General features: G+C 64.5%; 56 protein-coding genes and 1 pseudogene (2 of these 57 cut by a window edge). 26 read left to right on the forward strand and 31 right to left on the reverse strand.

The features are described 5' to 3' along the window. The 3 genes from ACFQX9_RS37310 to ACFQX9_RS37320 all read right to left on the reverse strand — a co-directional run. A protein-coding gene (locus ACFQX9_RS37310; protein ID WP_018453834.1) for a carbohydrate ABC transporter permease crosses the window boundary here: on the reverse strand, positions 1-123 show its 5' end (the start). Its footprint begins 750 nt before the window's first position; only the first 123 of its 873 coding nucleotides appear in the window; its start codon is at positions 121-123; its stop codon lies beyond the left edge, outside the window. A 76-nt stretch (positions 124-199) separates the two neighbouring features. Next, positions 200-1,585, reverse strand: coding sequence for an ABC transporter substrate-binding protein (locus ACFQX9_RS37315; RefSeq protein ID WP_018453835.1), 1,386 nt, complete (start codon positions 1,583-1,585; stop codon positions 200-202). Positions 1,586-1,793: 208 nt separating this feature from the next. Continuing rightward, on the reverse strand, positions 1,794-3,722 hold the full coding sequence (locus tag ACFQX9_RS37320; RefSeq protein ID WP_162496341.1) for an AsmA family protein: 1,929 nt from the start codon (positions 3,720-3,722) through the stop codon (positions 1,794-1,796). Positions 3,723-4,011: 289 nt separating this feature from the next. Between ACFQX9_RS37320 and ACFQX9_RS37325 the strand changes: the two genes are divergently transcribed. The 3 genes from ACFQX9_RS37325 to ACFQX9_RS37335 are packed head-to-tail and all read left to right on the forward strand — an operon-like array spanning position 4,012 to position 6,043. Further along, positions 4,012-4,719 carry a CoA transferase subunit A gene (locus ACFQX9_RS37325; RefSeq protein WP_085349162.1) on the forward strand — a complete coding sequence of 236 codons (708 nt, stop codon included), beginning with the start codon at positions 4,012-4,014 and terminating at the stop codon, positions 4,717-4,719. A 15-nt stretch (positions 4,720-4,734) separates the two neighbouring features. After that, entirely contained in the window at positions 4,735-5,385 is a 651-nt protein-coding gene (locus tag ACFQX9_RS37330; RefSeq protein ID WP_007596236.1) for a CoA transferase subunit B, read from the forward strand. 22 nt (positions 5,386-5,407) lie between these two features. Next, complete coding sequence (locus ACFQX9_RS37335; RefSeq protein WP_377791995.1) at positions 5,408-6,043, forward strand: GNAT family N-acetyltransferase; 636 nt, start codon at positions 5,408-5,410, stop codon at positions 6,041-6,043. Positions 6,044-6,056: 13 nt separating this feature from the next. Here ACFQX9_RS37335 and ACFQX9_RS37340 read toward each other — a convergent pair whose 3' ends face one another. Continuing rightward, entirely contained in the window at positions 6,057-7,073 is a 1,017-nt protein-coding gene (locus ACFQX9_RS37340; protein WP_377791996.1) for an AraC family transcriptional regulator, read from the reverse strand. 202 nt (positions 7,074-7,275) lie between these two features. Between ACFQX9_RS37340 and ACFQX9_RS37345 the strand changes: the two genes are divergently transcribed. Then, positions 7,276-7,896 (forward strand): response regulator transcription factor, encoded by a 621-nt coding sequence (locus tag ACFQX9_RS37345; RefSeq protein ID WP_377791997.1) that lies wholly within the window; start codon positions 7,276-7,278, stop codon positions 7,894-7,896. A gap of 150 nt (positions 7,897-8,046) precedes the next feature. Beyond that, positions 8,047-9,723, forward strand: coding sequence for a mucoidy inhibitor MuiA family protein (locus tag ACFQX9_RS37350; protein WP_377792041.1), 1,677 nt, complete (start codon positions 8,047-8,049; stop codon positions 9,721-9,723). A gap of 153 nt (positions 9,724-9,876) precedes the next feature. Here ACFQX9_RS37350 and ACFQX9_RS37355 read toward each other — a convergent pair whose 3' ends face one another. The 5 genes from ACFQX9_RS37355 to ACFQX9_RS37375 form a co-directional block, all read right to left on the reverse strand. Further along, the gene (locus tag ACFQX9_RS37355; RefSeq protein WP_204512201.1) at positions 9,877-11,232 is read right to left on the reverse strand and encodes an esterase-like activity of phytase family protein; all 1,356 of its coding nucleotides are present in this window, start codon (positions 11,230-11,232) and stop codon (positions 9,877-9,879) included. Between the two features lie 84 nt (positions 11,233-11,316). Further along, positions 11,317-12,213, reverse strand: a complete 897-nt coding sequence (locus ACFQX9_RS37360) for a carbohydrate ABC transporter permease (protein ID WP_377791998.1) — start codon at positions 12,211-12,213, stop codon at positions 11,317-11,319. Next, complete coding sequence (locus ACFQX9_RS37365; protein ID WP_018453845.1) at positions 12,206-13,162, reverse strand: carbohydrate ABC transporter permease; 957 nt, start codon at positions 13,160-13,162, stop codon at positions 12,206-12,208. The genes ACFQX9_RS37360 and ACFQX9_RS37365 overlap by 8 nt, the downstream gene beginning before the upstream one ends. A 166-nt stretch (positions 13,163-13,328) precedes the next feature. Beyond that, the gene (locus ACFQX9_RS37370; RefSeq protein WP_018453846.1) at positions 13,329-14,672 is read right to left on the reverse strand and encodes an ABC transporter substrate-binding protein; all 1,344 of its coding nucleotides are present in this window, start codon (positions 14,670-14,672) and stop codon (positions 13,329-13,331) included. Positions 14,673-14,760: 88 nt separating this feature from the next. After that, positions 14,761-15,804: a C-terminal binding protein gene (locus ACFQX9_RS37375; protein WP_085359428.1), complete on the reverse strand. Its 1,044-nt coding sequence runs from the start codon at positions 15,802-15,804 to the stop codon at positions 14,761-14,763. 252 nt (positions 15,805-16,056) lie between these two features. Between ACFQX9_RS37375 and ACFQX9_RS37380 the strand changes: the two genes are divergently transcribed. Further along, entirely contained in the window at positions 16,057-17,742 is a 1,686-nt protein-coding gene (locus ACFQX9_RS37380) for a methyl-accepting chemotaxis protein (protein ID WP_247455369.1), read from the forward strand. A gap of 156 nt (positions 17,743-17,898) precedes the next feature. Here ACFQX9_RS37380 and ACFQX9_RS37385 read toward each other — a convergent pair whose 3' ends face one another. Together ACFQX9_RS37385 and ACFQX9_RS37390 are read right to left on the reverse strand one after the other, a co-directional pair. Beyond that, on the reverse strand, positions 17,899-18,876 hold the full coding sequence (locus tag ACFQX9_RS37385) for a Bug family tripartite tricarboxylate transporter substrate binding protein (RefSeq protein ID WP_377792001.1): 978 nt from the start codon (positions 18,874-18,876) through the stop codon (positions 17,899-17,901). A gap of 97 nt (positions 18,877-18,973) precedes the next feature. Then, positions 18,974-19,909 carry a DMT family transporter gene (locus ACFQX9_RS37390; RefSeq protein WP_007614154.1) on the reverse strand — a complete coding sequence of 312 codons (936 nt, stop codon included), beginning with the start codon at positions 19,907-19,909 and terminating at the stop codon, positions 18,974-18,976. Positions 19,910-20,014: 105 nt separating this feature from the next. Between ACFQX9_RS37390 and ACFQX9_RS37395 the strand changes: the two genes are divergently transcribed. Next, entirely contained in the window at positions 20,015-20,404 is a 390-nt protein-coding gene (locus ACFQX9_RS37395) for a hypothetical protein (RefSeq protein WP_018453850.1), read from the forward strand. Positions 20,405-20,421: 17 nt separating this feature from the next. On the opposite strand, the gene ACFQX9_RS37400 is transcribed toward ACFQX9_RS37395, so the two are convergent. Further along, positions 20,422-21,027: a TetR/AcrR family transcriptional regulator gene (locus ACFQX9_RS37400; protein ID WP_377792003.1), complete on the reverse strand. Its 606-nt coding sequence runs from the start codon at positions 21,025-21,027 to the stop codon at positions 20,422-20,424. Positions 21,028-21,100: 73 nt separating this feature from the next. On the opposite strand from ACFQX9_RS37400, the gene ACFQX9_RS37405 reads away from it, so the two are divergent. Then, positions 21,101-21,505: a hypothetical protein gene (locus ACFQX9_RS37405; RefSeq protein WP_018453852.1), complete on the forward strand. Its 405-nt coding sequence runs from the start codon at positions 21,101-21,103 to the stop codon at positions 21,503-21,505. A gap of 86 nt (positions 21,506-21,591) precedes the next feature. Continuing rightward, positions 21,592-21,996, forward strand: coding sequence for a VOC family protein (locus ACFQX9_RS37410; RefSeq protein WP_018453853.1), 405 nt, complete (start codon positions 21,592-21,594; stop codon positions 21,994-21,996). A gap of 28 nt (positions 21,997-22,024) precedes the next feature. On the opposite strand, the gene ACFQX9_RS37415 is transcribed toward ACFQX9_RS37410, so the two are convergent. After that, entirely contained in the window at positions 22,025-22,957 is a 933-nt protein-coding gene (locus tag ACFQX9_RS37415) for a DMT family transporter (RefSeq protein WP_204513993.1), read from the reverse strand. Positions 22,958-23,323: 366 nt separating this feature from the next. Between ACFQX9_RS37415 and ACFQX9_RS37420 the strand changes: the two genes are divergently transcribed. Continuing rightward, positions 23,324-24,616 (forward strand): adenylosuccinate synthase, encoded by a 1,293-nt coding sequence (locus ACFQX9_RS37420; protein WP_018453855.1) that lies wholly within the window; start codon positions 23,324-23,326, stop codon positions 24,614-24,616. Positions 24,617-24,653: 37 nt separating this feature from the next. Then, positions 24,654-26,279: a hypothetical protein gene (locus ACFQX9_RS37425; protein WP_085349173.1), complete on the forward strand. Its 1,626-nt coding sequence runs from the start codon at positions 24,654-24,656 to the stop codon at positions 26,277-26,279. A 156-nt stretch (positions 26,280-26,435) separates the two neighbouring features. Here ACFQX9_RS37425 and ACFQX9_RS37430 read toward each other — a convergent pair whose 3' ends face one another. The 3 genes from ACFQX9_RS37430 to ACFQX9_RS37440 all read right to left on the reverse strand — a co-directional run bounded on the left by ACFQX9_RS37430 (position 26,436) and on the right by ACFQX9_RS37440 (position 27,482). After that, on the reverse strand, positions 26,436-26,711 hold the full coding sequence (locus ACFQX9_RS37430) for a hypothetical protein (protein WP_051112961.1): 276 nt from the start codon (positions 26,709-26,711) through the stop codon (positions 26,436-26,438). A gap of 260 nt (positions 26,712-26,971) precedes the next feature. Next, positions 26,972-27,199 carry a hypothetical protein gene (locus ACFQX9_RS37435; RefSeq protein ID WP_018453858.1) on the reverse strand — a complete coding sequence of 76 codons (228 nt, stop codon included), beginning with the start codon at positions 27,197-27,199 and terminating at the stop codon, positions 26,972-26,974. Positions 27,200-27,236: 37 nt separating this feature from the next. Next, the gene (locus tag ACFQX9_RS37440; RefSeq protein WP_085384905.1) at positions 27,237-27,482 is read right to left on the reverse strand and encodes a cysteine rich repeat-containing protein; all 246 of its coding nucleotides are present in this window, start codon (positions 27,480-27,482) and stop codon (positions 27,237-27,239) included. Positions 27,483-27,615: 133 nt separating this feature from the next. On the opposite strand from ACFQX9_RS37440, the gene ACFQX9_RS37445 reads away from it, so the two are divergent. Both ACFQX9_RS37445 and ACFQX9_RS37450 read left to right on the forward strand, forming a co-directional pair. Then, positions 27,616-28,041 (forward strand): DUF5413 family protein, encoded by a 426-nt coding sequence (locus tag ACFQX9_RS37445; RefSeq protein ID WP_085349175.1) that lies wholly within the window; start codon positions 27,616-27,618, stop codon positions 28,039-28,041. 61 nt (positions 28,042-28,102) lie between these two features. After that, entirely contained in the window at positions 28,103-28,660 is a 558-nt protein-coding gene (locus ACFQX9_RS37450) for a DUF4112 domain-containing protein (RefSeq protein ID WP_085349202.1), read from the forward strand. 79 nt (positions 28,661-28,739) lie between these two features. Here ACFQX9_RS37450 and ACFQX9_RS37455 read toward each other — a convergent pair whose 3' ends face one another. From ACFQX9_RS37455 to msrA, 4 genes are all read right to left on the reverse strand, one after another. Beyond that, positions 28,740-29,033 carry a hypothetical protein gene (locus ACFQX9_RS37455; RefSeq protein WP_007596188.1) on the reverse strand — a complete coding sequence of 98 codons (294 nt, stop codon included), beginning with the start codon at positions 29,031-29,033 and terminating at the stop codon, positions 28,740-28,742. Between the two features lie 211 nt (positions 29,034-29,244). Continuing rightward, positions 29,245-29,409 (reverse strand): DUF3309 family protein, encoded by a 165-nt coding sequence (locus tag ACFQX9_RS37460; protein WP_083926348.1) that lies wholly within the window; start codon positions 29,407-29,409, stop codon positions 29,245-29,247. A 108-nt stretch (positions 29,410-29,517) separates the two neighbouring features. Next, entirely contained in the window at positions 29,518-29,937 is a 420-nt protein-coding gene (gene msrB, locus ACFQX9_RS37465) for a peptide-methionine (R)-S-oxide reductase MsrB (RefSeq protein WP_018453863.1), read from the reverse strand. A 15-nt stretch (positions 29,938-29,952) separates the two neighbouring features. Continuing rightward, on the reverse strand, positions 29,953-30,657 hold the full coding sequence (gene msrA, locus ACFQX9_RS37470; protein ID WP_018453864.1) for a peptide-methionine (S)-S-oxide reductase MsrA: 705 nt from the start codon (positions 30,655-30,657) through the stop codon (positions 29,953-29,955). 245 nt (positions 30,658-30,902) lie between these two features. On the opposite strand from msrA, the gene ACFQX9_RS37475 reads away from it, so the two are divergent. Then, on the forward strand, positions 30,903-32,600 hold the full coding sequence (locus tag ACFQX9_RS37475; RefSeq protein ID WP_377792004.1) for a caspase family protein: 1,698 nt from the start codon (positions 30,903-30,905) through the stop codon (positions 32,598-32,600). 94 nt (positions 32,601-32,694) lie between these two features. Here the strand turns inward: ACFQX9_RS37475 and ACFQX9_RS37480 are convergent, their stop codons facing one another. The 3 genes and pseudogenes from ACFQX9_RS37480 to ACFQX9_RS37490 all read right to left on the reverse strand — a co-directional run. Continuing rightward, entirely contained in the window at positions 32,695-33,810 is a 1,116-nt protein-coding gene (locus ACFQX9_RS37480; RefSeq protein WP_007596183.1) for an ATP-dependent RecD-like DNA helicase, read from the reverse strand. An 89-nt stretch (positions 33,811-33,899) separates the two neighbouring features. Further along, positions 33,900-34,553, reverse strand: a complete 654-nt coding sequence (locus tag ACFQX9_RS37485; RefSeq protein WP_377792005.1) for a NapC/NirT family cytochrome c — start codon at positions 34,551-34,553, stop codon at positions 33,900-33,902. Next, positions 34,550-34,858 (reverse strand): annotated as a pseudogene (locus ACFQX9_RS37490) (nitrate reductase cytochrome c-type subunit); the annotation flags it as partial. The gene ACFQX9_RS37485 and the pseudogene ACFQX9_RS37490, both read right to left, overlap by 4 nt. Positions 34,859-34,880: 22 nt before the next feature. On the opposite strand from ACFQX9_RS37490, the gene ACFQX9_RS37495 reads away from it, so the two are divergent. Continuing rightward, positions 34,881-35,771, forward strand: coding sequence for an acyltransferase family protein (locus ACFQX9_RS37495; RefSeq protein ID WP_377792006.1), 891 nt, complete (start codon positions 34,881-34,883; stop codon positions 35,769-35,771). Positions 35,772-35,881: 110 nt separating this feature from the next. Beyond that, a complete protein-coding gene (locus ACFQX9_RS37500) occupies positions 35,882-37,087 on the forward strand; it encodes an LLM class flavin-dependent oxidoreductase (RefSeq protein ID WP_377792007.1) in 1,206 nt (401 codons plus the stop codon). A 28-nt stretch (positions 37,088-37,115) separates the two neighbouring features. Here the strand turns inward: ACFQX9_RS37500 and ACFQX9_RS37505 are convergent, their stop codons facing one another. Further along, positions 37,116-37,697, reverse strand: a complete 582-nt coding sequence (locus ACFQX9_RS37505) for a hypothetical protein (RefSeq protein WP_377792008.1) — start codon at positions 37,695-37,697, stop codon at positions 37,116-37,118. Positions 37,698-38,018: 321 nt separating this feature from the next. On the opposite strand from ACFQX9_RS37505, the gene ACFQX9_RS37510 reads away from it, so the two are divergent. From ACFQX9_RS37510 to ACFQX9_RS37555, 10 genes are all read left to right on the forward strand, one after another. Beyond that, positions 38,019-38,378, forward strand: a complete 360-nt coding sequence (locus ACFQX9_RS37510; protein WP_085395137.1) for a DUF2200 domain-containing protein — start codon at positions 38,019-38,021, stop codon at positions 38,376-38,378. Between the two features lie 97 nt (positions 38,379-38,475). Next, complete coding sequence (locus tag ACFQX9_RS37515; RefSeq protein ID WP_377792009.1) at positions 38,476-39,264, forward strand: helix-turn-helix transcriptional regulator; 789 nt, start codon at positions 38,476-38,478, stop codon at positions 39,262-39,264. Between the two features lie 77 nt (positions 39,265-39,341). Then, positions 39,342-40,508: a cytochrome P450 gene (locus tag ACFQX9_RS37520; RefSeq protein ID WP_247294072.1), complete on the forward strand. Its 1,167-nt coding sequence runs from the start codon at positions 39,342-39,344 to the stop codon at positions 40,506-40,508. A gap of 360 nt (positions 40,509-40,868) precedes the next feature. Further along, complete coding sequence (locus ACFQX9_RS37525) at positions 40,869-41,831, forward strand: sulfonate ABC transporter substrate-binding protein (protein ID WP_377792010.1); 963 nt, start codon at positions 40,869-40,871, stop codon at positions 41,829-41,831. Positions 41,832-41,869: 38 nt separating this feature from the next. Further along, a complete protein-coding gene (locus tag ACFQX9_RS37530; RefSeq protein ID WP_377792011.1) occupies positions 41,870-42,823 on the forward strand; it encodes a sulfonate ABC transporter substrate-binding protein in 954 nt (317 codons plus the stop codon). Next, a complete protein-coding gene (gene ssuD / locus ACFQX9_RS37535; RefSeq protein WP_377792012.1) occupies positions 42,820-43,998 on the forward strand; it encodes an FMNH2-dependent alkanesulfonate monooxygenase in 1,179 nt (392 codons plus the stop codon). The genes ACFQX9_RS37530 and ssuD overlap by 4 nt, the downstream gene beginning before the upstream one ends. Further along, positions 43,995-44,801 (forward strand): aliphatic sulfonate ABC transporter permease SsuC, encoded by an 807-nt coding sequence (gene ssuC / locus ACFQX9_RS37540; protein ID WP_377792013.1) that lies wholly within the window; start codon positions 43,995-43,997, stop codon positions 44,799-44,801. Before ssuD ends, ssuC begins: the two co-directional genes overlap by 4 nt. Positions 44,802-44,821: 20 nt before the next feature. Next, complete coding sequence (locus ACFQX9_RS37545) at positions 44,822-45,658, forward strand: ATP-binding cassette domain-containing protein (RefSeq protein WP_247454008.1); 837 nt, start codon at positions 44,822-44,824, stop codon at positions 45,656-45,658. Between the two features lie 32 nt (positions 45,659-45,690). After that, positions 45,691-46,272 carry a flavin reductase family protein gene (locus tag ACFQX9_RS37550; protein WP_085395132.1) on the forward strand — a complete coding sequence of 194 codons (582 nt, stop codon included), beginning with the start codon at positions 45,691-45,693 and terminating at the stop codon, positions 46,270-46,272. A gap of 95 nt (positions 46,273-46,367) precedes the next feature. Further along, complete coding sequence (locus ACFQX9_RS37555) at positions 46,368-46,526, forward strand: hypothetical protein (protein ID WP_018453881.1); 159 nt, start codon at positions 46,368-46,370, stop codon at positions 46,524-46,526. Positions 46,527-46,586: 60 nt separating this feature from the next. Here the strand turns inward: ACFQX9_RS37555 and ACFQX9_RS37560 are convergent, their stop codons facing one another. From ACFQX9_RS37560 to fliF, 7 genes are all read right to left on the reverse strand, one after another. Continuing rightward, positions 46,587-47,735, reverse strand: coding sequence for a M20 family metallopeptidase (locus tag ACFQX9_RS37560; protein WP_247454010.1), 1,149 nt, complete (start codon positions 47,733-47,735; stop codon positions 46,587-46,589). A gap of 165 nt (positions 47,736-47,900) precedes the next feature. After that, the gene (locus ACFQX9_RS37565) at positions 47,901-49,151 is read right to left on the reverse strand and encodes a vanadium-dependent haloperoxidase (protein WP_377792014.1); all 1,251 of its coding nucleotides are present in this window, start codon (positions 49,149-49,151) and stop codon (positions 47,901-47,903) included. Between the two features lie 289 nt (positions 49,152-49,440). Next, a complete protein-coding gene (locus tag ACFQX9_RS37570; RefSeq protein ID WP_026232617.1) occupies positions 49,441-50,826 on the reverse strand; it encodes a sigma-54-dependent Fis family transcriptional regulator in 1,386 nt (461 codons plus the stop codon). A 44-nt stretch (positions 50,827-50,870) separates the two neighbouring features. Further along, positions 50,871-51,221: a flagellar motor switch protein FliN gene (fliN, locus tag ACFQX9_RS37575; protein ID WP_007596160.1), complete on the reverse strand. Its 351-nt coding sequence runs from the start codon at positions 51,219-51,221 to the stop codon at positions 50,871-50,873. A 3-nt stretch (positions 51,222-51,224) separates the two neighbouring features. Next, the gene (locus ACFQX9_RS37580; RefSeq protein WP_018453885.1) at positions 51,225-51,845 is read right to left on the reverse strand and encodes a FliH/SctL family protein; all 621 of its coding nucleotides are present in this window, start codon (positions 51,843-51,845) and stop codon (positions 51,225-51,227) included. Continuing rightward, positions 51,845-52,936 (reverse strand): flagellar motor switch protein FliG, encoded by a 1,092-nt coding sequence (gene fliG, locus ACFQX9_RS37585; RefSeq protein WP_018453886.1) that lies wholly within the window; start codon positions 52,934-52,936, stop codon positions 51,845-51,847. Before fliG ends, ACFQX9_RS37580 begins: the two co-directional genes overlap by 1 nt. Positions 52,937-52,953: 17 nt before the next feature. Next, positions 52,954-54,415: the 3' portion of a flagellar basal-body MS-ring/collar protein FliF gene (gene fliF / locus ACFQX9_RS37590; protein WP_085349194.1), read on the reverse strand. It continues 146 nt past the right edge of the window; 1,462 of the gene's 1,608 nt are visible here — the last part of the coding sequence; its start codon lies off the right edge, out of view — the gene reads right to left on this strand; its stop codon occupies positions 52,954-52,956.

Below are 54,415 nucleotides of genomic sequence, written 5' to 3' on the forward strand. Positions count from 1 at the left end.
GAAGGCCAGGAAGACGAGTAGATAGGGCACAAGCAGCAAGATGCCCCAGACCTGCTGCGTGGTCAGGCGCGCCGACAGGGGAGGGGCCGGAATTGTGTCTGAGCCGGAAAGTGTGATCGCCATATCGCATACCCACCGAAAGCAACCGGTCGCGGAGAGCCGCGACCGGTATTAGCATATACCTTATTGCAGTCCGAGATCAGCCCGCGACCGCCTTGATGCGGGCGATCAGCTCGTCGACCGCCTTGTCCACCGGCACCTTCTCGCTGACCACGCGGTTCATCGCCTTGGCCCAGACGTTCTCGTTGTTCAGGATGGTGAACTTCCAGTTCTTGGTGAAGTCGAACGCGGCGGTGCCGCCCTTGAACTGCGAGTAGACCGCCTTGCGATGCCGGTCAGCCTGCCAGAACGGGCTCTCTTGGCTTTCCTTCGTCACCGGGAACCAGCGGCCGAGCGCACCCTCGATATAGGGCCGGACGTTCTCCTCCTGGAGCAGGAAGGCGATGAACTGCTTGGCCTCGGCCTTGTTCTTGGCCACGGAGAAGACCAGCCCGGTCTTGACGTCCGAGCGGTAGCGGATCGTCGAACCGTCCGGAGCCTTCGGGAAGGACGCGGTGATGATATCCTCGCCATAGGCCTTCTTGCCGGCTTCGCGCTGCTCGGGCGTGAGCGTCTGGTTCTGGGAGTCCTCGAACCATTTCGCCGCGATCGAGATCGTGAAGTTGTGGGTCATCACGATGGTCTTGTTGTGGAACGCGACGTTGTTGTCGGGATCCTTCCAGGTCGTCGAGGACGGCGGGGTGCAGCCCTTGATGTAGGTGTCGGTGTAGTCCTTCATCGCCTTGATCAGGTTCTCGCGGACCTTGGGATCGTCGACCGTGAGCTTGCCGTCGTCGTCGACCAGCTTGACGTGATAGGCATCCATGAAGGTGTAGAACGACTGGAAAGCGTCGGTGGATTCCACGCCCATCGGCTGGCCGACGCCGTAGACGCGCTGGCCGGTCGCCTTGCGGATCCCCGGTTGCACCTTGTCGCACCAGAATGTCCAGTAGCCTTCCCAGTCGGTCGGGATGTCGGCGAGCTTGAAGCCGGCCTTCTCAAGCATGTCGTTCCAGATCTCGACATGCATGCTCTGCTGCTTCAGCGGGAAGCCGTAATAGGCCTTCTTCTTGGTGACGTCGTTATAGAGGATCGACGCATCCAGCGTGTTCTGCACGAACCGATCCTTGATCGGCTCCATGATGTCTGAGAGGTCCTCGAGCCTGCCTTCGTAGGCCCACTTGCCCTGGACCTGCACGTCGTAGGTGTCGGAATAGGCAACATCGGGCACGGTGCCTGAATCGAGTGCGGCGACCGTCTTCGGAATCATGTCCTGGATCGCGTACTGCGACAATTCGACCTTGATGCCGGTCTTGGCTTCGAACTTCTTGATCGTCTCGAGCAGCGCGTCGTCTTCGGAGCGGTAGAAGCCCTTGCCCCACCAGACCGTAATCGTCTTCTGCTGCGCAAATGCGGGTGCAGCGGCTGCAAACAGCCCGGCCGCAGCGACCGCCAGTGATACTGCGCCAATAACCTTGGATTTCACGTTTTTCTCCCTCAAACGGCCGGTGTTTTTAACCGGTCGTATAAAACACTAGCGCATGGCCGCTATCCGATCTAGCGGCTTCTTGTCAGACATAGGTCGTGGGGTGTCGGGCGAGAGGAGATGCTTAATGTGCGCATCGATCCAATCGCCGCATCAATTCGCCCTGATCAATTCGCGCCGATCTGCTGGCGCCGCTTGATCGCCGTCCTTAATTGGACTTCGCGCCTTCCTTGGCGTTCTCCGCCGTCGGCGCTTCGGCCGGTGCGGGACGTTTTCCGGTGCCGGTGATGCGCTCGATCGCGGAGCGCACCGCGTCGCCCGGCTTGCGGTCTTTCAGCATGTCGAGCAGGGGCGCAGAGGCCGGCGAACGGCGGATCAGGCTTTCCGGATCGGGGAAGACGAGGGGGTCGTCCCAGGGGCCCTGCACCACGAAGGGCAATTCGAACCCCGACGCGCTGTTGAGGCTGGCCACGCCCTTCATGTCGTATTCGCGCGTCGGCACCGAGGCGGTACCGGTCATGGTGATCTTCGCCGCCGGTCCTTCGACGCGGATGTCCTCGGCGGTGGCGACGCCGTCGGAGAACTTCACCGCGATGGTGAGATTGTCGTAAGGGGTAGAGCCGTTGCGGAAATTGCCGCCGCCGGACAGCGGCCGCCGCTCGAGCCGCTTCAGGAGCTGCTCGGCATTGAAGCCCGCGATCGCGCCGTCATGCCCGGTCACTGTGGCGCTGCCGTCGAGCGACTGCACGAGGCCGAACGGGCTCGAGCCGGACGCGAGGAGCGAGACGTTGATGTTGCCGCGCCCGGACAGCTTGTTGATGCCAAACAGCTCGGAGGCGCAGGCCTGAAGGTCGACGTCGGTGAACTGGAATTGCGCCTTGATGTCGGCGACGGTGTCGGAGCGCGCGATGCCGAACGAGCCCTTGGCGATACCGCCATAGACCTGGGCCTCGCCGACCGAGAGCGCCAGCGTGCCGTTGCGGAGATTCGCGCCGATCGCGGTGCGGCCGAGTTTCGACGTCCCGACCGTCAGCTTGGCGGCCGACAGGCGCATGTCGAGGTCGGTGGTCGACAAGGCGTTGAGATCGAACAGCTGCCTGTTCCAGTCGCGCGCGCCGCTCGCGAGCAGGCGGAAAGTCGAGATATAGGGGGTGAAGTCGAGCGCGTCGGCTGCGAGCGTCGCCTGCAGCGTCTGCCGGCCGTTATTGGCGTAGGTCATCACGCCCTCGGCGGTGTTGCCGTCGAGCTCGACATTGACATTGGTGAGCGCGATGGACGCGCCGACGACATTGGCCCGCGCCTTCAGCGCGAAGCGGCCGAAGCCGCCGCTGGCGGGCTGCGGTTGGCCGGTCCAGCGTAGCGCGTTGCGCAGGGACGGGCTGTCGATGGTGAGCGTGCCCTCCATCATCGGGCTGGTGCGGTTGGCGACGCTGCCGTCGAAGGCGAGCTTGAGCGGCGCGCTCGCGATCCGCGCCTTCAACCCCGAGCGCTCGCCGGAGAGCGCGGCGACGAAATCGGAAAAGCTGATCGAGCCGTCGACCCGTTCGCCGCGCCAGTCGAACTGTCCGGTCGCGGCGAAGGAGCGCGAGATCGAGGGCCAGGCCAGCGACAGGTCGATGTCCTCGAGCTTCTCGGTGCCGTGCGTGGCAGCGTCCTCGTAATTGAGCACGCCGTCCTGGATCCGGATCTCAGAGAACGACACTTGATTCTCGGCGCCGGGCTTCATGGTGCGCGCGATGGTCTGGATGAACGGTGTCCAGTTGCTTTCACCGTCCGGCTTCAGGCTGACATGGATGCGCGGCCGCAGCAGCGTCAGGTCCGCGATCTCGAACCGTTGCAGCAGCAGCGGCAGCAGCCGCAGGTTCGCGGTGAGAACGTCGACATGGAGCGCGGGATCGCTGGTGCCGCCGCCCTTCAGCCCGACGTCATGGAAGGAGATGTAGCTTGCCGGCAGCACCGAAATGTCGATCGCGCCTGCGACGTTGACCTCGAGTCCGGTGACGTCGCGGATCTGCGTTTCCACGGCCTTGCGCAGTGCGTCGCGGTTGATGAGCCATGAGGTCGCGATCAGGGCGATCAGCGCCACGCCGAGCAGCGCCGCGATCGGCGTCCCGAGGCGCTTCATTCCTTGGGCCATGGTCAATGGCATGTCCTGATCGAGTTGGTCGCTGGAGCCAGAAGGCGGGCTGGGAAACCTGCGCGCCCCACGCCCAAGACCTATTGTGTTAAGTGCCGCAACTTGATGGGTTTTCTTGTCGCTTTCAAGGCCGCGGGAACGGTTGCGCCCACGGCTTGGGCAGCTTCTATCACCCAGGGGCGGAGCGGAGAACCCCGTATCATTGACGGCTTCGGACGATTTCGCCTAATAATCGCCGCCACTAAGGCGCGACGCCTGCAAGCCGAAGGTTCACTCGAAGGTAATTTGCATGAACAAGGTCTATCCCGACGCCAAGTCGGCTCTCGAGGGCGTTCTGAAAGACGGCATGATGATCATGTCGGGCGGCTTCGGCCTCTGCGGCATCGCCGAGACGCTGTCGGACGCGATCCGCGACTCCGGCGTCAAGGACCTGACGGTGGTCTCAAACAATGCCGGCGTCGACGGCATTGGCCTCAGCCGCCTGCTCGAAACCCGCCAGATCAAGAAGATGATCTCGTCCTATGTCGGGGAGAACAAGCTGTTCGCCCAGCAATTCCTCGCCGGCGAGCTGGAACTCGAATTCAATCCGCAGGGCACGCTGGCCGAGCGCATCCGCGCGGGCGGCGCCGGCATTCCGGCCTTCTACACCAAGACCGGCGTCGGCACGCTGATCGCCGAAGGCAAGGAAGTGAAAGAATTCGACGGACAGAAATACCTGATGGAGCGCGGCCTGTTCGCCGACCTCGCCATCGTCCACGCCTGGAAGGGCGACACCGCAGGTAACCTCATCTATCGCAAGACCGCGCGCAACTTTAACCCGATGATGGCGACCGCCGCCAAGGTCACGGTGGCCGAGGTCGAGCATCTGGTTCCGGCCGGCGAACTCAATCCCGACCACATCCACACGCCCGGTCTTTTCGTCAAGCGCATCGTCGAGGTCGGAACGGCCAAGAAGCGCATCGAATTCCGCAACACCCGCCCGCGCACGGCAGCTTGAGATCAGGAGACTAAGATGGCCTGGACCCGTGAACAGATGGCTGCGCGCGCCGCGAAGGAACTGCGTGACGGCTATTACGTCAATCTCGGCATCGGCATCCCGACGCTGGTCTCGAACTACATCCCGGACGGCATGGACGTCAGCCTTCAGAGCGAGAACGGCATGCTCGGCATGGGCCCGTTCCCGTATGAGGGCGAAGAGGACGCCGATCTCATCAACGCCGGCAAGCAGACCGTGAGCGAACTGCCGTCGACTTCGTATTTCTCGAGCGCGGATTCCTTCGGCATGATCCGTGGCGGCCACATGGATCTGTCGATCCTCGGCGCCATGCAGGTGGCCCAGAACGGCGATCTCGCCAACTGGATGATCCCCGGCAAGATGGTCAAGGGCATGGGCGGCGCGATGGATCTCGTCGCCGGCGTCAAGCGCGTGGTCGTGGTGATGGAGCATTCGGCCAAGGACGGTCCAAAGCTCCTGAAGCAGTGCAATTTGCCGCTGACCGGCGAGCGCGTGGTCGACATGGTCGTGACTGACCTGGCCGTCTTCACCATCGACAAGCACGGCAGCGGCGGCATGGCGCTGATCGAGCTCGCCGACGGCGTCTCGCTCGACGAGGTCAAGGCCAAGACCGAGGCCGAATTTCGCGTCGCACTGAAGAACACGTAAGGTTTTCGCGAAGGGGGCGCGCATGACGATACGGTCTGCGCGTCCCGAAGACGCCGATTTCATCGCACAAACCATCCTTTCATCGCAGCGCGGCTACCGGCCGCGTGGCTGGTTCGACGTTGCGCTCGGTTGGCCTGAAACACAGTGCCGTGATTTCATCGCGCACGTCGCAGCCGCTCGCGCGGTGTCGATGTGGCACGTCTCGCAATTTCTGGTCGCCGAGATCGATGGCAAGCCTGCTGCCGCCTTGTGTGCGCTACCGGCGGCCGGCACGGGACCAGCGGCTTGGCGTGCGATCGAGGAAGTCGCAGCCGCGTCCGGAATCGCCGCGGCAGAGCTGGAGGCCATCCGTCAACGCGGCGGCTACACCCGCGCCTGCTGGGTTCAGGGCGGCGAGGGCGATTGGATGATCGAGCATGTCGCGACCGATCCCGCCTATCGCGGCCGCGGCCTGGTGCAGTCACTGATCGCGCATGCGCTGGAGAAGGGGCGAGCGGCTGGATGTGCACGGGCGACAATATCGTTCCTGATCGGCAACGAGCCCGCCGAGCGCGCCTACGCCAAGGCCGGCTTCCTCTTTGCGGAGGAGAAGCGCGATCCTGAGTTCGAGGCGATCATCGGTGCGCCGGGCTTTCGCATGTTCGCGCGGGCGATGTGATCGGTCTTGAAAATCAAGCCGCGGTTGCCGCCAATGGCCGGACGCCTTTGCGCCATGCGGTGATGGTGCAGCCGAAGCGGCCGCGAAACCAGCGGGCCATGGCGCTCTGTGCGGAGAAGCCGAGCTGCACGGCGATGTCCGCCAGCGGTCGGCCAGGGTCGTCGATGAGCTGGACCGCGAGATCGGCGCGCTGCGCGTCGTGAATGGCCGAGAAGCTGGTGCCGGCTTCGGCGAGGTGGCGGTGGATAGTGCGCCGGGTGCAGGCGAGGTGCTCGGCCACGCGCTCGACCGTGCAGTCGCCGCCGGCGAGCAGGAGACGCACGACCTCGTCGACCTTCTCCTCCCAGTTTGCCGGCCGCGTCTCGATCGCCTCGATCCGCTTGCGCAGATAGCTCGCGATCAGCGGATGCGCGCTCGGGATCCGGCGCTCCATGTCGTGCGCCGACAACAGGATCGAATCGTCCTCTGCGTTGAAGATCACACGGCAGCCGTAGAACTCGCGGTAGCGCTTGCGGTCGTGCGGCGGCGGATAATGCAGGTGCACTTCCTGCGGCCGCCAATCGCTGCCGAACAGCGACTGGATGATGCGGTGGACGCTGCCGAGCGCCATGTCGATCGACTGGCGCGGCGCGGCCGGCTGCCGGCCGCGCAGGTGCAGCGTGACGGTCACGGTCTGCTTGTTGCGGGTGACGTCCAGCTTCATGCCGTCGTGATGGATCGGGATGAAGCGCGAGAAGGCTTCGATGGCTTCACCAACGGTCGCCTGTTCGCGCACGATCAGGCCGACCGCGCCGAAATTGGTCAGCCCGCCGCGTTCAGCAAGCCGCAAGCCGAAATCTTCGGCGCCGGACGCCTCGGCCGACAGCTCGAGCAGACGGCGGAGACCGGTGACGGCAATGGGCGTGTCGGGCTTGTCGAGGCAGGCCAGCGGCAGCCTGACCTTGCGCATCATGTGTTTGGGGTCGAGCCCGACCGACCGGGCGACCTCCGGGTAATAGCTCAAGCCCGCGCTGCGAATGAGGTCGGTCATGCGCCCCGTTCCTGCCGGACATCCCGCAGATGTCCCGAAATGTAAAGTTTCTGTCCCGATCCGTCAAATCCGGGAACTGGGTGGAACATACATAAGTAAAACCGAAGCACGGGCGTGAATGCCGTGCATATGACGGCGCGGCGCGACGAGGCCCCGCTGCCGTCTCGGACCATTTGACCCAAGACATTGCTGGATCGGAATTATGCCGGGGGACATGCTTTCCAAGGGTGAGGTATTCGTCATCGACACCGATGCCGCCTCCCGCGAACAACTTTCCACCGCGCTTCAACAAAGCGCATACAACGTGATCTGCTTCGCCGACGGCGCGTCTCTGCTCTCGGAGGCCAAGGCGCGGATGCCGGCCTGCGTGCTGCTGGAGATGCCGCCTGATCGCTCCGGTCTCGACGTGCTCAAGCGCCTGCGCGAGGAAAACTGCATGGCGCCGGTGCTGGTGACCGCGACAAACGGCAGCATCGCCATGGCGGTCGACGCCATCAGGAGCGGTGCGGCCGACTTCATCGAGAAGCCGTTCCGCACCCGCGACATCGTCGACCGGATCGATGCCGCCATCGACGAGTTTGCACAGCCCGGCTCCAACCGGCAGCGCTGGCTGCCCGGCTGCGAACCCCTGACCACGCGAGAGGGCGACGTGCTCGAGCATCTCGCCGCCGGCCTGACCAACAAGGAGATCGCCCGGCGCATGCATCTGAGCGCGCGCACGGTCGAGGGCTACCGCGCCGGTATTCTGAGGAAGGCCGGTGCGAAGAACGTGACGGACCTGCTTCGCCGCATCTTCGGGCAGGGTTCGACTCCTCAGGATTAAGCGCTCCGTCGCGGGCCTTGCTGCCGCCGCGGCGGCGCCCCACGGAAACCCCAATCGAACCAGTTCCTTCCCTGCCGCGTCCAACCATGTTGGCGAGGCATTGGATCGCGCGTCCGGCTGGCGGCGGCGATGACTTGGAGGAGGGACTTGATGCGCATCACCGCAAGATGTTTGGCGACGACGAGCCTGGTTCTGGTGAGCACGGCATTCGCGTCGTCGTCATGGGCCGCCGAATTGGACGCCACGTCGGCGATCGATACCGTCACGGTTTACCCGGATGGCGCGACCGTCACCCGCGTCATCGCAGTGGACCTGCCGTCTGGTGACTCGACGCTCGTTGCCAAGGACTTCCCGCTTGGTCTCGACACCTCCTCGATCCGGGTGGAGGGTGAGGGGGGAGCGAAGCTCACCATCGGCACGATCGATGCGCGAACGCCACGTGCGGCGCCGGTCAATTTGCCGGAGCTGGACAAGCGCATCGAGGCGCTGAACGACCAGCGCGCCGACCTGCAAGGCGCGATCGACTCGGCCATTGCGCGGCGCAAATTCGCGGAGCACTTTGCGGAAGCCTCTCCCGCGGGCATCGGCGACAAGGGCGAGGCGCGGCCGATTGCCGAATGGCGCACGGCCTTTGCCGCCGTTGGCGACGAAATTGCGAGCGCCGATACCGCCGTTCGCGACGCCACGCGCAAGATGCGCGAGATCGATCGGCAGATCGCCCAGCTCGAAGTCGAGCGCAAGGCCAAGCCGCCGAGCAAGCTCGAAGTCGGCATGGACATCGCGGCGCCGGCAGCAACCAAGGCGACGTTGCGGGTGACCTACAATGTGCGCAATGCGCGCTGGCTGCCGCTCTACGACGCCCGCCTCGACACCGGCGCGAAGGATCGCAAGCCGCAGCTCGAGCTGGTCCGCCGTGCCGAAGTCACGCAATCGACCGGCGAGGACTGGTCCAACGTCACGCTCGGCGTCTCCACGGTCCGCATCGGCCGCGGCGGCAGCGCGCCGGAGCTGAACTCGCTGGTCGCGCAGTATCCGCAAGTGCCGAAGCCGCGGGCGCTGGGTTCGCTTTCGGATTCGGCAGTGCCTGCGGCGGCGCCCATGCAGCAGCGAAAGATGGAAACGTCCGCGGCCAAGGCGGCCGACGATATCCGCGAGCGCGCCGAAGAACAGCAGGCGGTCGCCGAGATCGGCGACTTCCAGGCCTCCTACAAAATTCCCGGCCGCGTCAGCCTCGGTGCTGCCGAGGGCGCCAAGAGCCTGCGCATCGCCTCGATGACAGTGCCCGCCGATCTCATGGTGCGCGCGGCACCGGTGATGGATCCAACCGCCTTCCTCGAAGCCAGCTTCAAGCAGAGCGACGACACGAGTCTGTTGCCGGGCAAGGTCGCAATCTATCGCGATGGAACCTTCGTCGGCCGCGGCAAACTCTCGGCTTCGGCCAAGGACGATATCGTGCGGCTCGGCTTCGGCGCCGACGACAAGGTCAGGATCGAGCGCGCGGTGCTCAAGCGCAACGAAGGTTCGGCCGGTCTCCTGGTCACGACGTCGAAGACCGACGAGCGCGCATTCAAGACCACAATCCGCAATGGTCACGACTTCCCGATCAAGGTCGCGATCGAGGATCAGTTGCCGGTCAGCGAGAACGAGGACATCCTCGTCGAGATGTTGCCTGCGACCACGCCGCCGACCGCAAGCAACATTCGCGACCGGCGCGGCGTTCTGGAATGGTCGTTCGATGCCAAGCCCGGTGAGGTCCGCGACATCAATTTCGCCTGGCGCGTTCGCTGGCCGAAGGACAAGAGCATGGTGATCGTGCCGGCGGGGTAAGGAGTCTTTGCCTCTCCCCGCGTGCGGGGAGAGGCCGACGCGCGAAAGCGCGGCGGGTGAGGGGGGCTCTCCGCGCGTCCGACTGTCACCGTCCCTGCGGAGAGTCGCCCTCAGCCCGCCCCTCTCCCCGCAAGCAGGGAGAGCGAGAGAGTTTTACTTCGCCTTCAGGAAGTCCGCGACATCGAGCAGCATGAACTCGTCGTCGTCGGCCTTGTTGGGATCGCGGCTGGACGAGAACGGCAGATTGTTGTCATTGCCGACGATGATGTGGGTTTCGTCGACACGATCGACGTTCTCGATGGTGAAGAACGGGAACGTGTAGACGCCGTCATTGAGCGGCTTCTTCGCCTTCTTGTCGGGATCCCTGATCTTCAGGAGGTCGATGTAGCCGATCTTGCGCACGGGCTTGCCGACATTGGCGTCGGTGAGCTCGATCTTGTAGACGCGCTTGAACTTGGCCACGTCGGGGAAGCAGTTCTCGCCGCGGGTGCCTTGCGGGCAGGCCTTTTCGGGCGTGCCTTCGCCGTTGTCGCGCTCGATGATCAGGCCGGCGCTCGGGTCGATCATGTTGAAGTCGCCGATGGCATTGCCGTTCTGCTCGAACACATACTGCCAGTAGCGGCCGGTGAATTTTTCCGCGGCGACGTCGAATTCGAGGATGCGCGAGGCTTCCTTGCCGTCGACCTTCTCCCAGTCCTTTTTCTCGGCATCCCAGAGCGGCCCCTCGAGCAGGCCGTAGAGAAACTTGCCGTCTTTCGAGGCGGCGAAGCCCTCGTAACCCTTGGAGCGTCGGAGGTTGACGTTGGTGTAGGTCGCACCCGGCGCGCCCGGGGTCGCCACCGCCCAATGATCCGGCGATCGCACGGGCTTACCGTCGGCGACCGTCTCGAATACGGCCAGAATCTTGCCGGTCTTGTCGGCCTTCAGGATGTAGGGGCCGAACTCGTCGCCGATCCAGAAGGTGTCGCCGATAATCTGGAAACCTTCGGTGTCGAAGTCGGAGCCGGTGAGGTAACGCCTCTCGGTGTCTTCATGCACGATGCGGAACGGCACGCGTCTGTCGGGATCGTGCAGGAACACGGTCTCCAGCCGCTCGATCTTGCCGCCGGCCCAATCCATCCTGTAGCGGTTCAGGTACAGCATCGAATCTGGCGAATTGGCGCGCGCGCCCATGCCGTTGTCGGTGATGACCCAGAAAGTGCCGTCCCCCATCGACTTGATACCGGAATGGCCCTGCAGCGGCTGGCCCTTGAACGGCAGCGACACGCCGGTGGCCCGCTCATAGGACTTGCCCATCACCGTGCCGAGCGCGTCGACCCGCTTCCCGGTGGTGTATTTACCGGATGTCTTGAGATCGGCGGGAGCATCAGCCGGCGCGTCGATGAACGTGGCGGCCGGCATCACGACGTGGCCGGCGAGCTTGGCGGGGAATTCGCCTTCGCTCTGCGCCAGCGCGGAGCTCGCGGTCAGAATGATCGTTGCGACGGTACTAAGCAAAGTCGCGCGCATGTGCGTCTCCTGTTAACGGAGGCCGTCTTATGCGGACCGCGCATTGCAGTTTTGTGAAACCGGGCCAAACGCCGCAGCCGACAGCTACTCCTTGACCGCGCCCGTCAGCGACGACACGTAGTAATCGACGAACAGCGAGTAGAAGATCGCAACCGGCAGCGAGCCGAGCAGCGAGCCCGCCATCAGCGCGCCCCACTGATAGACGTCGCCGGTGACGAGCTCGGTCAGGATCGCGACCGGCACCGTCTTGTTGGCGCCGCTCTGGATAAAGGCGAGCGCGTAGATGAACTCGTTCCAGGACAGCGTGAAGGAGAAGATGCCGGCCGAGATCAGGCCGGGCACCGCCAGCGGCAGCGTGATCCGTCGCAGGATCTGGAGCCTGGTGGCGCCGTCCACCAGCGCGCATTCCTCGAGCTCGTAGGGGATCGACTTGAAATAGCCGATCAGGAGCCAGGTGCAGAACGGCACCAGGAAGGTCGGGTAGACCAGGATCAACGCAAGCGGGCTGTCGAACAGGCCGAACTGCACGACCACGCTCGCGAGCGGAATGAACAGGATCGACGGCGGCACGAGATAGGCCATGTAAATGCCGAGGCCGACATAGGGGCTGCCGCGGAAGCGCAGGCGCTCGATCGCATAGGCGGCCAGCGTGCTCGCGATCAGCGACAGCGTAGTCGCCCCGACCGCGACCAGCATCGTCGTCCACAGCCAGCGCGGATAGGCGGTGTCGAACAACAGGTGCTTGATGTGGGCCAGCGTCGGCGAGGAGATCCAGAACGGGTTGTGCTCCCGGTAGTTCATCAGCTCTGCGTTCGGCTTGAACGACGTAATCGTCATCCAGTAGAACGGAAATAGGAGGATCAGCACGAAGCAGCCGAGCGGCAGATAGATCATCATCAGCCGCCGCAGCCCGGAATCCCAGGCCATGGTGTCCGGCGGCGTGGTGGCGACGGCGGCCGGCTCGGCGGCGGTATCAGTCATTGCTCTCTCCCTGCTGCCATTTGCGGCGCGCCAGGCCGAAATAAGAGAACAGCGTTGCGAACACGAGGAACGGGATCATCGACACCGCAATCGCCGCGCCCTCGCCGAGCTCGCCGCCCGCAATGCCGCGCTGGAAGGCCAGCGTTGCCAGCAAATGGGTTGAGTTGCCGGGGCCGCCCCGGGTGATGGCGTAGACCAGCTGGAAATCGGTGAAGGTGAAGATGATCGAGAAGGTCATGACTATCGCGAGGATCGGCATCATCATCGGGAAGGTGATGTAGCGGAACCGCTGCCAGGCGCTGGCGCCATCGAGCATCGCGGCTTCGTAGAGCGAGGGCGAAATGGTCTGCAGGCCCGCCAGCAGCGAGATCGCGACGAAGGGAATGCCGCGCCAGATATTGGCGGCGATCAGCGAGAAGCGCGCCGGCCAGGGCGAGCCGAGGAAGTCGATATTGGTGGTGCGCCAGTGCAGCACGTCGACCAGAAGGTAGGAGATGATCGAGAACTGCGGATCGTAGATCCACCAGAACGCCAGCGCCGAGAGCACCGTCGGCACGATCCAGGGCATCAGGATGATCGCACGCAACAGGCTCTTGAACGGAAAATGGTTGTTGAGCAGCAGTGCGAGCCAGAAGCCGAGCGCGAACTTTCCAAAGGTCGCGATCCCCGTGTAGACCACGCTGTAGAACACCGCGTTCCACCACAGGGAATCGGTGAGCAGATACTGGAAATTCTCGAAGCCGACGAAGACGCCTTTTCTGCCGATTGTCGTGTCGGTGAAGGCGAGCCAGATGCCGAGGCCGAGCGGATAGGTCAGGAACACCGTGAGCAGCCCGATCGCAGGTGCGAGGCACATCACGATCAGGAACGGCTTGTAGTCGAACAGGCGCACCAGCCAGGAGGGTTGCCGGTGCACGAGGGCTGGAGAAGAGAGTGTGGTCACGGACATCGGTTTGTTGTCCCGTCTCTGAAAGTCACCAAGCCCGTCATTGCGAGGAGCCCGTGACAAAATTGCGAAGCAATTTTGCACTGGTGCGACGAAGCAATCCAGGCTGTAACTGGGAAGACAGGCTGGATTGCTTCGCTTCGCTCGCAATGACGCGCTTTGTCCAGCGCTACTTCTGCCGCCGGAAGTACCGCTTGCAGCGCTGCTCGGCTTCCGCGGCCGCGGCTTCCGGCGTGGCAGCGCCGGTCGCGACGGATGCGAACATCTGAATCAGCACGTAGTCGGCGCTGACGGCACCGGTCGCGGTCGAGATCGGGCCAGCATAGCCGTCATAGTAGATGGTGTTCATGGTGTCCTTGAAGATCTTGATCTTGGGATCTTCGCTCCAGACCTTGGCCTCCGCGTAAGCCGCGAGCGGCTGGGCCCAGTAGCCGGAATTGGCGTTGAGCCACGGCTCGTACTGGTCCTTTTCCAGCATGTATTGCAGGAAGGCCTTTGCGGCGTTGGGGTACTGGCTGTGCTTGAACAGCATGGCGTTCAGCGTCAGGCCCGCCATCGGCGAGACCTTCGCGACACCCTTCGGCAGCAGTTGATGTTCGCTGTCGTCGGCGATCGCCTTGGTCGCCGGATCGTTCTTCAGTGAAAAATACAGCGAGACGCCGTTGGCGGTCAGCGAGATCTCCTGCGCGGCGTAGGCGCGGTTGTTGCTGACGTCGTTCCATGACGTCGTGCCGGCGATGAAGGTCGGATAGAGCTGTTTGACCCAGTTCAGTGCGGCGATCGTCTCCTTGCTGTTGATGACGACGTTCCCCTCTTCGTCGAGCAGCGCCGCGTTGTGCGACCACAGCGCCCAGTTCGCAAAACCGTTGCCGTCGCCCTTGGCGTTGCCGAGCGCCAAGCCGGCCGGCTTGCCGGCCTTCTGAAGCTTCTGGCAGAGATCGAGGATTCCGGCATGGTCTTCCGGCACCTTGTCGAAGCCGACCGATCGCAGGATCGACTTGCGGTAGATCAGCGGACCCGCGGTCGCGCCGAACGGCAGTCCGATCCAGGCGTCGCTCTTGTTCTTCTTGCCGTAGCGCTGCGCCAGCGGCAGCCAGCCGCCGTACCGCTTGCCGACATAGTCGGCGACGTCGGTCAGCTCGATCAGCTTGTCGATATAGATGTGCGGCGCATCGGAGAAGCCGATGATAATATCGGGGCCGGCACCGGAATTCGCGGTCACCGCGGTCTGCTGGTTGATGTCCTCCCAGCCGACGAAGTCGACCTTGACCTCGACCCCGGTCTCCTTGGTGAATTTGGCCGCATTGGCGCGGAACACGTCCTCGTCGGCCTGGACGAAACGTACCGGTCGCAGCATGCGCAGGGATGCGCCTTTCTCGATCGGCAGTTTCGGTGTGGGGACGTCCGCGGCCTTGATCGCGGATTGCGCATTTGCCGGAGCACCGGTTGCCGCGATTGCCGCAGCGGACAGGCCCAGCGCCAAGGCATCACGACGCGTGATGTCGTTCCTCATCGGTTCCTCCCTATATGTTTCCCTTCCCGGCGTTGATCGCCGGTGAAGGGTCTTTCCGGTTGCCGGCGCGCCTTCGCGGCCGTCCCGTCTAGCTGTTCGGGCCGCGGTCCATGCTGACAGGCTGCCAGCGGCGGAGCGCGGTGTCTTGCAGCACCGACGGATTGACGCAGCTTACCGGCCACATGCCCTGAAGCACCAGTGACAATTCGTAGCCCACCCGGCGCTTGCGCGCCTCGTCAAACCGTGCCGAGGCGGAGGCGACGTGGGCGGTCAGGGTGACATTGTCCATGCCGAGCAGCGGATTGTTGTGCGAGGGCGGCTCCTTCTCCAGCACGTCGAGGGCGGCATGGGCGATCCAGCCCTCCTGAAGCGCCTTGATCAGGCTTTCCTCGTCCACGGTGGCGCCGCGGCCGGTGTTGATGAAGACCGAGCCCTTCTTCATCTGCCGGAAGTGCTTCTCGGTGAGCATGTGATGCACCTCGGGCCGAGCGGGGGCGTGCATCGAGAGGAAGTCGGATTGCGACAACACCTCGTTCAGCGTCGCCGGAATCACCCCGTGGTCGGACATCAGCGTTTCCTGGATGAAGGGATCGTAGGCCATCATCCGCAGACCGAACGGAGCTGCGCGTTTCGCAACTGCACGCGCGACGCGGCCGAACGAGATGAAGCCGAGCGTCTGGCCCATCAGTCGTGGGATCTTCGACAACGCCGGCCGGCCCTCCGCCCAGCGGCCGCTGCGCGCCATCCGGTCCTGCTCGACCAGCCGGCGGAAGCCCGCGAGCAGCAGCATCATGGCATGGTCGGCGACCTCCTCGATGAAGGTGTCGGGGATGTTGGTGACGGGAATGCCGCGCGCAGTTGCCGCCTTGATGTCGACGCTATCGACGCCGACCGAGCCGAGCGTAATGACCTTGCAGCTCTCCAGCGCGTCGATGATGGTCTTGGTGATCGGGATGCCCTTGGCGTAAATGGCGTCCGCTGTCTTCGCGGCGGCGATGAACCCGGCCTCGTCGGCCGGCGCCTCGACGATCTCGGCGTCGATCGGATCGAGCGCCTCGCGCTCGTAGGAATAATCGCTGCTCGCGACCGTGAAGCTCGCGCCCTTCGGCGTCACCACCCTGTATTTCGGCATATCCTGCTCCCGATTTGGTTTCTTGTTGTGACCCATGCTTTGCGCGGGCCTTTGCGTCTTTTACGCGAAATCGAGGAGGTCGCGTACAATTCCCGGTTGTCATTGAGGCGATTTATACGACTGGTTCGACGTCTTCTCCGGGCTTCTACGGGGCGCCCCGTAACAGCTTGCTAAGGGGTCACCCCCTAAAGGTTAATTTGATTTCGATCGATTCACTCGCGCGTCCTTATCCCTGTGTTGCCGGAGCATCCCGTGAAATTAAGCAATATGAAGATCGCCCCCAAGCTCGGCATCCTCGTCGGCGTCACCTTGTTCGGACTGTGCATTTCCGGGATCCTCGCCGGATACCTGATGAAGCAGGAGATGGTGAACGCGCGCATCGATCAGGCCAAGGCGATCGTGGAGATGGGGCGCAACTACGCCGCTGCCCTCAAGAAGCGGGTCGACGCCGGCGAGCTGACGAAGGATGCGGCGATGGCCGAGATTCGTCGCTACGGCAATGCAATGACGTATGACAACGGTGCGGGCTATTTGTTCGGCACGTCCTATGACGGCATCACCCAGCTCGCGCCCGATCCGAAGCAGATCGGCAGCAACCGCATGGATGTCGTGACCAACGGCCGCAAGCTGTCTGCCGAGTTGATGGACGGGGTCAAGGCCAATGGTTCGATCCTGCTGTATTATGAATATGTGAAGCCCGGCCAGGAGAAGCCGATCCGCAAGCTCGGCTACGCGGTCGCGGTCCCCGGCTTCGACATGTATCTCGGCACCGGCGCCTATCTCGATGATATCGATGCCAAGATGGGTCCGGTCTACTGGCTGCTCGGCTTGGCCATGCTCGGTATCGTCATCGTCGCCGGCAGCGTTGCCTGGCTGATCGGTCGCAGCATCAGCCGCCCGCTCGCCCTGCTCGGAGCCCGCATGAAGGATCTCGCCGAGGGCAAGCTCGACGGCGACATTCCCGGCGTCGGCCGTGGTGACGAGGTCGGCGCAATGGCGTCGACCGTCCAGATCTTCAAGGACAACGCTGTCCGCATCCGCGACATCGAGAAGAGCGAAGCCGATGCCAAGGATCGCGCAGCGGCGGAACGTCGCAGCGTGATGGAGGGCATCGCCAGCGACTTCGAACGCAGCGTCAATGGTATCGTCCGCTCGGTCTCCTCGGCTGCGACGGGCATGCAAGCCACTGCGCAATCGATGACCGCGACCGCCGGCGACGCCTCGTCGCGTGCGGCGACGGTCGGCGCGGCCTCGCAGAGAGCGTCGGGCAATGTCGGCACGGTTGCCGCGGCTGCCGAAGAGCTGTCGAGCTCGGTTGCGGAGATCTCGCGCCAGGTCACCCGCTCGACCGAAGTGGCGAGCCGCGCTGTCAAGGACGCCGAGCGTACCAATGCCACGGTGCAGGAACTCTCCACCGGCGCCGAGAAGATCGGCGAGGTGGTCAAGCTGATCCACTCGATCGCGGCACAGACCAATCTGCTCGCCCTCAACGCCACCATCGAAGCGGCGCGCGCCGGTGAATCCGGCCGCGGCTTCGCCGTCGTCGCTTCCGAAGTCAAGGCGCTCGCCAACCAGACCGCCAAGGCCACCGAGGAAATCTCCGCCCAGGTCGCGGCGATGCAGACATCGACCAGCGATGCGGTCGCCGCCATCGGCGGCATCACTCAGACCATCGCCGAGATGAGCGAGATCACCGCGGGCATTTCCGCGTCGATCGAGCAGCAAGGCGAGGCGACCCGCGAGATCGCCCGCAACATTCAGTCGGTCGCGGCCGGATCGAACGAGATCAACGCCAATATCGGCAGCGTCACCTCGGCCGCGGAAGCGACCGGCACGGCGGCAAGCGACGTGCTCACCAACGCTCGCGAGCTCGACAGCCAGTCCGGCGCGCTGCGCAGCGCAGTCGACGGCTTCCTCGCCAAGGTGCGCGCGGCGTAGGTCGCCACACCAAAGCGACGCCATCTCCTCTATCGTCATGCCCGGGCTTGTCCCGGGCATCCACGTTCTTGGACACCGGACGCTTTGATCGACGTGGATGGCCGGGACAAGCCCGGCCATGACGGAGAATGCCGAGCGCGCGGCTTTCGCGAGCCCCTACTGCTTCTCGATCCCTGCCTCGCGGATCAGCTTCTCCCACAACACCAGCTGTTCGTTCACGAACGTGCCGAGCTGCTCGGGCGTGCCCGAAAACGCGTCCATGCCGAGGGTGGCGAGCTGGGCCTTGATCTCCGGCTTCTCGACGATCTTCCGGATCTCGGCGTTGAGTCGCGTCACGATCTCCTTGGGCATGCCGGCGGGGCCAAAATAGCCCTGCCACGACGAGATGTCGAAGTCCGGCACGCCGGCCTCCTGCATCGAGGGCAGGTTCGGCACCAGCGACGAGCGGTCCTTCGTCGTGACGGCGAGCGCGCGTAGCGCGTTGCCCTGGACATGCGGCAGGCCGGTCAGGATGTCCACGAACATCATCGAGACGCGGCCGCCCATGACGTCGTTGAGCGCCGGCGGCGAGCTCTTGTAGGGCACGTGCAGGAGGTCGAGCCCGGCATTGTGTGCAAAGGTCGCCCCCGACACGATCGCCGAGGACGAGCCCGAGGCGTAGCTCAGCTTGCCCGGATTGGCCTTGCCGTAGGCGATGAGCTCGCCGACGGTCTTGGCCGGCACCTCCGGGTGGATCACCAGCATGAAGGGCAGGTCGCCGGTGCGCGCGATCGGGGTGAAGTCCTTGACCGGATCGTAGGTCAGGCTTTTGAGCAGATAGGGATTGGCCGAATGCGTGGTGTTGGTGGTCACCAGCAGCGTGTAGCCGTCGGGCGCGGCGCGCGCGACATAGGTGGCGGCGATCATGCCGTTGGCGCCCGCCTTGTTCTCGATGACGATGCCGACGCCGAGGGCCTGCGACAAATGCTGCGAGATCAGCCGCGTCGTGGTGTCGGTGCCGCTGCCGGCCGCGAACGGCAGCACCAGCGTGATGTTGCGGCTCGGATAATTGTCGGCCTGCGCAGCGGACGCGGCGGCGAGACAAAGGGCGCTCGTGCCGATGGCACGCAGGTTTCGGATCAACGCTGAAAGCATGTCTGGTCGTTCCCTCTTTTTTGGTTGGCGGGGAACCTAGCGTCTCCTCGTCGAAATCGGAAGGCGCGAGTTTGTCGCCTCGTCTCGCGCCGCGGAATTACTTCACCGCAGAACCCTGCCGCGAGGCGATCACGACGCCGGCGAGCACCAGCAGGTAGCCGATCAGGTGGAACGGCTGGATCTTTTCGCCGAGCAGCAGGATCGCCATCGCCGAGCCGAACACCGGCACCAGATGGAAGAACGGCGCGGCGCGGTTCGGGCCGATCAGCGCCACGCCCCGGTTGAAGAAGAGATAGGCCAGCGTCGAGGGAAAGATCAGGATGTAGCCCAGCGTCGCCAGCGTCACCCCATCGAGTTGCAGGACGCGACCACTCCAGGCCTCCCAGATCGCGGTCGGCAGCAGCATCGTCGCGCCGCAGCAGGTGGTGAAGGAGAGAAAGGAGAGTTGGTGGATCTTGGGTCGCCGCGGGATGAAGGCGGAGTAGATCCCGAACGCCACCAGCGAGGAGGCGAACATGATGTCGCCCCTGTTGAAGCTGATGCTCGCGAGCGCGGCGAGATCGCCGCGCAGGATGATGATCAGCACGCCGAGAAGCGAGATCCCGATGCCGGCGAGCTGCGCACCGGTCAGCCGCACGCCGAACAGCACCAGCGACCACAGCGCCACGAACAACGGTCCGGCCGACTGGATCAGCAGCGCGTTCAGCGCTTCCGTATACTGCATCGCCCAGTACGAGATCGCGTTGTTGAAGGCAAAGCCCACCAACGACAGGAACAGCATCAGCGGCAGACTCTTGCGCAGATTCGGCCAGTCGCGCTTCAGATGCGGCCAGGCGAAGGGCAGGAGGATCAGGAACACGCCGAACCAGCGGATCGTGGTCACCGTCAGCGGCGGCACATGCGCGCCGACGTGGCGCGCGAGCACGATGTTGCCGGCCCAGAACAGCGAGCTCAGGCTGAGCAGCAGATAAGGCTGGTTGTTGAGCCAACTGGCCGGATTGGAGGCCGGTGGCGCGGGCGAAGCGATCGTCATTGGCGTTGCATACGAGCTTGCGCCGGATTTGCGTCGTGACACAAGTCATGCGACCGCAATGCTACAATGCAGGCATGACCAGAGGAGGCGGCATTGGCGGTTAATATGTTGAACATCGATGGCCTTGATCGGCTCGATCGGCATGCACCGGTGGTGATGTTGAACCTGATGCGCTTCCACGCGCACTCCGGCGACGGCGACGGTTCCGGCTGGGACGCCTATCTGCGCTACAGTGCGGTCACAGTGCCGATGATCAAGGCACGCGGCGGCACGCTGCTCTGGACCGGCGAGGCCAGGGCCGTCGCGCTCGGCCCGCAGCAGGGCAACGACTGGGATTTCGCGGCGCTGGTCTATTATCCCACCGTCACGGCTTTCATCGACATGATGACCTCGAAGGCCTACGAGACGGAGGCTGATCCGCACCGCGTCAACGCCTGCGCCGAGCACGTCATCATTGCGACCAGCGAAGCGTACAGCAAGTTCAAGATGAAGTAGCGCCGCCTGCTGCCGGCTTACTTCAGCCCGTCCACAGCCGCGTGGCACGCCGTCTGCAGCAAGCGACAGACCTCCTCCGTCGACCGCTGCCGGCTCAGCGCTGCAAACGTCGGATAACTCGTCAGCACGAAGATCAAATCAACCGTGTCCCGCATGGCGCGCTTTGCCGCGTGCTTGCCCACGATCCGCGACAGCAGCGCGGTCAGCAATTCGCGCCGTCGCTCGTTACGCTCGATCAGCGCCTCGCCGAATTCCGGATCGGTCGCGATGGCCTGGTTGAGCCCGCCGATGGCGGGATCGCGCCCCCAGAACGTACAGAAGATTTCGATGACGCGGTCGAGCGCGGCGCGCGGATCCGCCATCGTCATCACCTCGGCCAGTTCGAACAGTCCGCCCTGGTGCGCGATGTCGTCGAACACGGCCTCCAGCAGTCCCCGCCGCGATCCGAACTGGTTGTAGACCGTCAACCGCGTGACACCGGCCGCCTTGGCGACCACGTCGAGGGAGAAGCTCGCAATGCTCGCGTCCTCGCGCAGGAGCCGCGCCCCGGCCGCGATGATGCGCTCGCGCGTCGCCGCCGCCGCGGAAGCCCGCGCGGAGCTCACATAATTGCGCTTCGGCATCGCCTTGCCATTCTGTTGACGTATTGACTATACATGTAGTATATCTAATTTAGAAGCCGGTTCGGAGCTTGCCATGCAAACTGCCCTCGTGATCGCCTTGTCACTTCATGTGTTGTCGTCCGTGTTCTGGGCGGGATCAAGCTTTGCGCTGGCCCGCATCGGCGGAGTTGCCGGTGAGCAGCTGGTCTTTCCACAACTCGGCGCGGCGACGATTGCCATCCTGACCGGCGGCTATCTCGGCCATCTCGTTCATTCCCACAGCTTCGGCACGACCGAGCAGGTGCTCGCCGTCGGTGCTGTCTGTGCACTGATCGCGGCCGCTATTCAGGCTGTCATCGGTCCTCGTGCGCTCGCGGCCTTGCGTCGCGGCACCGGCAAGCCGGAGGACCTCCGTGCACGTATCGCCGCCGCCCAACGTGCGGCGGCCGGCCTGCTGGGCATGGCCGCGCTCTGCATGGGCGCCGCGCGCTACATTTGAATGCAGTCCAGGGAGGAGTGTTGAGAGCTCTCTGTTCCCAATGTCAGACCATAGCGCGGCTTCCAGCCGCTTTCGAAGGAAAAGCAATGTCCAAGATGATTCTGGTCAACCTGCCGGTACGCGATCTCGCCGCATCGACTGCGTTCTACGTAGCCCTGGGTGGCGCGGTGAATCCTCAATTCTCCGGAGCAAATTCGACGTCGCTCATGTTCACGGACGCGATCGGCGTGATGCTGCTGACCCACGACCGGTATCGTGAATTCACCAGCCGCGAGATCGGCGACGCGCGGCGCCACAGCCAGGCTATGTTCGCTCTCACGGTCGACGACCGCGATGCCGTCGATGCAACGCTGGCGCGCGCGGTGGCTGCGGGCGGTCGCGCCGATCCCAATCCGGCGCAGGATCTCGGCTTCATGTACAACCGACACATTGAAGACCCCGATGGCTATGTTTGGGAGATGGTGTGGATGAACCCGTCGACAAACGCTTGATCGCAGCCGATCGAACCGGGCCCCAAGCCTAGCTCGCCTGCTTCCGTGACGCCACGAACACGCCGGCCAGCACCAGCGCGAAGCCGATGAAGTGGAACGCCTGCGGGTGCTCGCCCAGAAACGCCATTGCCATGATCGAGCCGAACACCGGCACGACATGGAAGAACGGCGCGGCGCGGTTGGCGCCGATCAGGCGGACACCGCGATTGAAGCAGAGATAGGCGAGCGTCGAGGGGAATACCGCGACATAGAACAGGGTCAGGAGGTTCGGCCCGTCGAGCTTCATCACGGGACGCGCGGACAACTCCCAGATCTCCAGCGGAAGGAGACAGGCAGCACCGCAGCCGAACGTGAAGGCGAGGAACGACAGGCCGTGCATCGGCGGCCGCTTCAAGGTCAGCACCGAATAGAGCGCGAAGATGATCAGCGCGACGACAAAGATGAGGTCGCCCTTGTTGAAGTCGATGTTCGACAGCGTGGTGAAGTCGCCATGCAGCAGGATGATCAGCACGCCGCACATCGACAGCAGCACGCCGAAGGCCTGCGCTACGGTGAGGCGGACGCCGAGGATGGCGAGCGACCACAGCGCCACGACCAGCGGCGCGGCGGATTGCAAGAGGAGAGTGTTGAGCGCCTGCGTATGCTCCAGCGCCCAATATTGCAGCGTGTTGAAGGCGCCGATGCCGGTGATCGAGAGCGTGACCATCAGGCCGAGCCTGCCGCGGATCGCGGGCCAGTCCTGCGCAAGGTGTTTCCAGGCGAACGGCAGCACCAGCAGGAAGGCGAAGAACCAGCGCAGGAACGACAGCGTCACCGGCGGGATGTGACCGGCGGCGAGCCGGCCGACGATGGCATTGCCGGCCCAGCACAGCGCGGTGATGCTGAGCAGCAGATAAGGCTGGTTGGCGATCCAGTTGTGGCCGGACGTGGCGGCGCCGGTGGTCTCGTCGGTGGCGGACATTGGATTGTTGTGGCCCCGCGTCATGCGCCAAGCCTCCAGCCCGGTGGCCCCCGGGCCGGTTCAAACCCGGCCCCGTTCAAAGACACGGAAATCGAGGTTGCATCAACGGGGGCCGGATGCATCGCGACCATGCAGCGGCGGAAGCAGCCTCTCACGCTTTGGTCGAAGCATTGCACCCGCCGCGAAGGTTTCTGGATTTTCAGGGGATATCAAAGGCTTGGGATGCGCTCGCGGCCTCGAAAAAGTCCCGTTCTTGCTTGCCTAGAGGGGCTGCATCCTTTATCCGGTTGGCTGCCTCGCGTTCGAGCGGCCCCGGCCGTGATTGGGCTGGGCGCATCTGACAGATTGCATAGGGATTACCCGCGAATGGCCAATGTTGTCGTCGTCGGCGCCCAGTGGGGCGACGAAGGAAAGGGCAAGATCGTCGACTGGTTGTCGGAGCAGGCGGACATCGTCGTCCGTTTCCAGGGCGGCCACAACGCCGGCCACACGCTGGTGATCAACGGCAAGACCTACAAGCTGGCGCTGCTGCCCTCGGGCGTGCTGCGCGAGCAGAAGCTGTCGGTGATCGGCAACGGCGTTGTGTTCGATCCCGCCGCCTTCCTCGACGAGGTCACCAAGCTGCGGTCGCAGGGCGTCGCGGTCGGCCCGGACAATCTGCGGGTCGCCGAGAACGTCACCCTGATCCTGCCGCTGCACCGCGAACTCGACGCGCATCGCGAATCCGCCAATGCGGCGACCGCGATCGGCACCACCCGCCGTGGCATTGGCCCGGCCTACGAGGATAAGGTCGGCCGCCGCGCCATCCGCCTGATGGACCTCGCCGATCTCGACACCCTGCCGCACAAGATCGACCGGCTGCTGGCGCATCACAACGCATTGCGCCGCGGCCTCGGCCTGCCGGAGTTCGACGGCAAGGAGATCGTGAAGGAATTGACCGCGCTCGCGCCGCAGCTCTTGCCCTATGCCGAGACGGTGTGGCGGCTGCTCGACATCAAGCGGCGCGAGGGCAAGCGCATGTTGTTCGAAGGCGCGCAAGGCGCCCTGCTCGACGTCGATCACGGCACCTACCCTTACGTCACCTCGTCCAACACGGTGGCGGCGCAGGCGGCGACCGGCTCGGGCCTCGGCCCCGCCGCGGTCGGCTATGTGCTCGGCCTCTGCAAGGCCTATACGACCCGCGTCGGCCAGGGCCCGTTCCCGACCGAGCAGGACAACGAGACCGGCCGCAAGATCGGCGAGCGCGGCCGCGAGTTCGGCACCAATACCGGGCGGCCCCGCCGCTGCGGCTGGTTCGATGCGGTTCTGGTTCGCCAGGCGGTCCGGACCTGCGGCATCAACGGTCTGGCGCTGACCAAGCTCGACATCCTCGACGGCTTCGATTCGATCGAGGTCTGCACCGGCTACAGGCTGGACGGCAAGGAGATCGATCATTTCCCGGCGGGCGAGGGCGCCCAGGCCCGGGTCGAGCCGATCTACGAGACCATCGAGGGCTGGAAGGAGCCGACCGCCAATGCGCGGTCCTGGGCCCAGCTGCCGGCCCAGGCGATCAAATATGTCCGCCGGATCGAGGAATTGGTGGGGTGCCCGGTGGCGCTGCTTTCCACCAGCCCCGAACGCGAGGATACTATCCTGGTACAAAATCCGTTTGAGGCTTAACGATCTCTTACCGGGACGCGCGTATAATTGAGTAGAAATGGCTGATTACTACCCGCTGATCGCCCGCGCTATTGCCGCCCTGGACCCCAACGCTCCCGGCGAGAGCCGTCGCGCGCTCTACGAGCGGGCGCGCACGGCGCTGATCGCGCAACTGCGCAGCGTGCAGCCGCCGCTCTCCGAATCCGAGATCACCCGCGAGCGCCTCTCGCTGGAAGAGGCCGTCCGCAAGGTCGAATCAGAGGCGGCCCAGCGTGCCCGCGAGGCCTCGCGCCCCGGTGGCGGCGCCCGCAGCAGCGGCAGCGGCGACGCCTTCCGCCGTGCCAGCACCCGCGCCACCGAGGGCAACTCGCCCGCGCCGCAAACCGCTGCCCCGCCGCGCACCCGTCCGGCTCCGCCGCCGCCGCGGGCTGACCGGCCCTCCTTCAATGTCGATGACCAGGGCGACGCCCCGCGTGCGCCGCGGGCCCCGCGTTTCGACGCGCCGCGGCAGCCGGGTCCGCCGGCCCCGTCGTCGATGCCGGAGCCTCCGCCGGTCGGACGTGATCGCGCTGGTGGGCGCCGTCCGCCGGACATGGGACCGCCACCGCCGCTGCCGCCCGCACCGGGCGTGCGCGGCTTCCGCGACATCACGGCGGACGCCAACGAGCTCGGCGGCGCCGCCGCGCAGGCCAACCGCGCGGCGCGCCGCACCTACGCCAACGTGCCCTCGCCCTCGCCGGAATTCGACCGGCTCGAGCCGAGCCTGGAGAATCGCGGCGCCGGAGCCGACGCGCCGTATTCCTACGACGAATCGATCGAGGAAGCTGAGCGCTACGCGCCGCCGTCGCAGCCGCCGTCGCAACGTCCGCACATCCCCGTTCTCGACCGCGAACCCAAGAAGAAGCGCGCCCGCACCGGCCGCGCCTTTCCGTTCAAGAGCGCGATCGCCGTCGGCATCGTGCTGATCCTGGTCGGTGCCGGCATCCTGTGGGGCAAGCAGCTGGTCCAGACCGCGACCAACCTGTTGAAGTCTTCGCCGACGCAGGTGGTGGAGGCGCCCAAGGATTCGTCTCAGCCGCAGAGCAAGCCCAAGATTCCGGATCGCGTCGGCCAGCCCTCGGCCAGCGACCAGCCGGTCGCGCCGGTGGCGCAGAAAGTCGTGCTCTACGACGAGGATCCATCCGATCCGAAGGGCAAGCAATATGTCGGCTCGGTGGTGTGGCGGCTCGAGCCGATCAAGGCGTCGGGCAACCAGAAGGCCGACGTCGCCGTGCGCGCCGACATCGAGATCCCCGACCGCAAGTTCAAGATGACGATGTCGTTCCGCCGCAACACCGACTCCTCGCTGCCGGCGAGCCACACCGCGGAGCTGACCTTCGTCCTGCCGCCGGACTTTCCGGGCGGCGGCGTTTCCAACGTGCCGGGCATCCTGATGAAGTCGAACGAGCAGGCACGCGGCACGCCACTCGCAGGCCTCGCGGTCAAGGTCACCGACGGCTTCTTCCTGGTCGGCCTCTCCAACGTCGATGCCGACCGCAGCCGCAACGTCCAGCTGCTGAAGGAGCGCTCCTGGTTCGACGTGCCCCTGGTCTACGCCAACCAGCGCCGCGCCATCATCGCCATCGAGAAGGGCGCTCCCGGCGAGCGCGCCTTCAACGACGCCTTCGCGCAGTGGGGCGACTAGATCTCTACCCCGTGAGACCTTGGCCTGCATGGTTCGAGACGCCCGCCTTGGCGGGCTCCTCACCATGAGGGTTCGATATCTCGCCGCGAAACGAGACCTCATCCTGAGGGCCCGCCCCTTGGGCGGGCCCTCACGATGGCCGCAGATACGCTCTCTCTATTGCGCGGCTGCTTCCCGCTTGCGCGATCCTGTCGCGGCGGCATGCTCGCGGTCCATCACGGCGCGACAGCCCGGGCTGACCTGAGCCTTCTTCTGCACCATGCAGGCCCTGATCCGGGGAATGTCGGGGATCTCACTGGAGCACAGCCGCATCGCATCGCCCGAGCACATCTGCTGCGCTTCGGACGAGAACGCGAAGCTTGGCGATGTCGGGATTGCGATGGCGGTGGTGGCGAGGGCGAAGAGAGTTGCGATCGTCTGATTGCGTGTCATGCAGAATGCGTCCCCGAGTTCCGTGGGCTTGAGCCACTTGGTTTTGGGGCGCCGCACGCGGCTTGACCTGCCGCATGTCTCAGCCATCACGCCGGGACCTCAATCCCGCATGTGGTTGCTCGATCTCTGGTGATGTTCGAATCGAAAAGTGCTGCGCCGCCCGAGCCAAGTATGCGCCATTGTTGCGCGACCGCAATGGCAGGCAAAAAGGAATTCGCAATTGTTGCGCGCACGTCACGCACAACGCGACTCGCGTGCGATCAGATCAACCGATCGGAGGATACGCTCGCTTGTTCCACATCGCTTGCGCCAAGCGCTGCATGCTCTTCGACCGCCGTAACGCCCTTTGCCGTGAGCTCGAACAGATCTCCGTCCTTCATCACGTAACCGTCGGCGATCAGCTCGCCTATCTTGCCGTGCCGGTCGTCGGCAAAGGCGATGGATTGGCTGATGTCCCTGAGGATCGAGAGCTGTTCGTCGCGCAACATGGCTTCACTCTCCGTTCGCCGGGGATGGTTCCGGTCCTCACATGCCGTGGCTCTGAAAGACCTTGCTGCAAGACCGCGACAGTTTGGCCCGGTTGGCTTGCAGGCAGGCCTGCACCGCACCGTCATTGCCGAGGTCCTTGCGGCAGAAGCGCGAGGCGTCCCGCGAACAGGCCTGCTGCTCCTGCGGCGAACCCATATGGCCTTGTGCGAGAGCGGGCGCGTTCGACAGGCCGCTCACGGCCGTCAGTGCGATCGTCGCCAGGAAGAACAGTTTGCGGGACATCGGCGGCTCCAAATCTGACAGGTGAATTTCAAGTCCGTCGCTATGCCGCTTGTTCCCAGCGCAGAGCCCGCACCCCCCGCTATTCAAGGTTCCCGCGGCGCTGCTATAGTAAGGTGAAGGATGAGGGTGCCTGATGAAACGCTATCTCGTGTTTGCGCTGGTCGGCCCGTTCGTGGGCGGGTTCCTGCTGCTGCTGACGACGACCTATCAGTCCGGCTATTGGACCCAGACCAGTCTCGCTGAGGTCGGCAAGCTGTTCGCGGTGTTCTTCAAATCCTTGCAATACAGTTATCTGTTCGGCTTCCTGCCCTCGCTGATGATCGGTGCGGTCGACGATATCCTGGTCCACGTCCGCCGGATCGGCCCGGTGCTGCGGATGCTGCTGGTCGGCGTGTTCGCCTTCATCCTGGCCTCGCTGACCTACAGCTCGCGCGGGCCGGACTCGGGCGCGGTGCAGTTCATCCTGTACGGCCTCGTCGGGTTCGTGCCGGCGGTGATTTCATCCTGGCTCGTGCATAAATATGTCGCGGAGCCGCAGCCGGCGGCGGCACAGACTTGAGGGCGCGACCTTCAATCACGCCGCAGCAACCTCCGCCGCGCTGGCGCGTTCCCTACAGGCCATGACCATGTCCGATGACGATATTCTTGCTCCGCGTCGATCCCGTTCGGGAAGCCGCTCGGGTGCGGCCTCTTCGGGCACCGACGGGCGTGGGCCGATCATCGATCAGGACGGTCACGAGATCCGGCCCGAAACGCTGGGGCAGGGCTTTCGCGAATTTCGCTTCGAGTTCGGGAAGGACAGTCCCTTCGCCGGCAACCCGTTTGGCAATCTAACGCGCGAGCAGCGGATCGCGCGGATCGAGGCGATCGCAAAGCTGCTCGACGTCGCCTTCGTGCTGCCCGGAACCAACATCCGCTATGGCATCGATGGGTTGATCGGGTTGATCCCCGTCGTCGGCGACATCATCACCACCGCGATCTCGCTCTGGCTGGTGCAAGAGGCGAGGGCGCTCGGGGCGCCCTGGTACATCACCGCGCGCATGCTCGGAAATGTCGCCCTCGACGGCGTCGTCGGCATCGTCCCGTTCGCGGGCGACGCATTCGACGTCATGTTCCGTGCCAACATGCGCAACGTGCGCCTGCTCCGCCGCTGGCTCGACAAGCAGCCTCGCATCTGACACGCCCCAAAACGCAAAAAGCGCGACGGCCTTTCGGGCCATCGCGCTTTCAGCGCACATCGGAGCGCGTGACGAAAACTTACGCCGCGTCGGCAGCGTCGGTGCTGGCTTCCACCGGCTTGCGGTGGCGGGGCAGCGGGAAGGCTTCGCTCTCATAGAGCGACCGGATGCCGTTCTGGTCGAAGCGCGCTTCCTCGACCTGGAGATAGGCGCCGTTCAGCGAATCCGTCGGCAACTGCTCCATCGCGAACTGGACGGCTTCGGCCGCGGTGCCGAACCGGCGATAGGTGAAGCCTGCACGCTTCTTCTTGCGGATCGCAGCGGGGAAGAGTTCGGCGGAAGTGTTGAAGTTGAACGGACGCAGTGGACGCATGGTCAAAGACCTCGTGATCTCTCTGGGGCTTTAAGCGCGTGGGGTTGGGACGGGCAGAGGCCACGATTGAGTGGGCGCCGCACATGTCATTTTCGTCCTCTAATATAGCCCGTTTTGACAAAATTGCGACCCCCGCGATGCGAGATGATGAATCTGCGCATGGCAGCTCCGCAGCCCGGGAAATTGCAGGAATATCAGCGACTTGAATGGTCTACAGCTTGCCAAGGAGCAGCAGCACGAGCAGCACCACCAGGACGAGGCCGCCGATCCCCATGCCGGAATGACCCATTCCGTAGCCGTAGCCGCCGAAGCGGCCCGACAGGCCGCCGACGAGATAAATGATCACCAGGATGATCAGGATGGTCCCAAGCGTCATGGCATCCTCCCTGGCGGCCGCCGCCACGCCATGGCCAGCCGCACCACCAGGGAAGAAAAGCACATCGCGGCGCCGGGTTCCATGACGGAACTCGGCGCCGCGCAAGGTTTATTTGGGTTCGAGCTTCAGCGCGGCGGAATTGATGCAGTAACGCAAGCCCGTCGGCCCCGGGCCGTCGGGGAAGACATGGCCGAGATGACCGCTGCACTTGGCGCACAGCACCTCGGTACGGATCATGCCGTGGCTGACGTCCCGCTCCTCTTCGATATGGCCCTCGACGGCGGGTTGGGTGAAGCTCGGCCAGCCGCAGCCGGAATCGAACTTCGCGTCGGACTCGAACAGCACGTTGCCGCAGCCGGCGCAGGTGTAGGTGCCGGCGCGGTGGTCGTGCTCATATTCGCCGGAGAAGGGACGCTCGGTCGCCTTCTCGCGCAGCACCGCGAATTGCATCGGCGACAACTCGCTGCGCCATTGCTCTTCGCTCTTGATGACCTTGTCGTCCGTGGTTTTCGTCTTGGTGTCGGGCATGGGTCTCCCGTTTTTTCAGTTGGTGGCCTTGCTGGCGCTCACCAGCGTCGGCTTCTCGATATAGTTATCCGCGAACAGCTTTTTCAGGTTCTCGACCTTCGGAAGGTCGTTGTAGGCGATATAGGGCTGGTTCGGGTGCAGGGTCAGATAATCCTGGTGATAGGCCTCCGCCGGATAGAATGCCTCCAGCGCGCCGACCTTGGTCGCGATCGGCTTGCTGAAGACCTTGGCGCCGTTGAGCTGGGCGATATAGGCCTCGGCCACCTTCTTCTGTTCGTCGGACGTGGTGAAGATCGCCGAGCGATATTGCGGACCGGTGTCGGGGCCCTGCCGGTTGAGCTGGGTCGGGTCGTGCGCCACCGAGAAGTAGATCTGCAGGATCTTGCCGTAGGAGATCTTCTTGGGGTCGTATTTGATCTCGACGGATTCCGCGTGGCCGGTCCGGCCGCTCGAGACGGTCTGGTAGTCGGCCGTCGCCTTGGTGCCGCCGGCGTAGCCGGAGACCGCGTTGACGACGCCCGCGGTGTGCTGGAACACGCCCTGCACGCCCCAGAAGCAGCCGCCGGCGATCACGGCGGTCTGGATCCCGCTTGCGGGGGCCACATCAACGGCAGGAGCGGGGATCACGACCGCATCCTCTGCGGCCCGGGTCGGCGCGGCAAAGGCCAGCGTCAGGGCGGTGGTTGCGGCGAGCAGGGACAGGACGGCAGGTCGGCGCATGGCGATCCTCTTTCGGAAGGTCTGACAGTCTAGGGCGGTTGGGGCCGGGCGAACAGCCTGCCCGGCATTTTCGGACATTCGAGATACGGGCGGACCGGGCGATTGTTACGGCCGGAGGGACACGAGTCCGTGAAACGCGCCGCCTCCAGCGGCCCGGCTTGGCGACGACCGGAACTCCGCGCTAGATGAACCGGCGCGATCGGTGATCGACTTAAGAGAATCGTGGCTGGAGCTGACCTGACAACATGCTGCGCGTGGCATCCCTGACCCTCGTCGTCGTGCTCGCCATCCTGGCCGGCTGGAGCTCGCTCGCGGCGGCCGAACCGCAACCCGGCGACGACCTCGCCATTTGCCGCGACCGCCAGGCGGATGCACAGGCGAGGGCGCAGGCCTGCGACAAGCTGCTCAACGCCGACCGGCTCACCGGCAAGGACAAGGCCATCGCGCTCTCCGTGCGCGGTAACACACTGCTCAACAAGCGCGACTACGGCCACGCGATCGAGACCTTGTCCATGGCCGTCGACCTCGATCCCGACAACGTCGTCACGCTCAATTTGCGCGGCCTCGCCTATGAGCGGACGGGCCAGGACGATCATGCGATGGCGGACTACGACCTCGCGCTCCAGAAGCGCCCGACCTACGGTGTCCCCTACAACAACCGCGGCGTCATCCAGTTGCGCCGGGGTGCGCTGCAAAGCGCGCTCGACGATTTCAACCTGTCGATCAAATACGCGCCCAGGTTCCTGCTCGGCTACACCAACCGCGCCCGCGTGCGCACGCTGATGCAGGATTTTGACGGCGCGATTGCCGATTTCGCGGAGGCCGAGAAGATCGAACCGGCCGCGCAGCAGATCACCGGCAACCGCTGCATCACCTACGGCATGATGGGCAAGTTCGACCAGGCCTTCGCCGACTGCAACGGCCTAATCGAGAAGCAGCCGAAGAACACGTACGCGATCAACAATCGCGCCGACGTCAACATGTTGAAGGGCGATTTCGAAGCCGCGCTGAAGGACTACAATACGGCGATCCAGATCAACCCGAACAACGTCCGGGCACATTCGGGTCGCGGCCAGATCTACGAGCGCAAGAAGGATCTCGCCCAGGCCCGTGCCGACTATCGTGCGGCGGCCTATTCGCTGACGAAGTTCGACGAACTTGACGTCGCGCGCGCCCGCGCGATCGCGCAGGAGCGATTGGCCGCGCTGACCCCGCAGGCACCGGCCGGATCCACGGGGCGCCGTGTAGCGCTGGTGATCGGGAACGGCGCCTACAAGAACGTCCACGCCTTGCCCAATCCGCCACGCGACTCGAAAATGATCGCAGCCGCGCTGCGCGATGTCGGCTTCCAGACCGTGATATCCGTCAGCGACCTCACCCGCGACAAGTTCTTCGAAGCGTTGCAGACGTTTGCGGCCGAGGCGGAGAAGGCGGATTGGGCGGTGGTCTATTATGCCGGCCATGGTTTCGAGATCGGCGGCGTGAATTATCTCGTTCCCGTCGACGCCAAGCTCGCCGCCGACAGGGACGCCGAGACCCAGGCGGTCGCGCTGGAGCAGGTGATCGCGGCGGTGGGCGCTGCGCGAAAAGTGCGTCTGGTGATGCTGGATGCCTGCCGCGACAATCCGTTCGCGCCGACCATGCAGCGCACGCTGTCGCTCAAGCTGGTGGACAAGGGCTTTTCCAACATCGAGCCGGGCGCCGGCTTCATGGTGGTCTACGCAGCCAAGCACGGCGAGACCGCGATGGATGGCGACGGCGGTGCCGACAGCCCGTTCGCCACCGCGCTCGCTCGCGAGATCAAGATGCCGCGCGTCGAGATCCGAAAACTGTTCGACATCGTTCGCGACGATGTCTGGCTTGTGACCAAGCACGAGCAGCAGCCGTTTTCCTACGGCTCGCCGCCGGGGCGCGAGGATTTTTATTTCGTCGCGGCGAAGTGACTTCGTAGCCCGGGTGGAGCGCAGCGAAATCCGGGAATCACGATCGCGGAGCTAACCCCGGATTACGCTGCGCTCCATCCGGACTACCGCAGTTTCAAACCACGATGCTCAGCCGCTTCGCCGCCCGCGTGATGCCCGTGTACAGCCACCTCGCCCGGCTCTCCTGAAACGCAAAGCTCTCGTCGAACAGCACGACGTCGTCCCATTGCGAGCCCTGCGATTTGTGCACGGTCAGCACGTAGCCGTAGTCGAACTCGTCATAGGGCTTGCGCTGCTCCCAGGCGATCGCCTCGACGCCGCCCTCGAAGCAATCGGCGCGCACCGAGACCTTGGTCACCTTGTGGCCGAGATCCTCGTCCGGCGACAGTCGCATGCTGAGAATGCGGGATTTCGAGCGCGAGGTGTTGCGCGACTTCACGCGCCACAGCCCGCCGTTGAACAGGCCCTTCTTGCGGTTGTTGCGCAGGCAGACCAGCTTGTCGCCGGCGACGGGGAAGACGTCCTCGATGTTCTGCCGCTGGCGCACCCGCATATTGTACGCGCGTCGCGTGTTGTTGCGGCCGACCAGCACCTGGTCGGCGGCCATGACGCGATCAGGGTCGAGCTCCTTGCGCGAGACCACCTCGCTCTCGCCGTAGCGGCCGATGTCGAGCTCGCGGCCCTCGCGGACGTCCATCGACATCCGCACGATCGGATCGTCCTGGGCCTGGCGGTGCACCTCGGTCAGCATCGCGTCGGGCTCGGTATTGGTGAAGAAGCCGCCGCCCTGGATCGGCGGCAGCTGCGCGGGATCGCCCAGCACCAGCAGCGGGCAGTCGAACGACATCAGGTCGCGGCCCAGTTCGGCATCGACCATCGAGCATTCGTCGATCACGATCAGCTTGGCCTTGGAGGCCGGGGCGTCGTCCCACAGCTCGAAGCTGGGCTGCTCCTCGCCGGATTCGCGGGTGCGGTAGATCAGCGAATGGATGGTGGAGGCTTCGTCGCACCCCTTGTTGCGCATGACCAGCGCCGCCTTGCCGGTGAAGGCGGCGAACTTCACCTCGCCGTCGACGCCGTCGGCGATGTGCCGCGCCAGCGTGGTCTTGCCGGTGCCGGCATAGCCGAACAGGCGGAACACCGGCGGCGTGCCGTTGCGGCCGGGTTTGGCCTTGAGCCAGTCGCCAACGGCCTTGAGCGCGGCATCCTGATGCGGGGTGAATGTGGCCATGTCTGTCTTGAGGAGGGGGCGAAAACGGAGCGATTCGCCAGCCCCAAAACTAACCATTCGCACCGCTGGTTCAAGCCGGGCGGGGCGCCCTATTGCCAGCCGGGAACGCCGCGCATGTCGGGCAGATGGTGGGCGATGCCCTTGTGGCAGTCGATGCAGGTCTTTTCCTTGGTGAACAGGAAGTGCTGGTGCGCGACCGAGGCGCGCGGCGACTGCTTGGTGATGTCCATGGAATCGGCGCTGTGGCAGTTCCGGCATTCCAGCGAATCGTTGGACTTGAAGCGCGCCCATTCATGCGCCGCCAGTTCGAGCCGGTGATCCTGGAATTTCTCGCGGGTGTCGATCGTGCCGAAGATCTTGCCCCAGACCTCCTTGGAGGCCTGCATCTTGCGGGCGATCTTGTCGGTCCAGTTGTGCGGCACGTGGCAATCCGGACAGGTCGCGCGCACGCCGGAGCGGTTGGCGAAATGGATGGTCGACTTCAGCTCGGCGTAGACGTTGTCCTTCATCTCGTGGCAGCCGGTGCAAAATTTTTCGGTGTTGGTCAATTCCAGCGCGGTGTTGAAGCCGCCCCAGAAGATCACGCCGGCCATGAAGCCCGCCAGCACCAGCACGCCGAGCCCGAACACCGAGCTCGGACGGATCAGCACCTGCCAGAGCTCGCGCGCGAAGTCGCAGCTTCGCGCGACGAAGCCGCGTCTGGCCTTCAGTCCCTCGCCGGGTTCATCAGCGGTCGTCGTCATCGGCGGCCACCGGGGCTTGCGCGCGACAGCAGCGTGTCGATGTCGGTGAAGTCGTTGCTGACGGGCGGATTGGCGGTGTTCTGCGGCACGTGGCATTCCGTGCAGAAGAAGCGGCGCGGCGAGATCGAAGCCAGAAACTGGCCGTCGCGGTCCATGAAGTGGGTGATCGAGACCATCGGCGCCTGCGATTCCGCGATGCGCGCCCGCGCATGGCAGGACAGGCACTTGTTGCCGTTGAGGTCGATCTGATAGCCGTCGATCGTGTGCGGGATCACCGGCGGCTGCTCCGGATAGTTGCGCACGGGTTGGCCGATCCTGTTCACGCCCATGTACTTCATCGCGATCTGGGCGTCTCATTTCCCGAACGGCGGCTGGTCCCGCAGCTGGCCACCGGTGCTGCCGAATTTCCCCCTGACCCATCTCTGGTTCATCTATGTGCTGCTGGAGCTTTATGTCGTCGTGCTGCTGCTGCGCGGCGCATTTGTCTGGCTAGATGCGTCAGGCAGGTGGCGAGCGGTGATTGACCGGGTCTTCGCCGGGATCATGAAAAGTCCGCTGGCCCCCCTTGTTCTGGCAATCCCGATCGGCGCCGCCTTCTGCCTCGACCAACGCTGGATCAACGTGATGGGCGTGAGGACGCCGGATCAATCGCTCGTCACCAACGCGCAGGCCTGGATTGGCTTCGGCACCGCCTTCGCGATCGGCTGGCTGCTGCATCGGCAGATCGATCTGCTGCGACTGATTGAGCGGCGCTGGCTCCCGCATCTTCTGCTCGCAATCACTCTGATCCTGATCAGTTTCGTGCTGGTTGGGGCGATGACGTCCGCGCCGGGTGCACCGAAACTGCCTTTCGGCTTCGCCACGCTCCGGCTTGTCTCCGTGATCCTGTATGCGCCGGCGATATGGATTTCGACCTTTGCGGTCATCGGCCTCGCGCTCCGCTTCATGTCCGGCTTCAGCCCGACCTGGCGCTATCTCGCCGATGCATCCTACTGGCTCTATCTGATCCACCTGCCGATCGTGATGGCGCTGCAGGTCGCGCTGTCGCAGCTCGACTGGCCCGGTCTGATCAAGTTCGGTGTTCTTCTCGTCGTCGCGCTTCCTCCGATGCTGGCGAGCTATCATCTGCTGGTGCGCTTCACCTTCATCGGCGTGGTCCTGAATGGCCGCCGCGCCGAAAAGCACCTTCTCCCGCAAGGCGGAATTGCGACTGCGTAGACAGCGCCGCCCCGCCCATTAAGATGCCCGCAAGAAAAAAATAAACGGCAAGAAAACTTGCAAGAAAACCTGCAAGAAAACCTGCAAGAAAACCTGGGAGAGACGGCGTCATGAAGTTCGGCATCTTCTATGAGCTGCAACTGCCACGGCCGTGGGTGGCCGGCGACGAGCTCAGCCTCTATCAGAACGCGCTCTCGCAGATGGAACTCGCAGACCGCCTCGGCTACGACCACGCCTGGGTTGTCGAGCATCACTTCCTCGAAGAATACTCGCATTCGCCCTCGCCGGAATCGTTTCTCGCAGCCGCGAGCCAGCGCACCAGGAACATCCGGCTCGGCCACGGCATCCTCCAGCTCACGACCAACCACCCCGCACGTGTCGCCGAGCGCGTCGCGGTGCTCGATCTGCTCTCCAACGGCCGCTGCGAATTCGGCATGGGCGAGAGCGCCTCCATCACCGAGCTCACGCCGTTCGGCCGTGACATGGAGACCAAGAAAGAGGTGTTCGAGGAGGCCGTCGCCGCGATCTTCCCGATGTTCAAGGACGCAGGAAGCGAGCACCACGGCAAATATTTCGACATCCCGTTGCGCAACGTCGTGCCAAAACCGGTGCAGAAGCCGCATCCGCCATTGTGGATGGCCTGCTCGCAGCTGCCGACCATCGAGCGCGCCGGCCGCCATGGCTTTGGTGCGCTCGGCTTCCAGTTCGTCAGCGCAGACGCCGCGCACGCCTGGGTGCACGCCTATTACAACGCCATGACCAAGCGCCTCGCCAAGCTCGCCGACTACGAGATCAACCCGAACATGGCGCTGGTGTCGTTCTTCATGTGCGCAAAGACGGACGAGGAGGCGCGTGCGCGCGCCGACGGCGCCACCTTCTTCCAGTTCGCGCTACGCTTCTACGGCGCGTCGCAGAATCGCCAGCGTCCGGAGACCTATACCGTCAACATGTGGGACGAGTACGACAAGTGGAAACGCGACAATCCCGAGGCGCAGGAGGCTGCGCTGCGCGGCGGACTGGTCGGCTCGCCCGAGACGATCCGCAGGAAGCTGAAGCGCTTCCAGGGCTCGCATATCGACCAGGTCATCCTGCTGAACCAGGCGGGCAAGAACAGCCACGAGCACATCTGCGAATCGCTGGAGCTGTTCGGCCGCGAGGTGATGCCGGAATTCCAGAACGATCCCGCGCAGGCGGCCTGGAAGCAGGGCGTCATGAGCGGCGAGATCAAGCTCGAGGAGATCGACACGCAGGCGTTCACCGACCGCTATGGCAAGCTCGCGATCAACGTTCCGCCGGCGAAGGCGGCGGCGGGGTAGGGTCTTTCGCCGCTGCGGCCGGCTGAGTTTATTTGGATTCGGTTTTCGTCTGGATGTTCTGAACGGCTCCGCCCACCGGAGTCCACTGCACGCGGCCATCCAAAGCGGAGAAGTTTAGACCACCGCCGGTCCCGAAGAGAACCATGTGACCCGAGCTGACGGAGTCCACAGCGAGCGTCGCACGGGGAAGTTTTGCAGCATTGTACATCGTCAAGGACGCATCCTGATGATCGTTCAGGGACAGCACTGCCCGCTGACCCTGCTCCGTATCGAGGAGCGACACCGAAGGTACGCCATCCTGGCGAAGCCCGATGCTGAGACGCACCTTCTCGCGGCTATCCAACAGCGAGATGTGCGGCGTTCCGTCGGAAGTGGATGAGATCAAGGCGACGATTTTGCCGGTGCCATTTCGCAAGGCAATTGTTTCCACAGACAGGGTCTTGGCCTTGACTGTATCGGCATTAGCGGTCGCATGCCATTGCGATGAAATGATCGCCGCAGCCGCCAGGATCGTAGCCCCCAAAACGCTCCAACTCATAGCCTTCAGCGACTGGTCCTGCCGCTGGATATGCGATGCGAGATTTTCAAGCGTGGGTTCGACCTTGAACATAGCTGCGCCTTTGCCTTGGAGTAAGCTTCACATCCGAGCATACCCTGCTGGGTGCGAATTCTGCTAACCTAGCAGGGGGTGCCGGCAAAACACTGTCGAGACAGTCACCTCAGCGGCCGCCCGGAAGGTGGTTGCGCTGGCACGATGCAGAGTGCCGCAACTGCCTTGAACGCTCAGTGACGGATATCACGGGCGCTTTGATGGAGCGCATTTGCCGCCGTATATTGCTTCGCGGGACTTCTCAGTCAGAACCTCTACAGGCAACTCCATCGATGATATCGTATCGGCCTTCGGCCGCAGCGAGTGATCCATGGAGTGGTCATGGCGAAACACAGGATCTATACCACCAGCTTCGCAAGCGTTTACCCGTTTTACGTTGCGAAGGCGGAGAAGAAAGGGCGCACCAAAACGGAGGTTGATCAGGTCATCTCCTGGTTGACAGGCTATGGTCAGAACGAGCTGGAAGCTCAACTGGAGCAGGGGACGGACTTTGAAACCTTCTTTGCGAAGGCCCCCAAGATCAATCCTTCGCGAACCCTGATCACAGGCGTGGTTTGCGGCGTCCGGGTCGAGGACGTCAAAGAACCCACGATGCGAGAGATCCGCTACCTGGACAAGCTGATCGATGAGCTGGCCAAGGGAAAAGCAATGGACAGGATTCTGCGCAAAAGTGCTTCCTGAGCCCCCGGCGACGTCGCAGGAGATATCGGGCGACACCCGCCTTCCGCTGCGCGGCCATTGCTGATAAATTTCGTCAAAAGGCGATGGGGAGAAAACGATGCGCCCTCGCGGGACGCCCGCAAATCCGGCAGCTGGGGATGTCACGCCCGCGGTGCTTGCCATCGGTCGCCCGGATTTCCCTGATGTCCTGATCGAGACGTTGCGCCGGCAGGCCGGGGTCGGGCATTGCATGGTGTTCGCGCTGAGCCGCGCGGGCGCCGCACACTGCCTGCTCGATGCCGGCAACATCCCGATCGGCGGCGATCTCGGCGCCGCCTATGCCGGCCAGTTCCACCAATCCGATCCCAACCGCGATGCGCTGTTCGAAGGGGAGGGCCGCGCGCCGCTCGTGCTGCCCGCCTTCGCGCCGCGCATGTACGGCGCCCGCTACCGCAAAATGTTCTTTGTGGATTCCGGCATCGTCGACAAATGCGCGACCGCGATCTGGGTCGACGACACCTGTTTCTACATCAATTTCTATCGCATCGCTGTCCAGGGCCGCTTCAGCGATGCCCAGCGTGCGCGGCTTGAGGCCATCGCACCGGCCATCAGTGCGAGCGTGGCACGCCATTTCCAGCACGGCTCGGCAGCGACGACCGAGCAGTCTGTCGCCGCGCTATTCGCGACGCGCGCGCCCCTCGCCAGCCTCACCCCGCGCGAGCAGGACGTTTGCCGGCGCATCCTCTCCGGCTTCAGCTCAGAAGCGATCTCGCAGGCGCTAGGCATCAGCCTGCATTCGACCCTGACCTACCGCAAGCGCGCCTATGAACGGCTCGGCATCTCGTCACAAAGCGAGCTGTTTGCGATCGTGCTGCGCCTGCTCGCCGGCCCGCGCAGCCTGAACTGAAGCTGTCCCAATCGCTGGGGACAGACGGCGTCTCCTGAAGCCGCTAACCTCGGTGGCGAACAGCAATGGAGCGAAGCTTGAGCACCGCGCCGCGCATCGACATCGACCCGGCCGCATTCTGGGCCGATCCATATCCGATGCTGGCAACGATGCGCAAGGAGGCGCCGATCGCCTTCGTGCCGCAGCTCGGCTCGACACTGCTGACGAGCCGCGACGATATCTCGATCTCCGAGAAGCAGATCGACGTGTTCTCCTCGCACCAGCCCGCGGGCCTGATGAACCGGCTGATGGGCCACAACATGATGCGCAAGGACGGCGAGGCGCATCAAGTCGAGCGCCGCGCGATGTTTCCAACGGTGTCGCCGAAGACGGTGAAGGCGCACTGGGCCGCGCTGTTCCAGGCCCATGCCGACCGCATCATCGAAGCGATCGAGCCCGGGCGGATCGATTTCATGCGCGACTTCGCGTTGCCGTTCTCCGGCGAATGCCTGAAGTCGATCACCGGCCTCACCAATATCGGCTTTGCGGACATGGACGCCTGGTCACAGGGCATGATCGAGGGCATCGCCAATTACAGCGGCGACGCGGCCGTCGAGGCGCGTTGCCATGCAGCGACGTCGGGCATCGATGCCGCGATCGACGACATCCTGCCGGTGATGCGCAAGCATCCCGACCAGAGTATCCTCGGCGTGCTCCTCGCGTCCGGCATGGCGATGGAGAGCGTGCGCGCCAACGTCAAGCTCGCGATCTCCGGCGGCCAGAACGAGCCGCGCAAGGCGATCGCCGGCACGGTGTGGGCGCTGCTGACCCATCCCGACCAGCTCGATCTCGTGCGCAAGGGCGAGGTGACGTGGCTCCAGGCCTTCGAGGAATATGCCCGCTGGATCTCGCCGATCGGCATGTCGCCGCGGCGCATCGCAAAGCCGTGGACGATCCGCGACGTCGCGTTCGAAACCGATGAACGCGTATTCCTCATGTTCGGCTCCGCCAACCGCGACGAGAAGCATTTTGAGCGCGCCGACCAGTTCGACGTGCGGCGTGATACGGCCAAGAGCGTCGCGTTCGGCGCCGGTCCGCATTTCTGCGCCGGCGCCTGGGCCTCGCGCGCCATGATTGCCGACGTCGCACTGCCGACCTTGTTCGCCCGTGCCGGCCGGCTCGAGATCGCCGACGACGAGCCGGTACGGATCGGCGGATGGGCCTTTCGCGGGCTGCAGAATCTACCGGTGAGATGGCTGCATTAGGCCGGCAGGGACCGGTCCATCCGCAACGCCGCCACGATGCCATCCTGCTCCTGTTTTGCCCGACGAGTCAAGGTCAATTTCGGATAAGCGTAAGTCATTGTTTTCGCGCGCCCCGGCTACTGTGCATGGGGTTGTTTTCGCGATTTTTAATTTCTCGGCTCGGTTGCGTGCGTTTTTCACATTCGCGTGCGGAAAAATATCCCCTGCGTTCGCTCCGTGGATCGAAAGATTAATCATGCGCTCCGCCACGTGCGCAGTGCATGCATCGCTATTTTTCCGCGCGTCTCGACACCTCCGATAAGCCGCCCCATCATTCCCGAGCACGAATGAAGGACGGCCGCACGCGGCCGGGAGTGTCGGATGCAACGTCGGGATTTTCTCAAACTATCCGTTGGAACTGCGGCAGCCGCCGCATTCGTTTCGCACGCCAACGCGCAAGCAACGTCACAAGGCGCGGTGAAGGACATTCGTGTCGGCTACCAGAAGACCGGCGTGCTGGTTATCACGCGTCAGCAGGCCGCCCTGGAAAAGCATTTCGCGCCCCTGGGCATCGACGTGAAATGGGTCGAGTTCTCGTCGGGGCCTCCGATGATGGAGGCAATGAATGTCGGTAGCATCGATTTCGGCGCGGTCGGCGACTCCCCGCCGGTGTTCGCCCAGGCCGCGGGCGCGGCGATCGTCTATGCCGCCGGCCAGCCCATCACCAACGGGCAGGGCATCCTGGTGCCGAAGGATTCGCCGATCCGCGGCATCGCCGACTTGAAAGGCAAGCGCGTCGGCTTCACCAAGGGCTCCAGCGCCCACAACATCGTGGTGCAGACGCTCGAGAAAGCCGGCCTGACCTATGCCGATATCACGCCGGTCTATCTGACGCCGCCGGATGCCGGGCCTGCCTTTGCCAATGGCAGCATCGAGGCCTGGGCGATCTGGGATCCGTATTTCGCGATCGGCGAGACCAAGCAGGGCGGCCGCATCCTGATCAATGCGCGCGACGTCACCAAGACCAATTCCTTCTTCATCGCCAACCGCGATTTCGCCAGGAATCACGGCGCCATCCTGCAACAGATCATCGATGTGACAACCGCCGCCGGTCAATGGGCCGAGCAGCACCGCGACGCGGTCGCCAAATCGCTCGCCGCGGTCACCGGCGTTCCACTGGACATCCAGACCGTCGCCGCCAATCGCGCGAATTTCGTGGTCGGCCCGGTCACCGACGACATCGTCACGACTCAGCAGGGTGTCGCCGAGCGCTTCCACAGGCTCGGCCTGATCCCGAAGCCGATCGTGATCCGCGACATCGTCTGGCGCAACCCGGCAGCCTGATCGTGCCAACCAATCTCCCCATCTCAAAGGGTTTGAACATGAGGCGTATCATCCAGCGTCTGATCGCGGCCATCGTGCTGTCGATCGGCATCGTCGCCGCCGCGGTCGGCACCTCCTACGGACAGGACAAGGTGGTCCGCATCGGCTACCAGAAATACGGCAAGCTGGTGCTGCTCAAGAGCAAGGGCACGCTGGAGCCGAAGTTAGCTGCCGACGGCTACAAGGTGGTGTGGACCGAATTCCCCTCCGGCCCGCCGCTTCTCGAGGCGCTCAATATCGGCGCGATCGATTTCGGCAACACCGGCGAAGCCCCGCCGATCTTCGCGCAAGCCGCCGGCGCGCCGATCCAGTATGTCGCCTACGAGCCGCCGGCGCCGAAGGGCGAGGCGATCCTGGTGCCAAAAGACAGCCCGCTGAAATCGGTCGCCGACCTCAAAGGCAAGAAGGTCGCGCTCAACAAGGGCTCCAATGTCCATTACCTCCTGGTCAAGGCGCTGGAGAAAGCCGGCGTCAAATATTCCGAGATCGAGCCTGTGTTTCTGGCGCCGGCCGATGCGCGCGCCGCTTTCGAGCGCGGCGCGGTCGATGCGTGGGTGATCTGGGATCCGTTCCAGGCCGCCGCGGAAGCCGCGACCGGCGCCCGCACGCTCGCCGACGGCACCGGCATCGTCGCCAACTACCAGTTCTATTTCTCCTCGAAGAAATTCCTCGAAACCAATCCGAGGATCGTCGACGCCGTGCTGGCCGAGCTGAGCGCGGTCGATGACTGGGCCAAGGGCGACATCCACGCAGTTGCCGAGCAGCTGGCGCCGTCCATCGGCCTGTCAGTCCCGGTGGTCGAGGTCGCGCTAAAGCGGCAATCCTACGGCATCAAGCCGCTGACCGATGCCGTCATCGCCAATCAGCAGCAGGTTGCGGACGCGTTCTTCGCGCTCAACCTGATCCCCAAATCCATCAAGATTTCCGACGTGGCGCGGAGGCCAGGATCATGAGCAAGCACATGAGCAAGCAAGCGAACGCCAACATCCTCTGGTTCCTGCCGACCCACGGCGACGGCCGCTATCTCGGCACCGGCATCGGCGGCCGCGAGGTCAATTTCAACTATCTACGCCAGATCGCGCAGGCCGCCGACCAGCTCGGCTATTTCGGCGTGCTGCTGCCGACCGGGCGATCTTGCGAGGATTCCTGGATCGTCGCCTCCTCGGTCGCGCCGTTCACCGAGCGGCTGCGCTATCTCGTGGCGGTCAGGCCCGGCCTGCAATCGCCGAGCGTGGCCGCGCGCATGACGTCGACGCTGGACCGCATCACCAACGGCCGGCTCCTGGTCAACGTCGTCACCGGCGGCGATCCCGTCGAGAACAAGGGCGACGGCATCTTCCTCGCCCATGACGAGCGCTACGAGGTCACCCGCGAGTTCCTCAACGTCTATGGCGAGCTGCTCGCTGGCAAGACCGTCAACGTCGAGGGCAAGCACATCCATGTCGAAGGCGGCAAACTGCTGTTTCCGCCGGTTCAGTCGCCGCGTCCGCCGCTCTATTTCGGCGGCTCGTCGGATGCCGGCATCGACGTCGCCGTCGACACCGTCGACAAATATCTGACCTGGGGCGAACCGCCGGCCTTGGTCGCCGAGAAGATCGCGAGGGTGAGGGAGGTCGCAGCAGCTCGCGGTCGAAAACTATCCTTCGGCATCCGGCTCCACGTGATTGTCCGCGAGACCAATGACGCGGCCTGGCGTGCGGCCAACGAGCTGATCAAGCACGTCAGCGACGAGACCATCGCAACCGCGCAGAAGAACTTTGCGCGGATGGATTCGGTCGGCCAGCAGCGCATGGCGCAGCTTCACGGCGGCAAGCGCGACAAGCTCGAGATCGCGCCGAACCTGTGGGCCGGTGTCGGCCTCGTGCGCGGCGGCGCTGGCACGGCGCTGGTCGGCGACGCCCAGACGGTCGCGGCCCGCATTAGGGAGTATCAGGACATTGGCATCGATACCTTCATCATGTCGGGCTACCCGCATCTGGAAGAAGCCTATCGTTTCGCCGAGCTGGTGTTTCCGCTGCTCTCGCTGGAGCAGCCCAGCAACGTGACCAGGCTGCACTTCAACGGTGGTCCTTTTGGTGAAACGGTCGGCAGCGACTTCCGTCCGCAACAGAAGGTGTCGCAGTCATGAGCCTGATCGACAGCGTTTCACTTCCCCGCAGTTTGCGCCTGCCGCGCGTCGATAGCCTGATCCAGTGGATCGTGCCGCTCGCCATCATCGCGATCTGGCAGGTCGCAAGCGTCACCGGCTTCGTGCCGACGCGGGTGCTGCCGGCGCCGAGCGACGTCTTGCTTGCGGGCTGGAAGCTGCTGCTCTCCGGCGAGCTCGTTCGCAACATCTGGGTTTCATTCTGGCGCGCCTCGATCGGCTTCCTGATCGGCGGCAGCATCGGCTTTGCCTTCGGCCTCGCCAATGGCCTGTCGCAGCTCTCGGCCAAGCTCACGGATACAACGCTGCAGATGGTGCGCAACGTGCCGCATCTGGCGCTGATCCCGCTGGTCATCCTGTGGTTCGGCATCGACGAGGGCGCGAAGCTGTTCCTGGTGGCGCTCGGCGTGTTCTTCCCGATCTACCTCAATACGCTGCACGGCATCCGCACCGTCGATCCCCAGCTGATCGAGATGGGCCGCATCTACGGCATGAGCGACGGCGAGCTGTTTCGCCGGGTGATCTTCCCGGGCGCGCTGCCCTCGATCTTCGTCGGCATCCGCTTCGCGCTCGGCATCATGTGGCTGACCCTGATCGTCGCCGAGACCATCGCGGCGTCTTCGGGCCTCGGTTACATGGCGATGCAGGCGCGCGAGTTCATGCTGATCGACGTCGTCGTGCTCTCGATCCTGATCTACGCCCTACTCGGCAAGCTCGCCGACAGCGCCTCCCGCGTGCTGGAGCGCCTCACGCTCTCCTGGCACCCCGCCTATTTGAAACGTTGAGAAAAAATACTGGGAATCACATGCAGACAGCCCTTCGTACCTCCCTTCCCGAAACCGAGCTCGCCAGCCGCGCCAATTTCGCGCCTCACGCCCGCGTCGTGCGCGAGGAGCGCCCGGTGCAGACCTCTGGCCTGCCGCTCAGCATCCGCGGCCTGCGCAAATCCTACGGCGACAACGAGGTGCTGCGCGGCATCGACCTTCACATCCCCGCCGGCCAGTTCGTCGCCATCGTGGGCAAGAGCGGCTGCGGCAAGAGCACGCTGCTTCGCCTCATCGCCGGCCTGGAGAAGTTCGACGCCGGCAGCATCTCGCTCGGCGACGCGGTGAACCCCGAGGATATTCGCGTGATGTTCCAGGAGCCTCGGCTGTTGCCCTGGGCCCGCGTTCTCTCCAATGTCGAGGTCGGCCTCGGCCGCGATCGTTCATCCAGTGATGCGCATACACGCGCCGATAAGGCGTTGACCGAAGTCGGACTGACCGACAAGCGCGACCAGTGGCCCTCGGTCTTGTCGGGCGGCCAGAAGCAGCGCGTAGCGCTTGCCCGCGCGCTGGTCTCGCGCCCCCGCGTGCTCGCCTTCGACGAGCCACTTGGCGCGCTGGACGCGTTGACCCGCATCTCGATGCAGCGGTTGCTGGAGCGCGTTTGGCGCGACCAGGGCTTTACCGCGATCTTGGTGACCCACGATGTCGCCGAGGCGGTCGCGCTGGCCGACCGGGTGCTGGTGATCGAGGAAGGCCGGATCGCCCACGACGTCGTGGTTAACACGGCCCGGCCCCGCCAACGCGGCTCGGCCGAGCTCGCGGGTCTCGAAGGCTCGATCCTGAGCCACCTTTTGTCGGCGGACGATCGTACCTAAATAGAGAGGGACCCCCACTTGGGGACGATGCCATGAATGTAGTGCCCCGCGATCTCATGACCGAAAATGCCGTCTCCTCCGCCGATTTCCGCGGCGCCATGCGCCACCTTACCGGCGGCGTCAGCGTCATCACCGCCGGACGGGGCAAGGACATCACCGGCATGACGGTCACCTCGGTCAGCTCGTTCTCGGTCGATCCGCCGACGCTGATCGTCAGCATCAACCGCGACGCCTCCTCCTTCCCGCTGATCCGCCGCCACGGCGCTTTCGGCGTGAACATCCTCGCGGCCGATCAGCTCGACATCGCCGAGCGCTTTGCCGGCAAGGGCGGGCTTAAGGGCGCCGATCGTTTCGCGGGCGCCAGATGGGTGACCGCGGTCTCGGGTGTTCCGCTGCTGGTCGGCGCATTGTCCGCCGTCGACTGCGAGGTCGAGGAGATCTTCGAGCGCCATTCGCACGGCATCATCATCGGGCGGGTGCGAGACGTCAGGAATTCGATCCGCAACGCTGCGCTGGCCTATTGGCACGGTCAGTATGTGACGGTGGATCAGGACGAAGACGCCGTCAGGCTTGCGGACGTCAGCCTTCCCAGCCACGTCCGCCGCGGCATTTGATCGCCGCCGGCGACGGGCCGTGCAGGCTGGCCTTTTCCCCGTCATCGCTCTAGAAGCGCTGCCTGAGCCTCCCGCCGGGACAGCAATGGAGCGCAATGATGAAACGCGTCGCGACCTGGGCCTTCTACGCGGTCGGCGCGCTCGCGATCGCCTATCTCGCGCTCTACGCCTACGCGATGTTCAGCGGCCATCCGATCGTGCCGGGCGACCCCATCCAGATCTTCCGCAGGCCGGATGCGCCGAGCTATTCGTGACGGCTCTCTCAATTCGTCATGGCCGGGACAAGCCCGGGCATGACGGCGGAGTGCGGGCGACTATCCCCGCAAGATCGCCAGCGCCAGCGCCTGTGCGCGCGGCACGATGCTGTCGAGCTCGAGATATTCCTCCGGCGTGTGCGCGAGCCCGCCGACCGGGCCGAGCCCGCAGATGGTCGGCGTCCCGACCGCGGCGGTGAAGCCGGAATCGGCGCAGCCGCCGGAGAACTCGCCCTGGAGCGTGGTGAGGCCGGCCTGCCTTGCGGCGGCCTGATAGTTCTCGAACAGCGCCCTTGAATCGGCGCTCTGTACCACCGGCACGAACTCGCCTTTGACCGTCAGCGTCGCGCTGGTGCCAGGCACGTAAGGTGTCGCGATGATGGTCTCGATCGCAGCCATCACCCTCGCGCGGTCCGCCGGATCGACATAGCGCAGATCGATCTGTCCTTCTGCGTAAGGCGCCGTGGTGTTGACGGACTGCCCGCCCGAAACAAGGCCGACATTGAGCGTGATACCCTTGTCGAGATCGGTCAGCGCGTGGATCTGCACGATCTTGTGCGCGAGCTCGCCGATTGCGCTGACGCCGGCGGCGAAATTGGCCCCGGAATGCGCGGCTTTGCCGATAATGGCGAAATGCATGAAGATGCCGCCCTTGCGTCCCGTGACGATATTGCCGGTCGGACGGCCCGGCTCGGAATTGAACACGGCGCGCGCGGTTCGGCCTTCGCGCTCGATCACCGGCCGCGAGGAGGGCGAGCCGATCTCCTCGTCCGAGGTGATCAGCAGCTTGATCGGGTGCGGGTTGCCGCCGAATTTGTGGAAGGCGGTTGCCACGAATATGTTCATGACGACGCCGGACTTCATGTCGGCAACACCGGGACCATAGGCGCGCCTGCCCTGGATCGTGAACGGACGCCGTCCGGCCTCGCCCTTGCCGAACACGGTGTCACGATGCCCCATCAACAGCACCGGCTTCTCGTTGCTGCCGGGCTTTGCCACTTCGGCGTGGATGGCATCGCCGAATGTGGCGTGGCTTTCGCGCCGGAACGGAATGCCGTGCTCGGCGAAATGCTGCTCGAACCGCGCCCCGACCGCATCGACGCCTTCCTTGTCATAGGATCCGGAATCGATGTTCACGACATCGCGCAGCAGGTCGATCATCGCCTGCCGTTGCGTCGCCAGCCAGTCCGTGATTTGAGCTTGAGACATGTTGACCCTCGCGTGGTTCTCACGCGGGCTTATAGGGCCTGGCGCCGGTGTGACCTAGTCGGAGAACGCGGTGCGGCCATGTCGCCGGTCCACGGAATTGGACGCACCGTGCCTTCCACGTCGTCCCGGCTTTCGCCAGAACGAAGTTGAGCGTGTGGCAACCGGCTAACGCCTCGGCTCCGCCATCGCTTCCACGCCGCGAAGCTGCGTGGCGACGGTCAGCGCGCCGATCTTCCGGCCCATCTCCTTGCCGATCTCGGTCGAGAACCGATAGTGAAAGCCGGCCCAGATACGGGCGTTGGAGACTTCGTCGCTATAGTCCTGGAGCCGCGTCCATTTGCGGGTGACGCCTGGTGCCGTGGGGCTGGTCACCGAGAACTCGCCGAAATCTCCAACGATGGTCTGGAGCACGGTCGAAATCGCTGCCGACGTAATGCAGTGAGCACAGGGATATTCCGGATGCATCGGCGTGTCCCCCAGCGGCAGCCAGGATGCGTCGCGAGGCGTCGCTGCGTTCGATGTCAGGTCGGCGTTGCGTATGGCCGTGATCGGCCGCCAGAAATTGTAGTGGTACTTCGCGTCGAAAACGGCGACGAAGGCGTCGTTGCCGGCAATTGAGGTCAGCGCGTACAGCCGGGCGCAGTCGACGAGATCCATGCCCTTGGCCGTTGCCGCCTGCCTCACGATCGGATTGTAGGTGCGGGCACCGACAAAGAACCAAAATCGACCGACCGTGGTTTGCTCGGGCGTCCGGATCACACTTGTTCGGCTGCCGACCTCGCGGATTTCGTTGACGTCCCGGGTCCACAGCTCTGAACCGAGCGCCGGCGGCGGGCCGGGGCGATACTGAGATCCGGACGTCATGACCCAGGGCGTCGTCGCGCCCGCGATCGAGAACAGCGGGACGGTCGTCGGAACGTAGGCACCCGCCGTTGTCAGGGGCCGGTAAGTTTCAAGGGCGGCGCTGCCATCGTTCCCACGAAGCGCGATGATCTGCATCGCGGCCTCCTTGCCGAGGCCGATGCCCGCGATCTTGGACTCGCCGTCGGCGATCGGCACCAGAGAACTCGTCAGCGCCGCATCCAGCTCCGGCTTGAGGTCCGGATAGAGCGACAGCAGCACGTCGTGAGCCGCAACTGCGGCCGCAGCTTCCCGCGACGTCGAACGATCCGCGGATAGGGCAAGCTTGTAAGGCGCGTACCGGCGATCGATCGCGTTGACCGCCTCGAACATCGCGACGTGCATCATAGACAAGACACGGCTGTGGGGCGCTGGAAGGATTTGCTTTTCAGTGGCGATCGCGTCGGCCTTTGCATTCCAATCCATGATCACGTCGGCGCGCGCAAGCGGCGCCGACGCTGCGAGCAGCGATACAATCAATGAGAGGCGGAAGATGGTCCACGACGAGTTCTTCATGGGATGCCCTTTCGATGTAAAGGACGTTTCGCGAGACCAATGCGGCTCTGCCGACATCACGTCGCGCGGCTCGAGGACTTTAACCATCTTGTTGTGGTTTGATTGTGAATTGCTTCACGCGGCGGAAGAGTAGCTCCGAATGGGTCGGCGTGGCTTACCGTTCGCACTGAGTAATGGATCCTGACTTTCGCCGGAAGCCGCGGATTGTGGTGACTGTTTTGCGTTCTTCTCAAAGAAAAATGCCCGGGACCAGCCCGGGCATTCGTTTCTCTCAGTCAGCGAAGAGCGCCTACGCCCCCACCATCGGCATGCGCGGATATTCACCCGGCGTGCCGGCTGGCGTGATCGGAATGCCGCCGTCGGAATATTCGTTGAGCTTGTTGCGCAGCGTACGGATCGAGATGCCCAGGATATTGGCGGCATGGGTCCGGTTGCCGAGGCAGTGCTTCAGCGTCTCCAGGATCAGGTCGCGCTCGACATCGGCGACGGTGCGGCCGACCAGTGCTCGCGTCACCTGCTCGGCGGCCATGGTGGCATGCGCCACGGCCGGCACGGTCTTGGCGAGGTCGAGGCGGTCGCCGTCGGGCGTGAGGATCGCATCGGCGCCGATCTCGTCGCCCTGCGCCATCAGGACCGACCGGTGCATGGTGTTTTCGAGTTCGCGGACGTTGCCCTGCCAGCGGTTGGTGGAGAGCACCCGGCGCGCTTCCGCCGAGATCGGGCGCATCGGCACGCCGTTGGCTTCGGCGTATTTCTTCACGAAGTGCTGGGCGAGCTCGAGAATGTCGGCGGGACGCTCGCGCAGGGGCGGAATCTTCAGGTTCACGACGTTGAGCCGGAACAGGAGGTCCTCGCGGAACGTGCCTTCGCGCACCGCGTCCACCAGGTTGCGGTTCGAGGTCGCTATGATGCGGATGTCCACGGGGACGGGCTTGGTGCCGCCGACACGGTCGATCACGCGCTCCTGGATGGCGCGGAGCAGTTTGGATTGCAGGCGGACGTCCATCTCCGAGATTTCGTCGAGCAGCAGCGTGCCGCCGGTTGCCTCCTCGAACTTGCCGATGCGGCGGGCGATCGCGCCGGTGAAGGCGCCCTTCTCGTGGCCGAACAGCTCGGACTCCAGCAGATGCTCGGGGATCGCGGCGCAGTTGATTGAGATAAACGGGCGCTTGGCACGGGCCGAGCGGGTGTGGACGTAGCGCGCCAGCACTTCCTTGCCTGTCCCGGATTCGCCGGTGATCATCACCGAAGCGTCCGAGCCTGCGATCTGCTGGGCGAGCTTGATCACCTTGGCCATCGCCTCGTCGCGATAGACCAGCTCGCGGGAATCGTTGGCGACGGCAGCCAGCACCGCCGCGATCAGTTCCGGGTCCGGCGGCAGCGGGATGTATTCCTTGGCGCCGGCGTGGATCGCGGCGACCGCGGCGCGGGCGTCGTTGGTGATGCCGCAGGCGACGATCGGCGCGTGGATGTGCTCGGCCTCGAGCCGCATCACGAGATCGCGGATGTCGAGGGCGACGTCGACCAGCAGCAGGTCGGCACCCTTGCCGCCGCGCAGCACGCGCATTGCCTGTTCGTTATCCTCGGCGTGGGTCACGGTGGCGCCGTTCGCCATCGCGATCTTGGTGGCGGTGGTGAGCTGGCCCTTCAATGTGCCAACGATGAGAAGCCGCATATCAGTCTCCTGTCCGTCTGGTCGCGCTGCCGCGCGTCGCCGCTTTAGGCGCGTTCAGTCTTGATGATTTCGGTCATGGTCACGCCGAGCTTGTCCTCGACCAGGACCACTTCGCCGCGGGCGACCAGCTTGTTGTTGACATAGATGTCGATGGCCTCGCCGACGCGCCGGTCGAGCTCGAGCACGGTCCCGGGTCCGAGCTTCAACAGCTCGCTGACGTCCATCTTGGAGCGGCCGAGCACGGCCGAGACCTGCACCGGAACGTCGAACACGGCCTCGAGGTCGGCGGCGGCGCGCGTCGCGTATTCGTCCTCGTTGTAGCCGACGTCGGTGCCGGTAGGCGGCATCGGGCCGTTGAGATCGGGCAGCGGGACCTGTCCGTCAGTGTCGCTCATGGCTTAACTCCCCCTGCGGGACGCAACATAGCGTCCCACCATTTCGTCGATCTTGGCCGTGATGGCGGCGCGCTCCAGCACGACGCCGCCATCGGCCCATTCGATCCGGCAGTCGCCGGTGGCAATCTCGGGTTCGGCCAGAATCACCAGCCGGCCTTCGAAGCCGTTCTGCCTGGCCAGGCGCTCGATGTTCTCGCGCGCGGAATCGTAGAGCGCGTCGTTGATGCGGACGACGAGATGCGGCGTCGCGACCAGATGCGAGAAGCAGTCCTTGACCAGCGCGACGATCTCGCCGAGCGGCTCGGCGGCGACCAGATCGGCGCACAGCTTGCGCGCCACCGCGACCGCGACGTCGACCGCCTCGGTTTCCATCTTGGATTCGATGTTGCCGATGCCCGAAGCGATGCCGCGGATGGCGATGTTGATCTCTTCCATGGCGAGCGCGACACGGCGGTCGCTCTCGGCCTTGGCCTCGCGCTGGCCGGCGGCGAAGCCGTCCTGATAGGCGCGCGCCTCGGCTTCCGCGACCTTCTGGGCGATCTCGGCTGCGGTTGCGGCCTTCTCGCGCGTCCGGTCGGGCGCGGCGAAGTCGTTGTCGAACAGGAATTTTGCCGGGGCGGCCATCAGTACACCAGCTCGTCGTCGGCGCGGTTCTTGGTCAGCATGATCTCGCCCTTGGCGGCGAGGTCCTTGGCGAGGTTGACCAGCAACGCCTGGGCCTCGTCGACGTCGCGCAGGCGGACCGGACCCATCGCCGCCATGTCGTCCTGGAGCATTTTGGCCGCACGCGAGGACATGTTGCCGAAGAAGAAGTTGCGGACGTCCTCATTGGCGCTCTTGAGCGCGACGCCGAGCTTGTCCTTGTCGACGTTGCGCATCAGGGTCTGGGCGGAGCCGGAATCCAGCTTCACGAGGTCGTCGAAGGTGAACATCAGCGCCTTGATGCGCTCGGCCGATTCGCGATTGTCCTCTTCCAGCGAGGTGATGAAGCGGGTTTCGGTCTGGCGGTCGAAATTGTTGAAGATTTCCGCCATCACCTCGTGGGCGTCGCGTCGGCGGGTCTGGGACAAATTGGACATGAATTCGGTCCGCAGCGTCTTCTCCACGCTCTCGATCACCTCCTTCTGCACCGCCTCCATCTTCAGCATGCGGTTGACGACGTCGAGCGCCAGATCCTCGGGGAAGATGCCGAGCACGCGGGCGGCGTGTTCCGGCTTCAGCTTCGACAGCACGACCGCGATGGTCTGCGGATATTCGTTCTTGAGGTAGTTGGCGAGCACCTCTTCCTGCACGTTGGAGAGCTTCTCCCACATGTTTCGGCCGGCGGGGCCGCGGATTTCGTCCATGATGCCGTTGACGCGCTCGGGCGCCAGATATTGCTGGAGCAGCCGCTCGGTGGCGTCGAAATTGCCCATCAGCGCGCCCGAGGCCGACATCCGCGAGACGAATTCGAGCAGCATGTCCTCCACGGTGTCGACCTCGACGGTGCCGAGCGTCGACATTTCCAGGGAGAGCTGGCGCACCTCGTCGTCGTCGAGCAGCGACCAGATCTTGCCGCCATATTGCTCGCCGAGCGCCAGCATCAGGATCGCGGCGCGCTTCGGCCCCGCCACCGCTTCGGTCTTCGCGCCTCCGCGGCTGCCCGCACGCTGACCGAGCGTGGAGATCACGCTGGTGATGTCGTTGGAATTGGCGTTTTGCAGGGCGGCGGCCATATCAGATCACTTCTCGATTATTTCGTGGGTTCGGTCAGCCATTGGCGGATGATGGCGACGGTCTCGTTGGGATTGCGCTCGGCGAGTTCGCCGACGCGATGGACGGATTGGGCATGGACCTGGCCCTGGACGGTGGCGACGTCGATCGCGCTCGCGGCGCCGCTCGGCAAGAGCGCCTGGCTGGCAGGCGCGGCCTCGTCGCTCGCCGGACCGGTGAGGGCGCCGGAGATGGCGGCTGCGACTTCGTCGGATGCCAGGATGCGCTTGACCAGCGGCCGGACCACCAGGAACAGCACGACCAGGCCGAGCAGCATCATCACGCCGAGCTCGACGAAGTACATGACGTCGTCCTTGGTGAACTGGAGCATGCCGAGTAAGCCGCTCGGCTCGGCGATCGGGGGGGTGGAGGGGGCATCGGCAAAGCGCAGATTGACCACCTCGACCTGGTCGCCGCGCTTCTGGTCGAAGCCGATCGCCGAGCGCACCAGCGTGGCGATGCGGTCGAGCTGCTCCTTGGTGCGGTCCTGGTAGGCCAGATCGCCCTTCTCGTTCTTGGAGTAGATGCCGTCGACCAGCACCGCGACCGAGATGCGGTTAACCCGGCCGGCCTCGGTCACTTCGGTCTTGGTGGTGCGGGAGATCTCGTAATTGTTGGTCTCTTCGCTCTTCTTGCTCTGGTCCTTGGCCGCGACGCCGCCGTTCTGCTGGTTGCCCGGCAACTCGTTGTTGACGGTGACCTGGCCGTTGTTGTCGGCGGTCATGCTCTGCTCTTCGCGGGTCTGGCTCGAGCGCAGCACGCGGCCTTCGGGATCGTACTTGTCCGAGGTCTGGGTGACCTTGTTGAAGTCGAAATCGGCGGAGAGCTGGACCCGGGCGCGTCCCGTGCCCACCACGGAGGAGACGATGTCCTCGACCTGCTTGCGCATCCGCTTCTCGAAGGCGGTGCGGCGCTCGTCGCCGATCTGCTGGTCCGGATCGGTCTGGGCGCCGTCGGCGAGCAGCTGCCCGGTCTCGTCGACGATCGAGACCCGCTGCGGCTTCAGCCCGTTCACGGCCGAGGCGACGAGGTGGCGGATGGCGCGGATCTGCTGGGCTTCCAGCGCGCCGCGGACCCGCACCACGATCGAGGCCGACGGCTCCGGCGCCTCGCGCGAGAACAGCGGGCGCTCGGGCAGCACCAAATGGACGCGGGCGGCCTGGATGCGGTCGATGGCGCGGATGGTGCGGGCGAGCTCGCCTTCCAGCGCGCGGAGATGGTTGATGTTCTGGACGAAAGAGGTGGTGCCGAGCGCATCCGACTTGTCGAACACCTCGTAGCCGACGCCGCCGCCCTTGGGCAGGCCGCCCTCGGCGAGCTTCATCCGCAGCCGGGTGACCTTGTCCTTGGGCACCATGATGATGGTGCCCTCGTTGCGCAGCTCGAACTGGATGCCCTGGCGCTCCAGGTCCTTGATGATGCCCGAGGAGTCCTCGACGCTC

It is taken from the genome of Bradyrhizobium sp. GCM10028915, from assembly GCF_042666195.1.
In the GTDB taxonomy this organism is placed as follows: Bacteria; Pseudomonadota; Alphaproteobacteria; order Rhizobiales; family Xanthobacteraceae; genus Bradyrhizobium; species Bradyrhizobium canariense_D.

Excerpts from the sequence above, each read along its gene's own strand:
- ACFQX9_RS37320 (WP_162496341.1), bottom strand. The coding sequence starts at position 3,722 with ATGGCCCAAGGAATGAAGCGCCTCGGGACGCCGATCGCGGCGCTGCTC.
- ACFQX9_RS37325 (WP_085349162.1), top strand. The coding sequence starts at position 4,012 with ATGAACAAGGTCTATCCCGACGCCAAGTCGGCTCTCGAGGGCGTTCTG.
- ACFQX9_RS37330 (WP_007596236.1), top strand. The coding sequence starts at position 4,735 with ATGGCCTGGACCCGTGAACAGATGGCTGCGCGCGCCGCGAAGGAACTG.
- ACFQX9_RS37335 (WP_377791995.1), top strand. The coding sequence starts at position 5,408 with ATGACGATACGGTCTGCGCGTCCCGAAGACGCCGATTTCATCGCACAA.
- ACFQX9_RS37340 (WP_377791996.1), bottom strand. The coding sequence starts at position 7,073 with ATGACCGACCTCATTCGCAGCGCGGGCTTGAGCTATTACCCGGAGGTC.
- ACFQX9_RS37345 (WP_377791997.1), top strand. The coding sequence starts at position 7,276 with ATGCCGGGGGACATGCTTTCCAAGGGTGAGGTATTCGTCATCGACACC.
- ACFQX9_RS37350 (WP_377792041.1), top strand. The coding sequence starts at position 8,047 with ATGCGCATCACCGCAAGATGTTTGGCGACGACGAGCCTGGTTCTGGTG.
- ACFQX9_RS37355 (WP_204512201.1), bottom strand. The coding sequence starts at position 11,232 with ATGCGCGCGACTTTGCTTAGTACCGTCGCAACGATCATTCTGACCGCG.
- ACFQX9_RS37360 (WP_377791998.1), bottom strand. The coding sequence starts at position 12,213 with ATGACTGATACCGCCGCCGAGCCGGCCGCCGTCGCCACCACGCCGCCG.
- ACFQX9_RS37365 (WP_018453845.1), bottom strand. The coding sequence starts at position 13,162 with ATGTCCGTGACCACACTCTCTTCTCCAGCCCTCGTGCACCGGCAACCC.
- ACFQX9_RS37370 (WP_018453846.1), bottom strand. The coding sequence starts at position 14,672 with ATGAGGAACGACATCACGCGTCGTGATGCCTTGGCGCTGGGCCTGTCC.
- ACFQX9_RS37375 (WP_085359428.1), bottom strand. The coding sequence starts at position 15,804 with ATGCCGAAATACAGGGTGGTGACGCCGAAGGGCGCGAGCTTCACGGTC.
- ACFQX9_RS37385 (WP_377792001.1), bottom strand. The coding sequence starts at position 18,876 with ATGCTTTCAGCGTTGATCCGAAACCTGCGTGCCATCGGCACGAGCGCC.
- ACFQX9_RS37390 (WP_007614154.1), bottom strand. The coding sequence starts at position 19,909 with ATGACGATCGCTTCGCCCGCGCCACCGGCCTCCAATCCGGCCAGTTGG.
- ACFQX9_RS37395 (WP_018453850.1), top strand. The coding sequence starts at position 20,015 with ATGTTGAACATCGATGGCCTTGATCGGCTCGATCGGCATGCACCGGTG.
- ACFQX9_RS37400 (WP_377792003.1), bottom strand. The coding sequence starts at position 21,027 with ATGCCGAAGCGCAATTATGTGAGCTCCGCGCGGGCTTCCGCGGCGGCG.
- ACFQX9_RS37405 (WP_018453852.1), top strand. The coding sequence starts at position 21,101 with ATGCAAACTGCCCTCGTGATCGCCTTGTCACTTCATGTGTTGTCGTCC.
- ACFQX9_RS37410 (WP_018453853.1), top strand. The coding sequence starts at position 21,592 with ATGTCCAAGATGATTCTGGTCAACCTGCCGGTACGCGATCTCGCCGCA.
- ACFQX9_RS37415 (WP_204513993.1), bottom strand. The coding sequence starts at position 22,957 with ATGTCCGCCACCGACGAGACCACCGGCGCCGCCACGTCCGGCCACAAC.
- ACFQX9_RS37420 (WP_018453855.1), top strand. The coding sequence starts at position 23,324 with ATGGCCAATGTTGTCGTCGTCGGCGCCCAGTGGGGCGACGAAGGAAAG.
- ACFQX9_RS37425 (WP_085349173.1), top strand. The coding sequence starts at position 24,654 with ATGGCTGATTACTACCCGCTGATCGCCCGCGCTATTGCCGCCCTGGAC.
- ACFQX9_RS37430 (WP_051112961.1), bottom strand. The coding sequence starts at position 26,711 with ATGACACGCAATCAGACGATCGCAACTCTCTTCGCCCTCGCCACCACC.
- ACFQX9_RS37435 (WP_018453858.1), bottom strand. The coding sequence starts at position 27,199 with ATGTTGCGCGACGAACAGCTCTCGATCCTCAGGGACATCAGCCAATCC.
- ACFQX9_RS37440 (WP_085384905.1), bottom strand. The coding sequence starts at position 27,482 with ATGTCCCGCAAACTGTTCTTCCTGGCGACGATCGCACTGACGGCCGTG.
- ACFQX9_RS37445 (WP_085349175.1), top strand. The coding sequence starts at position 27,616 with ATGAAACGCTATCTCGTGTTTGCGCTGGTCGGCCCGTTCGTGGGCGGG.
- ACFQX9_RS37450 (WP_085349202.1), top strand. The coding sequence starts at position 28,103 with ATGACCATGTCCGATGACGATATTCTTGCTCCGCGTCGATCCCGTTCG.
- ACFQX9_RS37455 (WP_007596188.1), bottom strand. The coding sequence starts at position 29,033 with ATGCGTCCACTGCGTCCGTTCAACTTCAACACTTCCGCCGAACTCTTC.
- ACFQX9_RS37460 (WP_083926348.1), bottom strand. The coding sequence starts at position 29,409 with ATGACGCTTGGGACCATCCTGATCATCCTGGTGATCATTTATCTCGTC.
- msrB (WP_018453863.1), bottom strand. The coding sequence starts at position 29,937 with ATGCCCGACACCAAGACGAAAACCACGGACGACAAGGTCATCAAGAGC.
- msrA (WP_018453864.1), bottom strand. The coding sequence starts at position 30,657 with ATGCGCCGACCTGCCGTCCTGTCCCTGCTCGCCGCAACCACCGCCCTG.
- ACFQX9_RS37475 (WP_377792004.1), top strand. The coding sequence starts at position 30,903 with ATGCTGCGCGTGGCATCCCTGACCCTCGTCGTCGTGCTCGCCATCCTG.
- ACFQX9_RS37480 (WP_007596183.1), bottom strand. The coding sequence starts at position 33,810 with ATGGCCACATTCACCCCGCATCAGGATGCCGCGCTCAAGGCCGTTGGC.
- ACFQX9_RS37485 (WP_377792005.1), bottom strand. The coding sequence starts at position 34,553 with ATGACGACGACCGCTGATGAACCCGGCGAGGGACTGAAGGCCAGACGC.
- ACFQX9_RS37495 (WP_377792006.1), top strand. The coding sequence starts at position 34,881 with ATGTACTTCATCGCGATCTGGGCGTCTCATTTCCCGAACGGCGGCTGG.
- ACFQX9_RS37500 (WP_377792007.1), top strand. The coding sequence starts at position 35,882 with ATGAAGTTCGGCATCTTCTATGAGCTGCAACTGCCACGGCCGTGGGTG.
- ACFQX9_RS37505 (WP_377792008.1), bottom strand. The coding sequence starts at position 37,697 with ATGTTCAAGGTCGAACCCACGCTTGAAAATCTCGCATCGCATATCCAG.
- ACFQX9_RS37510 (WP_085395137.1), top strand. The coding sequence starts at position 38,019 with ATGGCGAAACACAGGATCTATACCACCAGCTTCGCAAGCGTTTACCCG.
- ACFQX9_RS37515 (WP_377792009.1), top strand. The coding sequence starts at position 38,476 with ATGCGCCCTCGCGGGACGCCCGCAAATCCGGCAGCTGGGGATGTCACG.
- ACFQX9_RS37525 (WP_377792010.1), top strand. The coding sequence starts at position 40,869 with ATGCAACGTCGGGATTTTCTCAAACTATCCGTTGGAACTGCGGCAGCC.
- ACFQX9_RS37530 (WP_377792011.1), top strand. The coding sequence starts at position 41,870 with ATGAGGCGTATCATCCAGCGTCTGATCGCGGCCATCGTGCTGTCGATC.
- ssuD (WP_377792012.1), top strand. The coding sequence starts at position 42,820 with ATGAGCAAGCACATGAGCAAGCAAGCGAACGCCAACATCCTCTGGTTC.
- ssuC (WP_377792013.1), top strand. The coding sequence starts at position 43,995 with ATGAGCCTGATCGACAGCGTTTCACTTCCCCGCAGTTTGCGCCTGCCG.
- ACFQX9_RS37545 (WP_247454008.1), top strand. The coding sequence starts at position 44,822 with ATGCAGACAGCCCTTCGTACCTCCCTTCCCGAAACCGAGCTCGCCAGC.
- ACFQX9_RS37550 (WP_085395132.1), top strand. The coding sequence starts at position 45,691 with ATGAATGTAGTGCCCCGCGATCTCATGACCGAAAATGCCGTCTCCTCC.
- ACFQX9_RS37555 (WP_018453881.1), top strand. The coding sequence starts at position 46,368 with ATGATGAAACGCGTCGCGACCTGGGCCTTCTACGCGGTCGGCGCGCTC.
- ACFQX9_RS37560 (WP_247454010.1), bottom strand. The coding sequence starts at position 47,735 with ATGTCTCAAGCTCAAATCACGGACTGGCTGGCGACGCAACGGCAGGCG.
- ACFQX9_RS37565 (WP_377792014.1), bottom strand. The coding sequence starts at position 49,151 with ATGAAGAACTCGTCGTGGACCATCTTCCGCCTCTCATTGATTGTATCG.
- ACFQX9_RS37570 (WP_026232617.1), bottom strand. The coding sequence starts at position 50,826 with ATGCGGCTTCTCATCGTTGGCACATTGAAGGGCCAGCTCACCACCGCC.
- fliN (WP_007596160.1), bottom strand. The coding sequence starts at position 51,221 with ATGAGCGACACTGACGGACAGGTCCCGCTGCCCGATCTCAACGGCCCG.
- ACFQX9_RS37580 (WP_018453885.1), bottom strand. The coding sequence starts at position 51,845 with ATGGCCGCCCCGGCAAAATTCCTGTTCGACAACGACTTCGCCGCGCCC.
- fliG (WP_018453886.1), bottom strand. The coding sequence starts at position 52,936 with ATGGCCGCCGCCCTGCAAAACGCCAATTCCAACGACATCACCAGCGTG.